This is a genomic window from Maribacter sp. PR66, assembly GCF_028464205.1.
In the GTDB taxonomy this organism is placed as follows: domain Bacteria; phylum Bacteroidota; class Bacteroidia; order Flavobacteriales; family Flavobacteriaceae; genus Maribacter; species Maribacter flavus.
Genome location: NZ_JAQPCH010000001.1, coordinates 173,015 through 230,685, shown reverse-complemented (window position 1 = coordinate 230,685; position 57,671 = coordinate 173,015). Strand labels below are relative to the sequence as shown.

General features: G+C 42.8%; 49 protein-coding genes and 1 tRNA gene (2 of these 50 running past the window's edge). 20 read left to right on the top strand and 30 right to left on the bottom strand.

Annotated elements, in window-relative coordinates; translation table 11 throughout:
- From mfd to PP181_RS00900, 9 genes are all read right to left on the bottom strand, one after another.
- Window positions 1–2,505 carry the 5' portion of a transcription-repair coupling factor gene (gene mfd, locus PP181_RS00940; RefSeq protein ID WP_272635624.1) on the bottom strand. Its footprint begins 903 nt before the window's first position, so only the first 2,505 of its 3,408 coding nucleotides appear in the window; its start codon is at window positions 2,503–2,505; its stop codon lies off the left edge, out of view.
- A gap of 200 nt (window positions 2,506–2,705) precedes the next feature.
- Entirely contained in the window at window positions 2,706–2,903 is a 198-nt protein-coding gene (locus PP181_RS00935) for a hypothetical protein (protein WP_272635623.1), read from the bottom strand.
- A 153-nt stretch (window positions 2,904–3,056) separates the two neighbouring features.
- Window positions 3,057–7,061: a hybrid sensor histidine kinase/response regulator transcription factor gene (locus PP181_RS00930; protein ID WP_272635622.1), complete on the bottom strand. Its 4,005-nt coding sequence runs from the start codon at window positions 7,059–7,061 to the stop codon at window positions 3,057–3,059.
- Between the two features lie 209 nt (window positions 7,062–7,270).
- A complete protein-coding gene (locus tag PP181_RS00925) occupies window positions 7,271–8,062 on the bottom strand; it encodes a tryptophan-rich sensory protein (protein ID WP_272635621.1) in 792 nt (263 codons plus the stop codon).
- A gap of 85 nt (window positions 8,063–8,147) precedes the next feature.
- On the bottom strand, window positions 8,148–8,801 hold the full coding sequence (gene pdeM, locus PP181_RS00920) for a ligase-associated DNA damage response endonuclease PdeM (protein ID WP_154917403.1): 654 nt from the start codon (window positions 8,799–8,801) through the stop codon (window positions 8,148–8,150).
- A gap of 99 nt (window positions 8,802–8,900) precedes the next feature.
- Window positions 8,901–11,366, bottom strand: a complete 2,466-nt coding sequence (locus tag PP181_RS00915) for a ligase-associated DNA damage response DEXH box helicase (protein WP_154917402.1) — start codon at window positions 11,364–11,366, stop codon at window positions 8,901–8,903.
- A gap of 82 nt (window positions 11,367–11,448) precedes the next feature.
- Window positions 11,449–11,757, bottom strand: coding sequence for a GIY-YIG nuclease family protein (locus PP181_RS00910; RefSeq protein WP_154917401.1), 309 nt, complete (start codon window positions 11,755–11,757; stop codon window positions 11,449–11,451).
- Between the two features lie 104 nt (window positions 11,758–11,861).
- Window positions 11,862–13,550, bottom strand: coding sequence for an ATP-dependent DNA ligase (locus tag PP181_RS00905; RefSeq protein ID WP_272635620.1), 1,689 nt, complete (start codon window positions 13,548–13,550; stop codon window positions 11,862–11,864).
- On the bottom strand, window positions 13,547–14,569 hold the full coding sequence (locus PP181_RS00900; RefSeq protein WP_272635619.1) for a ligase-associated DNA damage response exonuclease: 1,023 nt from the start codon (window positions 14,567–14,569) through the stop codon (window positions 13,547–13,549). Before PP181_RS00900 ends, PP181_RS00905 begins: the two co-directional genes overlap by 4 nt.
- A 243-nt stretch (window positions 14,570–14,812) precedes the next feature.
- On the opposite strand from PP181_RS00900, the gene PP181_RS00895 reads away from it, so the two are divergent.
- A complete protein-coding gene (locus PP181_RS00895) occupies window positions 14,813–15,235 on the top strand; it encodes a tellurite resistance TerB family protein (protein WP_272635618.1) in 423 nt (140 codons plus the stop codon).
- Window positions 15,236–15,402: 167 nt separating this feature from the next.
- Here PP181_RS00895 and fbp read toward each other — a convergent pair whose 3' ends face one another.
- A complete protein-coding gene (gene fbp, locus PP181_RS00890; RefSeq protein WP_272635617.1) occupies window positions 15,403–16,413 on the bottom strand; it encodes a class 1 fructose-bisphosphatase in 1,011 nt (336 codons plus the stop codon).
- Between the two features lie 108 nt (window positions 16,414–16,521).
- Here fbp and PP181_RS00885 point away from each other — a divergent pair, with 108 nt between their 5' ends.
- From PP181_RS00885 to PP181_RS00875, 3 genes are all read left to right on the top strand, one after another.
- Window positions 16,522–17,001 (top strand): GNAT family N-acetyltransferase, encoded by a 480-nt coding sequence (locus PP181_RS00885; RefSeq protein WP_272635616.1) that lies wholly within the window; start codon window positions 16,522–16,524, stop codon window positions 16,999–17,001.
- A gap of 23 nt (window positions 17,002–17,024) precedes the next feature.
- Entirely contained in the window at window positions 17,025–18,272 is a 1,248-nt protein-coding gene (locus tag PP181_RS00880) for an aspartate kinase (protein WP_272635615.1), read from the top strand.
- 84 nt (window positions 18,273–18,356) lie between these two features.
- On the top strand, window positions 18,357–20,171 hold the full coding sequence (locus PP181_RS00875) for a lysophospholipid acyltransferase family protein (protein WP_272635614.1): 1,815 nt from the start codon (window positions 18,357–18,359) through the stop codon (window positions 20,169–20,171).
- 4 nt (window positions 20,172–20,175) lie between these two features.
- Here the strand turns inward: PP181_RS00875 and PP181_RS00870 are convergent, their stop codons facing one another.
- The 13 genes from PP181_RS00870 to PP181_RS00805 form a co-directional block, all read right to left on the bottom strand.
- Complete coding sequence (locus PP181_RS00870) at window positions 20,176–20,670, bottom strand: GNAT family N-acetyltransferase (RefSeq protein ID WP_272635613.1); 495 nt, start codon at window positions 20,668–20,670, stop codon at window positions 20,176–20,178.
- 14 nt (window positions 20,671–20,684) lie between these two features.
- Entirely contained in the window at window positions 20,685–21,170 is a 486-nt protein-coding gene (locus tag PP181_RS00865; protein WP_154917393.1) for a DUF6428 family protein, read from the bottom strand.
- A 16-nt stretch (window positions 21,171–21,186) separates the two neighbouring features.
- Window positions 21,187–21,510, bottom strand: coding sequence for an ArsR/SmtB family transcription factor (locus tag PP181_RS00860; protein WP_154918490.1), 324 nt, complete (start codon window positions 21,508–21,510; stop codon window positions 21,187–21,189).
- Window positions 21,511–21,586: 76 nt separating this feature from the next.
- Entirely contained in the window at window positions 21,587–21,973 is a 387-nt protein-coding gene (locus PP181_RS00855; RefSeq protein WP_138257900.1) for a TM2 domain-containing protein, read from the bottom strand.
- Window positions 21,974–22,026: 53 nt separating this feature from the next.
- Window positions 22,027–22,413, bottom strand: coding sequence for a VOC family protein (locus tag PP181_RS00850; protein ID WP_154917392.1), 387 nt, complete (start codon window positions 22,411–22,413; stop codon window positions 22,027–22,029).
- A 7-nt stretch (window positions 22,414–22,420) separates the two neighbouring features.
- Complete coding sequence (locus PP181_RS00845) at window positions 22,421–22,876, bottom strand: DUF1801 domain-containing protein (protein WP_272635612.1); 456 nt, start codon at window positions 22,874–22,876, stop codon at window positions 22,421–22,423.
- 1 nt (window position 22,877) lies between these two features.
- Window positions 22,878–23,249 (bottom strand): VOC family protein, encoded by a 372-nt coding sequence (locus PP181_RS00840; RefSeq protein WP_272635611.1) that lies wholly within the window; start codon window positions 23,247–23,249, stop codon window positions 22,878–22,880.
- Window positions 23,250–23,281: 32 nt separating this feature from the next.
- Window positions 23,282–24,226: a 2-hydroxyacid dehydrogenase gene (locus tag PP181_RS00835; RefSeq protein ID WP_272635610.1), complete on the bottom strand. Its 945-nt coding sequence runs from the start codon at window positions 24,224–24,226 to the stop codon at window positions 23,282–23,284.
- A gap of 7 nt (window positions 24,227–24,233) precedes the next feature.
- A complete protein-coding gene (locus tag PP181_RS00830) occupies window positions 24,234–24,599 on the bottom strand; it encodes a cupin domain-containing protein (protein WP_154917388.1) in 366 nt (121 codons plus the stop codon).
- Window positions 24,600–24,618: 19 nt separating this feature from the next.
- The gene (gene mgtE, locus PP181_RS00825; RefSeq protein WP_272635609.1) at window positions 24,619–25,974 is read right to left on the bottom strand and encodes a magnesium transporter; all 1,356 of its coding nucleotides are present in this window, start codon (window positions 25,972–25,974) and stop codon (window positions 24,619–24,621) included.
- Window positions 25,961–26,836 carry a 16S rRNA (adenine(1518)-N(6)/adenine(1519)-N(6))-dimethyltransferase RsmA gene (gene rsmA, locus PP181_RS00820; protein ID WP_272635608.1) on the bottom strand — a complete coding sequence of 292 codons (876 nt, stop codon included), beginning with the start codon at window positions 26,834–26,836 and terminating at the stop codon, window positions 25,961–25,963. The genes mgtE and rsmA overlap by 14 nt, the downstream gene beginning before the upstream one ends.
- Before the next feature lie 53 nt (window positions 26,837–26,889).
- Window positions 26,890–27,519, bottom strand: a complete 630-nt coding sequence (locus PP181_RS17680) for a DUF4286 family protein (RefSeq protein WP_330072448.1) — start codon at window positions 27,517–27,519, stop codon at window positions 26,890–26,892.
- A 217-nt stretch (window positions 27,520–27,736) separates the two neighbouring features.
- Window positions 27,737–29,521, bottom strand: coding sequence for a tetratricopeptide repeat protein (locus PP181_RS00805; protein WP_272635607.1), 1,785 nt, complete (start codon window positions 29,519–29,521; stop codon window positions 27,737–27,739).
- 207 nt (window positions 29,522–29,728) lie between these two features.
- On the opposite strand from PP181_RS00805, the gene PP181_RS00800 reads away from it, so the two are divergent.
- On the top strand, window positions 29,729–31,036 hold the full coding sequence (locus PP181_RS00800) for a ComEC/Rec2 family competence protein (RefSeq protein WP_272635606.1): 1,308 nt from the start codon (window positions 29,729–29,731) through the stop codon (window positions 31,034–31,036).
- 3 nt (window positions 31,037–31,039) lie between these two features.
- Here PP181_RS00800 and serS read toward each other — a convergent pair whose 3' ends face one another.
- On the bottom strand, window positions 31,040–32,311 hold the full coding sequence (gene serS / locus PP181_RS00795; RefSeq protein ID WP_272635605.1) for a serine--tRNA ligase: 1,272 nt from the start codon (window positions 32,309–32,311) through the stop codon (window positions 31,040–31,042).
- An 80-nt stretch (window positions 32,312–32,391) separates the two neighbouring features.
- Here serS and PP181_RS00790 point away from each other — a divergent pair, with 80 nt between their 5' ends.
- Entirely contained in the window at window positions 32,392–32,772 is a 381-nt protein-coding gene (locus PP181_RS00790) for a VOC family protein (protein ID WP_272635604.1), read from the top strand.
- On the opposite strand, the gene PP181_RS00785 is transcribed toward PP181_RS00790, so the two are convergent.
- Complete coding sequence (locus PP181_RS00785) at window positions 32,769–34,091, bottom strand: HTTM domain-containing protein (protein WP_330072447.1); 1,323 nt, start codon at window positions 34,089–34,091, stop codon at window positions 32,769–32,771. The genes PP181_RS00790 and PP181_RS00785 overlap by 4 nt on opposite strands.
- Entirely contained in the window at window positions 34,091–35,020 is a 930-nt protein-coding gene (locus tag PP181_RS00780) for a bifunctional riboflavin kinase/FAD synthetase (protein ID WP_138257888.1), read from the bottom strand. Before PP181_RS00780 ends, PP181_RS00785 begins: the two co-directional genes overlap by 1 nt.
- 53 nt (window positions 35,021–35,073) lie before the next feature.
- On the opposite strand from PP181_RS00780, the gene PP181_RS00775 reads away from it, so the two are divergent.
- Together PP181_RS00775 and PP181_RS00770 are read left to right on the top strand one after the other, a co-directional pair.
- Window positions 35,074–38,859, top strand: coding sequence for a reprolysin-like metallopeptidase (locus PP181_RS00775; RefSeq protein WP_272635603.1), 3,786 nt, complete (start codon window positions 35,074–35,076; stop codon window positions 38,857–38,859).
- Window positions 38,856–39,539 (top strand): hypothetical protein, encoded by a 684-nt coding sequence (locus PP181_RS00770; RefSeq protein WP_246160804.1) that lies wholly within the window; start codon window positions 38,856–38,858, stop codon window positions 39,537–39,539. Before PP181_RS00775 ends, PP181_RS00770 begins: the two co-directional genes overlap by 4 nt.
- On the opposite strand, the gene pth is transcribed toward PP181_RS00770, so the two are convergent.
- From pth to PP181_RS00755, 3 genes are all read right to left on the bottom strand, one after another.
- Window positions 39,536–40,165, bottom strand: coding sequence for an aminoacyl-tRNA hydrolase (gene pth, locus PP181_RS00765; protein WP_154917379.1), 630 nt, complete (start codon window positions 40,163–40,165; stop codon window positions 39,536–39,538). The genes PP181_RS00770 and pth overlap by 4 nt on opposite strands.
- Before the next feature lie 83 nt (window positions 40,166–40,248).
- Window positions 40,249–40,899, bottom strand: a complete 651-nt coding sequence (locus PP181_RS00760; RefSeq protein WP_138257885.1) for a 50S ribosomal protein L25/general stress protein Ctc — start codon at window positions 40,897–40,899, stop codon at window positions 40,249–40,251.
- 57 nt (window positions 40,900–40,956) lie between these two features.
- The gene (locus PP181_RS00755; RefSeq protein ID WP_138257884.1) at window positions 40,957–41,898 is read right to left on the bottom strand and encodes a ribose-phosphate pyrophosphokinase; all 942 of its coding nucleotides are present in this window, start codon (window positions 41,896–41,898) and stop codon (window positions 40,957–40,959) included.
- A gap of 187 nt (window positions 41,899–42,085) precedes the next feature.
- On the opposite strand from PP181_RS00755, the gene PP181_RS00750 reads away from it, so the two are divergent.
- Window positions 42,086–42,167 (top strand) — tRNA-Leu (locus PP181_RS00750).
- Window positions 42,168–42,290: 123 nt separating this feature from the next.
- Here PP181_RS00750 and PP181_RS00745 read toward each other — a convergent pair.
- Window positions 42,291–43,244, bottom strand: coding sequence for an alpha/beta hydrolase (locus tag PP181_RS00745; RefSeq protein ID WP_272635602.1), 954 nt, complete (start codon window positions 43,242–43,244; stop codon window positions 42,291–42,293).
- Window positions 43,245–43,494: 250 nt separating this feature from the next.
- Between PP181_RS00745 and PP181_RS00740 the strand changes: the two genes are divergently transcribed.
- From PP181_RS00740 to PP181_RS00690, 11 genes are all read left to right on the top strand, one after another.
- A complete protein-coding gene (locus PP181_RS00740; RefSeq protein ID WP_272635601.1) occupies window positions 43,495–43,992 on the top strand; it encodes an RNA polymerase sigma factor in 498 nt (165 codons plus the stop codon).
- A 112-nt stretch (window positions 43,993–44,104) separates the two neighbouring features.
- Entirely contained in the window at window positions 44,105–45,265 is a 1,161-nt protein-coding gene (locus PP181_RS00735) for a FecR family protein (protein WP_272635600.1), read from the top strand.
- A 155-nt stretch (window positions 45,266–45,420) separates the two neighbouring features.
- Window positions 45,421–48,942, top strand: coding sequence for a SusC/RagA family TonB-linked outer membrane protein (locus PP181_RS00730; RefSeq protein ID WP_272635599.1), 3,522 nt, complete (start codon window positions 45,421–45,423; stop codon window positions 48,940–48,942).
- A 4-nt stretch (window positions 48,943–48,946) separates the two neighbouring features.
- Window positions 48,947–50,512, top strand: a complete 1,566-nt coding sequence (locus PP181_RS00725; RefSeq protein WP_154917375.1) for a SusD/RagB family nutrient-binding outer membrane lipoprotein — start codon at window positions 48,947–48,949, stop codon at window positions 50,510–50,512.
- Between the two features lie 61 nt (window positions 50,513–50,573).
- Window positions 50,574–52,076 (top strand): mandelate racemase/muconate lactonizing enzyme family protein, encoded by a 1,503-nt coding sequence (locus PP181_RS00720; RefSeq protein WP_272635598.1) that lies wholly within the window; start codon window positions 50,574–50,576, stop codon window positions 52,074–52,076.
- A gap of 181 nt (window positions 52,077–52,257) precedes the next feature.
- Entirely contained in the window at window positions 52,258–53,196 is a 939-nt protein-coding gene (locus tag PP181_RS00715; protein WP_272635597.1) for an RraA family protein, read from the top strand.
- A gap of 36 nt (window positions 53,197–53,232) precedes the next feature.
- Window positions 53,233–53,685: a nuclear transport factor 2 family protein gene (locus PP181_RS00710; RefSeq protein WP_161598199.1), complete on the top strand. Its 453-nt coding sequence runs from the start codon at window positions 53,233–53,235 to the stop codon at window positions 53,683–53,685.
- An 11-nt stretch (window positions 53,686–53,696) separates the two neighbouring features.
- A complete protein-coding gene (locus tag PP181_RS00705; RefSeq protein ID WP_272635596.1) occupies window positions 53,697–54,803 on the top strand; it encodes a bile acid:sodium symporter family protein in 1,107 nt (368 codons plus the stop codon).
- A 40-nt stretch (window positions 54,804–54,843) separates the two neighbouring features.
- Window positions 54,844–56,124 (top strand): mandelate racemase/muconate lactonizing enzyme family protein, encoded by a 1,281-nt coding sequence (locus PP181_RS00700; protein WP_154917372.1) that lies wholly within the window; start codon window positions 54,844–54,846, stop codon window positions 56,122–56,124.
- Between the two features lie 27 nt (window positions 56,125–56,151).
- The gene (locus tag PP181_RS00695; RefSeq protein WP_154917371.1) at window positions 56,152–57,087 is read left to right on the top strand and encodes an RraA family protein; all 936 of its coding nucleotides are present in this window, start codon (window positions 56,152–56,154) and stop codon (window positions 57,085–57,087) included.
- 59 nt (window positions 57,088–57,146) lie between these two features.
- Window positions 57,147–57,671: the beginning of an outer membrane protein assembly factor BamB family protein gene (locus PP181_RS00690; protein WP_272635595.1), read on the top strand. The gene runs 1,725 nt beyond the window's last position; 525 of the gene's 2,250 nt are visible here — the first part of the coding sequence; the start codon lies at window positions 57,147–57,149; its stop codon lies off the right edge, out of view.

Sequence of the window (57,671 nt, the reverse complement as noted above, 5' to 3'; positions counted from 1 at the left end):
GTCCAGGCCGCTCTCCACAATGGTCGTGGAAACCAGTACGTCAAACTCCCCGTTCATAAAGCCTAACATGAGGGTTTCCAATTTTTTACCGTCTATTTGGCCATGGCCTATCCCTACCTTGGCATCCGGAACCAATCGTTGGATCATGCCCGCTACCTCCTTGATGTTTTCGATTCTGTTATGGATAAAGAATACCTGACCGCCACGCTCAATTTCATAGCTAATGGCATCCCTAACGGTCTCTTCGTTAAAGCGGATTACTTGGCTTTCAATGGGATATCGGTTAGGTGGGGCCGTATTGATGACCGATAGATCCCTGGCGGCCATCAAACTGAATTGCAAGGTCCTAGGAATAGGGGTGGCCGTTAAGGTGAGCACATCCACATTTTCCTTGATGGATTTTAACTTGTCCTTTACCGATACGCCAAATTTCTGTTCCTCGTCCACGATCAACAGTCCCAGGTCCTTGAATTTTACGTTCTTGTTCACCAATTGATGGGTACCAATGATAATGTCCACCTTGCCGGAAGCCAAATTTACCAGGGTCTCTTTCTTTTCCTTGGCCGTTCTAAATCGGTTTAGATAATCGACCGAAACCGGCATATCCTTTAACCGTTCTGAAAACGTACGGTGGTGTTGGAAGGCCAAAATAGTGGTAGGTACCAAGACGGCCACCTGTTTGCCATTGTCAACGGCCTTGAAAGCGGCCCGTATGGCCACTTCTGTTTTTCCAAAACCTACATCGCCACAGATCAATCGGTCCATGGGGCGTTCGCTCTCCATGTCCTTTTTTACATCCTCGGTGGCCGTGCTTTGATCCGGAGTGTCCTCATAAATAAAGGAAGCCTCCAATTCGTTCTGCAAATAACTGTCCGGTGCGTATTGGAATCCTTTTTCCAAGCGTCTTTTGGCGTATACCTTGATGAGGTCGAACGCGATTTTCTTGACCCTGTTTTTGGTCTTGTCCTTTATTTTTTTCCAGGCACCGGAACCCAATTTGTATATTTTGGGAACGGCCCCGTCCTTGCCGTTGAATTTGGATATCTTATGAAGGGAATGGATGCTCACGTAAAGGATATCACGCTCGCCATACATGAGTTTGATGGCCTCCTGTTTTTTGCCCTCCACATCTATTTTTTGCAGTCCCCCAAATTTCCCGATACCATGGTCTATATGGGTCACATAATCCCCAATCTCCAATTTATTGAGTTCCTTTAAGGTGATGGACTGTTTTTTGGAATATCCGTTCTTGATATGGAATTTGTGGTAGCGCTCAAAGATTTGATGGTCCGTATAACAGACCAGTTTTAGATCATCGTCCACAAATCCTTGATATAAGGGAAAAACCAGGGTCTGGTAATGTACCTTTTCGTTTATTTCCTCAAAGATGTCATGAAACCTTTTGGATTGCTGTTCGCTCGCACAAAAAATATAGTTGGTATAGCCTTTGTCCCTATAATCGTTGAGGTTTTCGATCAATAGATCGAACTTCTTGTTGAAAGAGGGTTGGGGTTTTGTATGGAACTCAAATTGGTTTTGATTCTTTTGGGCGCCGTCTGCAGTTAATACGGTGAAGTTCTGCAATTGCTCCTTAAACGCCGCGCCGCTCAAAAAGAGTTCCGCCGGGTTGGCGTGTTTTATCTCCTCCGAGAGTTTTGAAAAGGCTTCCTTGGCTTTCTCGAAAAGGTCGTTGAGGCAACCAAAAAGTAAATCAGTATTCTTGCTGTATACCAGTGTATTCGCCGCAATATAGGTCAAGAAGGATTGTCGCTGTTCCGTAAGGAACTTGTTGGCCATATTGGGGACGATGGTTATGGTCTTTATCTTATCAATGGATAGCTGTGTGGCTACATCGAAGGTCCTAATGCTATCGACCTCATCGCCGAAGAATTCAATGCGGTACGGTTCGTCATTGGAGAAGGAATACACGTCCACGATACCCCCACGTACGGAAAACTCCCCAGGTTCGGTCACAAAGTCCACGCGTTTGAACTGATATTCGAACAGCACCTCGTTCAAAAAATCGAGGGACAGCGAATCGCCCACTTTCATCTTTAGGGTGTTCTTGTCCAGTTCCTTCCGGGTGAGTACTTTTTCAAAAAGTGCATCGGGGTAGCTAACGATAAAGGCCGGTTTTTTTTTGGAGTTGATGCGGTTCAAGACCTCGGCCCTAAGGAGTACATTGGCATTGTCCGTTTCCTCAATTTGATAGGGCCTTCTATAACTTCCTGGATAAAAAAGCACATGTTCTTCACCAAGGATCCTTTCCAGATCGTTGAGATAATAGGCGGCCTCCTCCTTGTCGTTGAAAATGGCCAAAAGCGGTCTTTCCTTTTTGTTAAACGTATCAGCAAGGACAAAGGACAGTGCAGAACCTGCCAAACCTTTTAGCCCAATACTTGGGTTTTCAAGGGCATCTGAATCTTGAACTTGGGAAATAGCGTCCTGCAGTTTCCCTAGTTTGGGAGACTGTTGATAAAGCGTTGCTATGGATGATTTGGTCAATCCAAGAAATTTGCGGCAAAAGTAACCCCAGATGGCTTACCAAGCAATTTTTTCCAGTGAGATTTTTAACCCTTTCAAGGAAACCAAGGGACGCAGATCATTTTTATTGAATATTGCAATAATCGGATTTTAGGCTTCAAAAAATCCTTACAAACCGGTCAAAAAAGCTCCTTTATGGTGATTTCAATGCTTTGCGACAACTAGAATTTGAAATCCACGTCAAAGCAGTTACGTACATCCCTAACGACCGTGTGTGCGTAATAGGCTACTCCCAAAAGAAGTTCCGCTCCCCCCACTATATAGGGATTGAGAAAGCCCAAAAGTTGCGTTCCCAACATCCCTGCCAAGAAACCCGAATTCATAAGAAGTAGCACGATCAAAACACTTGAAGTTTTCATTTTTTCTTTTATTTATTTGGTTCAGGTCAAATGTCGGGAACAGCCGTGCATTCCTTCTTGGCTATTTTGGCAAATGGAACGATTATTTATGCGATCCCCTAAATATCATGGGTAGTATTTTTGCAAAAATTACCTTAAATAACTTATATACAGTTAGTTGCGAAATTGTGTGGGACTTTGCCCAAATTCTTCCCGGAATGCTTTACTGAACCAGTTGGGGTCATTGAATCCTGTTTCAAAAGCAACTTCGGCAACCGTTTTATCAGAATTTTGGAGCAGTTCTTTCGCATTTTCCAAACGTACATGGCGTATGAAAATAGCTGTGCTCCTGTCCGTGATGGCCTTTAGTTTTCTGTAGAGTTGTGAGTCGCTCATGGCCATATCCTTGGCCAACTGCTCGCTGTCATAATCGGCATTGTCTAGATTTTTATGGATCAGTTCAACGGCCTTGTTTAAAAATCGTAGGTTCTTATCGGATTTGGCATCGGATTTTTTCGGTGAATGAAGGATGGAATTTTGGTATTTGGATTGTAACCGATTTCTTTTTTCGATGAGGTTTGAAATTCGAAGCTTTAGTTCCGCTTCGTTGAAAGGTTTGGCCAGATAGGCATCGGCACCGCTTTTTAAGCCATCAAGTACGTCCTCGTCCATGGACTTCGCGGTGAGCATGATGATGGGAATATGATCGGTTACTACATCTTCCTGAAGCAATTTGGTCATTTCATATCCGTCCATGAGCGGCATCATCACATCGGTAAGTATGATATCCGGTATTTCCCTTTTTGCCATTTCCAGTCCCTCTTGCCCGTTATAGGCAAACAATAGGTGGTATTGGGAATCCAACCTGGAGGCTATGTAGGCCGATATATCGGCATTGTCCTCCACAACCAAAACCGTATGGGCATTTTTTACTTTGCCGATTTCCTTTTCCCTTTGTGCATCTTGTGCCATTTGTCCGGGTTCCGTGTTGCGGATTTCTTCCGAGCTATAATCCTCCGTTGTTGGGGATAGGTTTGAAAGGGGTAGCTTTACTTTAAAAGTGGTGCCAATGTTTTCTATGGAATCCACTTCAATAGTACCATCCATAAGGTGTATCAACTCTTTGGTCAGGGAAAGTCCTATCCCAGTTCCAGAGGTAGTTGCGGAAGTTTTTGCAGCACGATAGAACCTATTGAAAATATGTGGTAGTTCCTCTTTTGGAATGCCCATGCCCTGATCTTGTATCGTTATGGTCGCCCTATCTTCCTCTTTGGCCACCAACACTTTGACCGTGCTACCCTGTTCCGAAAACTTGAGTGCGTTGCTTATCAAATTGAATAAAATTTGACGCATTTTTTCCGTATCTACCTTGCTGATAATGGCATCTTCGGCCTTAAAATATTTTAATTGGATATGGTTTGTTTGTGCAAGGCTTGAAAAACTATGGACAATATAATGGGTAAACGCCGCCAAGTTTATGGGGGTCATGTCCAGCGTTAGGTTACCAGTCTCCAATTTGGCCAGATCCAGCATTTCGTTCACCAACTTTAAGAGGTTTTTACTGTTCTGTTCAATGGCGCTCAGGGGAATTTTCATTTTTGCCCGTTCCCCAAATTCACTTTTTAAAGTGTTCAGGTAGCCAAGGATTACGGTTAGCGGCGTTCTAAATTCGTGGGTGATGTTGGTGATGAGTCGGGATTTGACATCGTCCAGTTCCTTAAGGCGTTTTGCCTCCTGGAACGCCATTTTTTGGCGCAACCGAAAACGATACATCAAATAACCGGTCCCAAGCAGTAGCAGCGCATAAACGAAATAGGCAAGCGTACTGTTATACCAAGGCGGGATTACGACAATTTTCAGTTCCAAAGGGTCCTTTTGCCAAAAGCCGTCCCTGGAACTACCTTGTATCTTCAAGGTGTGTTTTCCCTTTGGCAATTGGAGCAGTTGAAGTTCGTTGCTATAGCCAAGGGCGTTCCAATCCTCGTCATCAAAGGAATAATGGTATTGGGTATTTTTATTGGGGCGATAGTCAAAATCCGTGAACTGGATATAGCAGGGAAAGGAGTCGTGGTCCAACGTAATCCTTTTTGCCATGCTAAAGCCAAGGTCCAAAACGCTAGGATGCGTAATTGGGTTCACCTCTTTATCCTTTATTTTAAGGGAGGTAAGGGAAAGGTCGCCCTGCCAATCCAGCAGGTGAACATCGCGCGGGGAAAAGGAATTAAAGCCATTGATGCCCCCAAAATAGAGTACATTTTCTTTCGTATCGTTGAAATGGGCACCTAGGTTGAATTCAGAACTTTGCAGCCCGTCCTTGACTGTAAAGTGGGTAAACTTAGGTTGTTTTTTATCAAAACGAAACAATCCGTTGTTGGTACTCATCCATAACATGCCATCCTCATCCTCCAAGATGTTGTAAACATAGTCATTGCCCAAGCCCTCGGCTTTCCCAAAATGGATAAAGGAATCTGTTAGTTCATCGTATGTATCGATACCGCTTTGTGTGGCTACCCAAAGTGTCCCTTCGGCATCCAAAAAGGTGTTCAGTACGCTGTTGTTTTTCAATTCCCCTTCCTTGCCATTGGCAACATATGTTTTAAAAACGGGGTTTTGATAGTCACCTTCTTTGAAAGTCAATAGGTTAAGACCATTTTCAGAGCTTATCCAATACCGATTTTTTTGGTCCTGAACGATGTTGTACACAAAATCGGAACTGATGGAAGTTGCGCCATCCAACATCCCGTACCTCTCAAAAGTGATTTCATTACGGCTTAGGTCGCCCGTAAACCGGTTTAGGCCGCCCCCGTAAGTACAGACCCACATGGTCCCAAGACGGTCTTTGTAAATGCTCCGGGTGTTATCGTTGCTCAGGGAGCTTTGATCGTTTTCGTCAAAATAAAAGGATGTGATGTTGGGTTTTTGAGGATTGAAATTGTTCAGGGAAATTACCGAAACACCTTTGGTGGTGGCCACCCAAAGATTATTGTGGTCATCTTTTGCCATGCCCCTAATGACGTCGTACGCCAATTGCTGTTGAGTGCTCTCCTTTGAAATTACGTATACCACGCCATTTTGGTCAATACAATTGATTCCTTTTCGTGTGCCGATAAATAAAAAATCTGTATCCTTGAAAATGGTAAAGACGTAGTTGTTTGTAAGTGCTGGCCTGGTATCGGGGTTGACTGTCCTAAAGACATTTAGACCTTGGGAAGCGATGTCCAGATTATTGGTACCGATATAAATAAGTTCATCATGCACCAATACATCGTACACCCTGTTGCTGGTAATCGTGTTTGTGTCCTCCAGATCGCCCTTATACACATTGCCCGAAGCAAACCTACCCGTGGTTTTATCCAAACCTTCAAGCATGAAAAAACCGTTGTCCGTTCCCAAATAAAGTTGATTTTGGGTGTTAAAAATGGATTCAATAAAAAAGACCTCGTTGGAGGTAGCATCGTGCTCGGCAATGTTCAGAAAGGTGGTGGTATCCAATGCCTCGTTGTACAGATAAAGTCCGCGCGAAGTACCTAAGAGCCATTCATTTTGATATGGGATAATTTCCTCGATACTGCCAGGAAAGGTAGAATTGCCAATGGTCCATTCATTGTGATTGTCCGTAGTGCCTTTTAGTATGTTACCGGATTTGGTGCCCAGTAAAATGGTTTTCCCTTTTATCGCTATGGAGGTGATAATTTTATCAAGGGCCGAAAAATGTTCCGGGGCGAAATCACGGTCCTTTTTAAGCACCGTAAGACCAGTCTGGGGGGAATTAGTGTAAACGTTTCCATCTGTATCCAAGGCCAATGTGTTGTAGTTCCCATCTTCCATTGGGGCCTTTTTAAACGTGTCCGTTTCCGGATGGTAATAACAGACCCCTTTGCCCCCAGTGGCGACCCACAAGGTTCCGTCCTCACTTTCTAGCAGCCTATTGATAAAATTTCCCGATAGGGATTGCGGGTCGTTTTCATTGTGCTGGTACACTTTAAAGTTTTTACCATCGAACCTGTTTAGGCCGTCCTGTGTACCCAGCCATAAAAAACCATCACGGGTTTTGGTAATGCACCGAATGGTCTGTTGGGACAGGCCTTCATCGAGACCATAATGCTGAAAAAACAGGTCCTGAGAAGTACCTATTTGAATGCCGATTAGAAAAATAAAACAAACAACAAATCTGTTCACTGGTTTCCTGTTTTGCCCACCTTAAAATTAAACCGATTTAATATTGTAAAAAATAGCCTCTTTTAAAAACGAAATTGTATTTCTAGAAAGGATTTATGGATAATCGGTTGGTTTAGGGAATACAAATGGAAGACGTCCCTTTGGGATTAAGAGTGGAATATAAATTTAGGTAAATGGGAGTAATTGATTTTAAAAAGGAAATACTTTAATTACAGTTGTCGAGGACTTTTATAAAAAGGATTACTTTTTCTATACATAAAACCCTGCCACAGAATATAGCTAAGAATAAGTAGGGCACCTATCAAGGCGCTAAGTGCAATGACTTGATAATTGTTCCAATGCCTCACTGCAATAGCGACCAAGGCCCAGACACCTACGGCAGCGAACTCACGCATGAAACGTCTTTTTATGATCAATAAATTGAGGGCGGTGGCTACGGCTACAAGTATAATGGTCCAAGTGCTTTCCGATAAAGGAGCGCCCGTCCATCCAAGTTTGGTAAGAAAGGCCGATACATTTGCAATGGTCGCCACGGCGATCCAGCCGCTATACAGACAAATAGGCCACCAAACAAAGGCAATGAGCTCCTTGGGTGCATCCCACCGTTCCATATTCGTGTTCAGAACAATTCTGATCAATGAAAAAAGAATACCTAGCATGATCAAAACGGAAAGTCCCGTATAATCGTAAACAAAGGCAATTACCCAAGCACTGTTCAAGATATTGGCCAAGCAGAACCAATACCCAATTTGACTTATAAATTCCGTAGAGTTTCTAGTGAAAAAGGCCCGATGGATTTGAAAAATGGCAAATGCCAGGAGTCCCAAAAAAATCAGTCCCCAAATAGAAAAGGCATAGCCGGCGGGAGTGAATAGATTGCCATAAGTGTTGCTTACCTCTCCAATGGTGGTATCGTTAAGTCGCACGGCCTGCGAGATATAGTTCACCCCAATAACCAGTAGGACCGATAGGAGGTTTAGCACTGCATAGATCTTGTTCATAACTTTTTCTTTGTATAAACATACGGGAAACAAAGGATGTCCACGTGTGGTAACGAAGGAATTTTGGGTCGAGTTGCAATAAATTTTATGCCTTACGGCCATGTACCTGGACAGGCAGTACCGTATCCCCCAAAATGGCGAAGACTTCGCACTCCTTTGTAACCGCCATGGTATGGGATCCCGTAAACTCGCCCATTGCAGGTAATATCATCTGTACAGATGATTTGTAAAAACAGCGCAAACGCACGGATTGCCTACCAAGTCCGGTAAGACGGACGGCAGGGTGTAGATGCCCTGAAAAATTGAACTGGCCTTCCCGCTCCTCCGGATGGTGGGTCATGAAAAAGTTGCCCAATGAAAACTCAGGTGTGATGGTGATACCCAAGGCTTCATATTTCACGGGCGATATAATATCATGATTTCCCTCTACCAAAGTCAGTTGCATTTTTTTTTGCCCAACCCAATCTTCAAATAATTCCCATTCCTTGTTCAGTGAAGAATGAAAGAGATCTCCCATAAATACCACGTGTTTTGGGTCAAATTGGGCAATGGCTACGTCCATGGTCTCAAAGTTTTTTAAAAGGGCGTGTTGCGGTACGGCGGCACCATACTTCCTAAAATGGGAGATCTTTCCTAGATGTACATCGCTCATCATCAGCAGCGACTGGTTTTCCCAGAACAAGGCACCGGAATAATGTAACTGGAAGGATTCCTCTTTAATTTGAATGGGATGGGTCATGCGGGTAAAAATACAAATCTGGGTTTGATTTATTGAAATGTAAATGTATCTGTAAAGGACTAGTTTAAATAAGGATTCCACCTCTGGGGGCTAATGGTCTTACTTCATCAATAGGGCCGCCATTCTGCGGATACGGTCCTCCAACTTTTCACTGGAAAGTCGCTCACGGCTTAATCGGTCGGTGATTAAGGGGAAGGCAAAGGGCGTTGGCTTTTCACACTGTTTCCATATGATTTTTTGTGTCGCTATACGTTCCATGGAAAGTCGCAATCGACCTTCTTCCAGCTGATGTTCAAAGGTTTCCGTAAAGGCCTGTTGAAAGAGCAGATTGTCCGGTTCGTAATCCCTAAAAACTTCGAACAAGAGTTGCGAATTACTTTGTAAGTGCTTCATTTTGATGCCTTTGTTTGGGTAGCCGGTAAAGACCATCCCGCTAATGATCGCGATGTCCCTGAACTTTCGTCGTGCCATTTCGGTGGCGTTCAAACTTTTCTGTAGGTCGTCCAAAAGAAAATCGGTCGTAAAAAGGTTGTTGTCCAAAACCTGTTGCATATCAATCGGTTTGTCCGAAAGCAATTCAAAACCATAATCGTTAAAGGCGAGGGAAAAGGTAATGGGGGATAGCAGACTGATGCGATATCCCAGAAGACTTCCCATGGCTTCATGGACGAAACGTCCTTCAAAAGGGTAGAAAACCGCATGGTGACCATCCCTACTTTTAAAGGTTTCAATGAGGAATTCATCGGGTTGGGGCACGATGCTTTCCCTGCGCTGTCGTTCAAAAATGTGGGCCAGGGATCGGATTTCCACCGATTGGTTTTCCATCGCTTCACCGGAACTGTACAATTCGTTCCGAAGTAATTCCGACATCTGGGCGGAGAGCGTCAACCTACTGCCCATCCAACTAGAGACCTTGCTTGTTTTTTTCTTGGAATTTTTTACATGCACCTGCATATCCTTTATTCTAATGAATTCCAGATTCCTGCCAGCAAACGTGAAGACATCGCCCTTATTGAGTTTTGATACGAAGTATTCCTCAATAGTACCTATATAGCCACCCTTTTGATATTTCACGGTAAGGTTCACATCGCCAACGATGGTCCCGATTTGAAATCGGTGTCGCATGGCTACGCCCCTGTTGTTCACCTTGAATTTGCCGTCCTCCTCAATTTCCACTTTTTTATACTCATCATAGGATTGCAAGCTTTGGCTTCCCATGACCAAAAAGTTCAACAGCCATTGCCAATAATCCTCGCTCATTGCCTGATAGCAAAAGGTTTCCGATACTTCCTTGAAAATCTTATTTGGATAAAACCCATCGGAAATGGCCAAGGTGGTCAAATATTGCAATAGGACATCGTAACTATTCAGGTAGGGAATACGGTCCTCAACGGTATTGTGTTTCACGGCCTTTTGCAATGCCGAAGCCTCTATGAGTTCAATCGCATGGGTGGGCAAAAAATAGATAACGCTTTCCTTCCCCGGTCTGTGGCCACTTCTTCCCGCGCGTTGTAGAAAGCGGGCAACCCCTTTGGGCCCGCCAATCTGGACCACGGTTTCCACGGGGGCGAAATCAACCCCAAGGTCCAAGCTGGAGGTACATACCACCGCTTTAAGGCTTTCGTTTCGGATGGCGTTCTCTACCCAAATACGTGTTTCCTTGTTGATACTCCCATGGTGCATGGCTATTTCACCGGCAAACTCCGGGTGTTTTTCCAGAATCTTTTGAAACCAAATTTCGCATTGGCTTCGGGTATTGGTAAAGAGTAGGGTAGTCCTGCTGTTCTTGATGATGGGGACTACATACTCCAACAAATGGAGTCCAAGGTGTCCCCGCCATGGGAAGGTCTCCATTTTATTGGGAATGATACTTTTGACCGTTATTTTTTTGTTGAGGTTTGCCTTGATCAAGACCGAATTTTCCAAGGCTTTGGAGGCAGGGCCCAACAAAACTTCGCGGGCCTGTTCCATATTCCCTATAGTAGCCGAAATGCCCCAAATACGAAGTTTTTTGCAAATCGATTTGAGTCGGGACAGGGCCAGTTCCATTTGTACGCCCCGTTTGGTTCCCAAAATTTCATGCCACTCATCCACCACTATGGCCTGGCAGTCCTTGAATATTTTGTCATAGCCTTTTGTGGCCAAAAGGAGCTGCAGGCTTTCCGGGGTGGTAATCAGTAAATCGGGCATTTGTTTTTTTTGCGCTGCCCTAGTTTTGGTAGTGGTGTCCCCAGAGCGAATTCCCACGGTCATTTGGGTTTCCAAATCGGTAACAACACGCTCGGCCGATTGCTTAATTTCTTGGGATAATGCTCTTAATGGGGTAATCCAAATGGCCTTGAGCCCTTTTTTATGCTTAGTCTTATAATTTGGATTTTGTTTGATGTAATTAAGAACTATGGGAAACCATAGGGCATACGTCTTGCCACTTCCGGTAGGGGCGTTCAAGAGTCCGTTTTTGCCCTGAAGAAATGCTTTCCAGGTGTCCTTTTGAAAGGGGAAGGGTTTCCAGTCCTGATTGGTGAACCAAGAATTTGCGATTTCAAAAAGTTGTTGTCGGTTCATATTACGAGCGCAGCGAAGTAATCTGTTGAAGTATTCTAAATTTAATTTGGAACGAAGCAATCCGTTCAATATAAGGTAAAAGTTATTCAGAATCCACTTCCCTATCAAACCAGTCTTCTGACAAATCTTTCCATTCTGGGTTCTTGGAATTAATGGATTCTTCCTTCCGCTTCCGATTGCCTGCTTTTAATTGCTGCTCCCTTTCAAAGGCATCTTTTACATCTTCAAATTCCTCAAAATAAACGAGTTTATCGCAATTGTATCTTTTTGTAAACGCATTGGGATACTTTCCTTCTTTATGATCTCTGATTCGCCTTTTCAAGTTGTTGGTAGCTCCTACGTAAAGTACCGTTTTGTTCTTGTTTGTTAAAATGTAGCAATATCCTTTCATATAACAATTACAAGCTCAGCGAAGCAATCTGTTTCAAGTCGGTTCTTATTTGCTTTAGCTTTGTTCTTCATTTTAGTTAAGTGGTTTTTTATTGAGAGATTCCTTCATTCCGCTTTGGCGGAATTCGGAATGAGTGCTTTCAAATCACCCAAACTATTCGCTTCATGAATGTTTTTATCCTGTCGCCATCGTAGCATACGGGGAAAACGGGTAGCAACGCCACTTTTGTGCCTATTGGACAGGGCGATTCCTTCAAAGGCAATTTCAAACACATGATGTGGGGTCACACTTCGTACCGGGCCAAAACGTTCCAATGTGTTTTTCTTGATCCATGCATCCAATGTTCTAAATTCGGCATCGGTGAGTCCGAAGTACGCTTTCGCAAAGGTCACCAGTTCCCGTTCCCCGTTCTCATTTTCGTCCCATAGGGCGAAAGTGTAATCGGTAAACAAATTGCTTCTGCGCCCGTGCCCTCGCATGGCATAGGTAAGCACGGCATCAATGGTCAATGGATCCACCTTCCATTTCCACCAATCCCCTTTTTTTCGGCCTACGAGGTACGGTGAGTCGAGTTTTTTGAGCATGAGGCCTTCACTGTGTTTTTCTCTGGAAAGCTCCCTTTCTTTGGCAACCTCCTGCCAGGAATCAAACTGCATGGTTTCCGAGAGTTGTAGGGGCAAATCACTTCGATTTCGTTGAGTGCCCCCACTTTCACTTTGCTCTGTAGTTTTTGATTTCTGGTGGCTGAGCGTAGTCGTAGCCACGGTTTCAAACAGAGCTTCCAACAATTGTCTGCGTTCGGAAAAAGGTTTCTGCCGGATATCCGTTCCCTGCCATTCCAATAAATCATATGCTTTAAGAATGACGGGAACTTTTGTGAGGAGGGATTTTGAAACCGATTTCCTCCCGATTCGTTTTTGCAAGTCGTTAAAGGTCCCTATTTGTCCTTTTGGGTAGGGTAATATTTCGCCATCGATGACCGTTCCATTGGGAATAAAACTGATAAACTGTTCAAATTCCGGGTACTTGTCTGTAACCAGTTCCTCGCCCCGGCTCCAGACAAAGATTTCATCATTTCTTAGGATGACCTGTGAACGTATACCGTCCCATTTGTGTTCCATGGACCATTCGTTAACATCGCCCAAACTTTCCGGGACTTCTTCCAGCGCATAGGCCAAATAAAAGGGATAGGGTTTGGATAGGTAGTCGGATTTGTGCTCTTCCAAAACCAGTTGCTGAAAGGAAATTGTATTGGGGTCCCAATTCCCCATTAACTTATAGGCGAGAATGTCCTCGTCAATTTCAGTGGCCTTGGAGAGTGCCCTTGTCATCAATTTCTGACTCACTCCAATGCGAAAGCCGCCTGTTATCAATTTGGTGAAAACGAACCGTTCGTAATAATCCAGTTCCTTCCAATTTTCAAAAAGATATTGCTTTTTGTCATGGTCCGATTTCTTTTTGAGCGCTATCATCTCCTCCAAGAATTGGGTCAGGGTCTTCCCTGTGGACGCTTTTGATGAAGGGACCACCAAGGAGATGGTTTCGGCCAGGTCGCCAACAATGTGGTAGCTCTCCTCAAAAAGCCATAAAGGGATGTTCGCAAGTTCCGATGCCCATTCCCTTAAAAGTGTCGTGTTCACGGGTCTGGGAGGCCTGCGGTGCGATAGGATGGCGATGGTCCAAACTTTATCGGTATCATTAGCCTTCAAAAAGTATTGGGTGAGGGCATCAACCTTAACGGTAGTCTTGTTAGTGCTGTCCAGCGTCTTAATAAGTTGCGCAAATCGTTTCATGATTCAGATACCGATTTAGAGGTTTCCATCTCGCCCTGTTCGCCTTCATATTGAGTGGCTTCGGTGCGTGCATCGTATCCTTGTTCCCTAAGGTATCGGGAAAAAATATCGCTATAGCCATGCGTACAAATGACTTTTTCTGCGCCTGTAGCTTCAATACTGGAAAGTAAGCCTTGCCAATCGCAATGATCGCTAAGGACAAAACCTTTGTCGATGGCTCGTCTGCGTCTAGCTCCCCGAAAGGTCATCCAACCACTTGCCGATGCCGTTACATAGGGCACCATCTTCCTGATCCAAGGGCTGCCATGGGCACTGGGAGGGGCTAAAACGATGTTTCCCAAAAGTTCCTTTTTGGTGGTTTCTTTGATAACCAATTTGGTGGGTGGGAAGGAGACCATCGGCCTTAGGACTTCCGTCATATTTTCAATGGCGCCATGGGTATAGATAGTACCAATATCGGTATCCAAATACTTTAACAGTCGTTGTGCCTTTCCAAGACTATAGCCAAATAGGATGGAGGTCTTACCTTCCTTTTTGTTTTGCCGCCACCAATCGTTGATGTCCGCTAACACTTCTTTTTGGGGCAACCATTTAAAGGCTGGAAGTCCAAAGGTACATTCGGTGATAAACGTATGGCTTTTTACCGGCTCATAAGGGGTGGATATTCCATCATCCTCCGTTTTGTAATCCCCGGTAAATACCCAAACCTCTCCTTTATGTTCTACCCTTACTTGCGAGGCCCCAATGATATGTCCCGCGGGATGTAGACTAAATTTTACGTTGTTTATGGTGAAGGTTTCGCCCCATTCAAATCCAGTGGTATTAATGTCGCCCAACCGATGTGAAATAATGGGAATGTTCCTTGGATGCGTGATATACTGTTCGTTTCCCCAGCGACTGTGGTCCGCATGGCCGTGGGTGATAATAGCCTTTTTAACAGGTTTCCACGGATCTAGGTAAACGTCCGCTTTTTCACAATAGATACCTTTATCGGTAAATTTTAAAAGGGGTGATTTCATCTGTTTATATTTAATGGTATTAAATGGTCAGATGCAATTATTCACATCGCTGTTTATTGTATTTTAAAAAGGTATTCATGAATCTTTGATTTCGCCAATAACCATCAAGGTGGGAATCAGGACTTGTTATGGCTCATTTCATAGAATCGTGAAGTTACAAATTTGCTTAGAAACAAAGTTGGGCAGGATATAAACTATGACCTGTAAAAAAATTATATTTGCCCAATAAAACAAAATACGATTATGGCCATTGCAGATTTATATACCAGTGGAGAACATAGAAGAAATTTGGCACATTTTGCGGCCCTCGCTACTCTTGCCTCTGTTGATGGAGAGGTAAGTACGGAGGAAAAGCTTTTATTGGACCGATTTGCCACCAAACTGGATATCACACAGTCCGAATATAAGGAAGTCCTTAAAAAAGAGAACAAGTATCCTATTGAGGCGCCGCTTGATTCCGAGAAACGTTTGGAGCGACTTTATGATTTGTTCAGGATTATTTATTCTGATCATGAAATGGATCCGGAAGAAAAGATTCTGGTTAAAAAATATGCTATTGGACTAGGTTTTAATGGGGAAAAGGCAGATAAAGTTATAGAACGTTCCGTTCAAATTTTTGGAGGTAAACTTGATTTTGAGGATTACCTCTATTTGGTCAAGAAATAATTTACAAAGCACTTGAAACAGAAAGGGGAGCGATTCGCTCCCTTTTTTATTGGCACCGCCAAAAGGTATAATACACCAAGGCTTGCCCGCCTGAACGCCAGTCGGGCAGGCATCAAAATTAAAAGTTCGTTTTCGAAGAATATCTCCTGAGCTTGCCCCGAGGTTGTTTACTGGTACTTATCCAGGAATTCCTGCAGTTTTTCCACCATTTTCCGGCTACCGCAGAAAAAGGGAACACGTTGGTGCAGTTCGGTAGGTTGTATGTCCAGAATCCGCGTTTTACCACCAATGGCGATTCCGTTCGCCTGCTCTGCAATAAAGGCCATGGGATTGCATTCATACAGTAATCTCAATTTTCCGTTTCCAGTGAGGCTACTTTTGGGGTACATATAAATGCCGCCCTTTATCATGTTCCGATGAAAATCCGATACCAAAGACCCAATGTACCTTGATGTGTAGGGCCTGTCTTCTTCCTCCATTTGGCAATATTTGATAAAGTCCTTCACCCCTTGATGAAAATGAACGTAGTTCCCTTCGTTCACGGAATAAATCTTGCCGTTTTCTGGAAATTTCATATTGGGGTGCGATAGGTAAAAGGTTCCCAAAGCTGGGTTGAGGGTAAAACCGTTAACACCATCGCCAGTTGTGTAGACAATCATGGTGGAGGTTCCGTAAACAACGTAACCCGCGGCAACCTGTTGGTTACCAGGTTGTAGAAAGTCCTCAATGGTGACTGGGGTACCAACCGGGGTCACCCTTCTGTAAATGGAAAAGATAGTACCTACAGATACGTTTACATCTATATTGGAGGAACCGTCCAAAGGGTCTATGAGCACTACATATTTATTCTGATGGTTTTCATCACTGCTGTTTATAGAAATGAAACTATCCTCTTCTTCGGATGCTATTCCACAGACAATTTCCCTATTGGTTAAGGTCTGTATGAACTTTTCATTGGCAAAAACATCCAATTTCTGTTGGTTTTCCCCTTGGATATTGGTCTCGCCCGAGGTACCAATTATATCCACTAGCCCCGCCTTGTTGACTTCGTGGTTTACCACCTTGGCAGCCAAACGAATGGCGTTGATTAATTTGGATAGTTCCCCAGAGGAATATTGGAAAGATTTCTGGTTTTCAATGATAAATTCCCCTAAGGTTTGTTTTCTGAAGGCCGACATAGGATATAAAGGTTGATCTCACTACAAATAACGCCTATTTTGTGAAACTCTTGTGTTTGGTTTTCACTTCTTTGTTTAAAATTATAACTTTGTGTTTTATTTGTAACAATGAATTATAATATCAGAGCTTCCCGAAGGGAGGATATGGTACAGGTGTTGGAATTGATCCGGGAGCTTGCCGTATTCGAAAAAGAGGAAAATGCGGTTGAGGTTACCGTGGCCGATCTGGAAAGGAGTGGCTTTGGAGATGATAAGTTATTCCACTGTTTCGTGGCCGAACAGGAAGGGGTTATCGTTGGAATGGCCTTGGTCTACCCCAGATATTCTACATGGAAGGGACCCATCATCCACTTGGAGGATCTCATCGTCACGGAGAAAATGCGTGGAAGTGGTTTGGGGACCGCTTTGTTGAATAAGGTAGTGAAGTATGGCCACAAATTGGGTGTAAAAAGGATAAGTTGGGAGGTGCTCGATTGGAACGAACCTGCTATTGAATTTTATAAAAGCAAAGGTGCAGATGTAAAACGCGATTGGGACGTGGTGCACTTGGATGAAAAAGGGATAGCCAACTATTTGGCGAAGATTTAAAATTTTAGAATCGTAATTCGTGTATGAGAGTATTTAAGTTTGGAGGTGCCTCCGTGAAAGATGCGGAAGCGGTAAAAAATGTAGTAAACGTATTGCAGACAGTAGGCTATGAAAACACGCTGTTAGTAGTTTCCGCCATGGGAAAGACCACCAATGCCATGGAAGAGGTGGTAAATGCCTATTTTAAGAACAAGAAGGACATTCCCTCGAAAATATCTAACATTGTGGAGTACCACAACGGCATCATAAACGATCTGTTTGAGAACAAACAACATAAAATTTATAAGGACTTTAAGGTGTTGATCGATGAGATCAACGGATTTTTGGTCTGGAACAAATCCCCCAATTACAATTTTGTCTATGACCAAATTGTAGGATATGGAGAATTGATTTCTACCACCATTATCAGTGCCTATTTGGAGAAAGTCGGTATCGCCAATAACTGGTTGGACGTGCGCAATTATATCAAGACCGATAACAGTTACAGGGACACTACCGTAAACTGGGAAAGGACCCAGGCCAATGTAGCGGATATCGATAAGAAGGTACTGAACATCACCCAAGGTTTTTTGGGTAGTGACGACAACAACTTTACGACCACTTTGGGAAGGGAGGGGTCGGATTATACCGCTGCCATTCTCGCCTATTGCCTTAATGCAGACTCCGTGACCATCTGGAAGGATGTGCCCGGTGTTTTGAACGCAGATCCTAGATATTTTAAGGAAACGCAGTTGTTGAACAATATATCCTATCGAGAGGCGATCGAACTTGCCTTCTATGGTGCATCGGTCATACATCCAAAGACCCTGCAGCCGTTACAGCGTAAGGAAATACCCTTACATGTAAAATCATTTTTGAACCCCAAGGACCCCGGGACTACGGTGGGCAAGGGCATGGGCATCGAACCCAAAGTTCCCTGCTTCATCGTTAAGAAAAACCAAGTGCTTATGAAATTGTCCTCACTGGATTTTTCCTTCATGGTGGAGAACAACATCAGTGAGATTTTCAAGCTATTTCATGACTTTAAGATCAAGGTGGACCTGATCCAAAATTCCGCAATAAGTTTTTCAGTTTGTGTAGATAACAAATTTGGTGGTTTGCAAGATCTTTTACAGCAATTAAAAAGTAAGTTCAAGGTGGTACACCATGAGGATGTTTCGCTCTACACCATCCGGCATTTTAACGCCCAAGCACTCGAATCCTTGGTCAATGGGCATGAAGTTCTGTTGGAACAGCGGGGTAAGGAAACGGTGCAATTAGTGGTGAAATAGCCTTCTGCGCTATTTTTTCCCTTCTTTAAAATAGTGACCTCCACTACCATTTTCCTATATTTATGCCCTGAAATTGTTTAGGGTATGGGTTTAGTGACCGCAAAAGAAGTGGCAAAGGCCGTTAACTTGTCCAAGTACGGCTTTCTGGGAACTTTTATAGGTTGGGTGTTGATGAAGGTCACCCGCATATCCGGTGTCAATAGGTTTTACGATAGTATTTCGCACTTGGAAGGCAAGGAATTTACCCAGGCCGTTTTGGACCATTTTGAAATCGATTTTGAAATTCCCGAAGAGGATTTTAGGCGATTGCCCAAAGACGGCCCGTTCATCACCATTAGCAACCATCCCTTGGGAGCTATTGACGGTGTTCTGCTGATGAACCTATTGCTTCCCAAAAGACCGGATTTCAAGATCATGGCCAACTTCCTGTTACAGCGTATGGTGCCATTGGACCCTTACATTCTTCCGGTAAATCCGTTCGAAGGGCATAAGGATGCCAAAAGTAGTGTGAGCGGATTTAAAAGGACACTCACACATCTAAGGGATGGGCATCCCTTGGGGATATTTCCGGCAGGGGAAGTTTCCACGTATCGCGATGGAAAATTGATCGTGGACAAACCTTGGGAAGATGCTGTCTTAAAGCTAATAAGAAAGGCGGAGGTACCGGTAGTCCCTATTTATTTTCATGCCAGAAATAGCAAGCTTTTTTATAGGCTTTCCAAACTGAACGATATTTTTAGAACGGCTATGATTCCTTCACAGGTATTTTCACAACATAACAGACCCATAAAAATCAGGATCGGCCAGCCTATAACGGTACAGACCCAAAAGGAACAGGAAGACATGGTGGAATTTTCAGATCTGTTGCGAAGAAAGACCTATATTCTCTCCAACGCCTACGAAAAGGAACGGCTGATAGACCAAATACCCACTTCCCTAAAAATCCCCAAACCGCCCAAAAAGATTGCTTCCGCCATGCGAAAAGAGGTGATGCAGGGCGAAATCGAAAAGCTTCGGGAAAAGGATTGCAGGTTGTTGCAAAGTAAGAACTACGAGGTTTTCCTAGCCAAGGAGAAGGATATGCCTTTTATCCTCAAGGAAATTGGACGGCAGCGAGAGGTTACCTTTCGGGAGATAGGGGAGGGCACCAATAATTCCATTGACCTGGACAAGTTCGATTCCTATTATTACCATCTTTTTTTATGGGACGATGCGGAAAAATGCATTGTGGGTGCCTACCGCATGGGTCTGGGTTCGGAAATTTTCCCGGAATACGGTATCGACGGGTTCTATTTGCAGGACCTGTTCAGGGTAGAACCGGAATTGTATGGGATGATGAAAAATTCCATTGAAATGGGAAGGGCCTACATTACCAAGGAATACCAGCAAAAACCCATGCCCCTGTTCTTATTATGGAAAGGGATCGTCCATACGACCTTGCGCCATCCGGAGCATAAATACCTAATAGGGGGCGTAAGTATCAGCAACCAATTTTCCAATTTTTCAAAGAGCTTGATGATCGAGTTTATGAAGTCGCATTATTGGGATCCCTATGTGGCCCAATACATTCGGCCCAAAAAGGAATTCAAGGTAAAGCTTAAGGATGCCGATAAAGAGTTTGTCTTTGATGAGACACAGGCCGATTTAAATAAGTTCGATAAGATGATCGATGAGGTGGAACCCGGTAGCCTGCGTTTGCCCGTCCTTATCAAAAAATACATCAAGCAGAACGCCAAAGTGGTCGCATTTAACGTGGACCCCTTGTTCAATAATTCTGTGGATGGTCTCATGTACATTAAAATAGCCGATTTGCCCGAAAGTACCGTAAAACCGGTCATGGAGGAATTTCAGGCGGAATTGGAACGCAAGTTGGCTGAATCCCAACAAAATCAAGAATAAGGTTTTAATCTATACCGATAACCGTACTGCGTCTTTCAAAAAGTACGTTATCAATCCAAACACCGTTCAAATTTCCAACCTGCTCGCGGACACCGATTTTTCTGAAACCTACCGATTCGTGTAGTTTTATACTTGTTTGGTTCAATGGAAAAATCCCCGATTGTAAGGTCCAAAATCCTTGTGCTTCACTTTCCAAAATCAAATGTTCTAAAAGGGCTTTTCCAAGGCCCAGCCCCCTGTACTTTTCACCTATGTATATGCTGACCTCCGCTACGCCCCTGTATACATGTCGGCTAGAGACAGGTGCTATCGCTGCCCATCCAGCAAGATTGTCCTCATAAAGTCCCACAAACCGACAAATTTTCAAGTGTGACCTGTCCCATTTGTCGTAAGTGGGAATCTGGGTCTCAAAAGTGGCCATGCCTGTATCAATTCCTTCTTTGTAGATCGTGGCCACTTGAACCCAATCGGATGGGTCCATGGTTCTAATGGTAATCATTGGTATTTTGATGGTTAACAACAACCATTGCCAGGGGCACAAGCTGAAGCTGGGGCCACAACTGTTTCAGGAACGCCACATAGTTCCTTTGCCTTGCAATCCGTTTTTTCTACCCCTAACTTTAAAATTAGGTCCTCATTGGAAACTTCATAGTCGTTAACGAACAGTTGTGCGGTGTGAAAATTATTGTTGCTATATTCAAATTTTACCTCAACGTCCCTTTCCATGGGCTTTACTTTGTCGACTTTTTTAAGAATGGAAAGTGCTTTATAGGCTGACATATAGTCCCTTTTTCCGATTTCCAAAGGACTTTCCCATAATTGAATGATAGTTTCTTTCCAGAAGTCTGGACGGGCACCACAGTCTACGGAATCAATGGTTACATTTTTAACTTCCGTTATGTGGTAATTGGCGCCTACCAATTGGCCAGGGGCATACTCAAAAAGTAAGTTTTTACCAGAATTTACTTCGAGGATATTTAAAAGCTCTTTTGTCTTCATATTATGATTTTTTGTTTTAACAACAGTTTGTTTTGGTCTTATTGAAAAAGGTGTTCAACATTTCTTGAATAGCCGACCATCTTTCCAGATTGATGCAATAGCATACCCGTTTCCCTTCTATTTCCCCAGAAATTAAACCGATACTCTTCAATTCTTTTAAATGCTGGGAAATGGTAGGTTGGGCCAAGCCTATTTCGTCTACAATATCGTTGCAGATACAGGCTTCCTGCTTGCTTATATATTCGAGGATGGCGATCCGTGCAGGATTAGCCAACACCTTAAAGATAACGGCCAGTTCGTTCTGCTTGTCAGTAAAAATTTGTGTTTTGGTAACCCCCATCATAATATTTATATATTGCAATATTACGATAATAAATTAAAATAAAAAAAGCCTTTTTCATAAAGGCTTTTAAATTTTAGAACCAAGGTTTCTTGCCCACCTGATAGGTGTTATAAAACTCTTCGTCTGATTTGGTAAGATAGATAATCCCTTCAATCAAACCGACTAATCCCGGAATCCAAACAAACAACAGCCCAACGGCTAAGCATGACAAAACATAAGCAGCTAATGAAACCCCTAAAAGGATGAATCCTTCCTTTTGATAGCCTAGTATGAACTTATGTACCCCAAGCGAACCCAATAAAATTGCTAGAATACCCGCCAATACTTTTTTGTTCTCACTTCCACCAGTAGCACTTTTTAAGCCTTCAGTGAATTCATTTGCGGTCTTTTTTGCTTCATTGGCGAAATCGTTGGCAGCATCTTCTGCCTTATCGCCAAAATCTTTGTTTTCTTCTGACATGGTATTATTTTTAGGTGGTTAATTATAATTTAAAAGTAAAGAATAAAACGTTATCACAAAAAAACTTTATCATTAGGTTCCCAAAGCTCCAATTTATTGCCATCTGGGTCTAGAATCCAACCAAACTTACCATAATCGTATTCCTCAACTTCCCCGACAATTGTAACTCCCTCCTTTTTCAATACTTCTAAAAGTTCAATTAGGTTTTCAACTCTAAAGTTCATCATGAAGGAGGAAGTACTGGGCTTAAAGTATTGGGTATCTTCGTTCATAGGGCTCCATTGGGTGGAGCAGTCATTTCCTTGCTCATCCTTCCACCAAAATGTACATCCGTACTTATCTGTATTTAAGCCAAGGTGTGTTTTATACCACTCTTTTACTTTTTCTGGATTAGACGTCTTAAAAAAGAATCCGCCCAATCCAGTTACCCTGTTTTTCATACGTTTCTTATTTTCCAGTTTTATTCTCGTAAAGGGCTATCCAGTCCTGAACGCTCATTTTGCGCGCTAGATTCCCAATTAGTACATAGGGAATGTCGTCCAAGTTCTTGAACCTAATACAGCTTTTCCCCATATCCAATTTACGTTTACTGTGTTTAGGATATTCCGTTTTAAACCAATCCAACAACCTGGGGTCCGCGTACAGACCGTAATGATAGAGGGCTACAAAGTTCTTTTGGGACGCCAAATTTATAAAGGGGAGAGGAAGTTTCGGATCTACATGGTAACCGACGGGATACAGGCTATGCGGCACTACATAGCCCAACATGCCATAGCTGATCTGTTCCTCAAAACCTTCCGGTAGATTTTCCAGGATGTTTTTCCTAATTTCCAAAATTACCGCCTTTCTTTCTTCGGGCAATTGGGAAATATAGTCTTCTGGTGAATCCGCCTTGTACTGCATCTCAAACGTGTTGGTCTATTAAAATGGGGTTGCCATCTGGATCTAATAACGTAATGCTGGCAGGTCCCGAGGTGCCTTCTTCCACTTTTCTAACAAGGTTTAGGCCTTTGCCCTCTAGCTGCTTTTGGATGTCACGAATATCGGTATAATTGTTCAAGGTATTGGCATTGGAATCCCAACCGGGATTATAGGTGAGGATATTCTTTTCAAACATACCTTGAAAGAGTCCAATGGTAGAGGTTTCATTTTTTAGAATCAGCCAATTTTGTTCAATATCGCCATGGAAAACCGAGAAACCCAAAGCTTCATAAAACGCTTTGGAGGCCTTAATGTCCTTGACACTAAGGCTTACGGAAAAAGAGCCTAAGTTCATTTTAAAGGTGTTTAAGTTTGACTATCAATCCCTTAAGCTACAAATTTATTTTTGATTTTGTCCACCACGGTCTGTGCCAACTTAATTTTGCTCTCTACCGTCCAACCGGCCACATGGGGGGAGAGGATGACATTTTCCGCATGGGTCAAATATTCAAAGGCCTCGGGAAGTCCTTTTCCGGCAAACATATTTTCAAAGGAGGATTTTTCATATTCAAGGACGTCTAAACCAGCGCCCAACACTTTCCCCGATTTCAAGGCACCGACCAAATCGGCCGTATTTATGCATTTGCCACGGGCCGTGTTGATGATCCAGATATCATTGTGGAATTTGCTCAAAAATTCCGTATTGACCATGCCTATGGTAGCATCGGTTTGGGGAACGTGCAGGCTTAGGACATCGGTTCTCTGGTGTAACTCCATGATGCCTACTTGCCGGGCATTTTCATCCTCTACGCCACCTATGATGTCATAACAGATAACCTCCTCTACATCAAAACCCTTTAGTTTTTTGGCAAAGGATTTTCCCATGTTTCCGTATCCTACGATACCTACTACCTTACCCTCCAATTCTACCCCTCGGTTGCCTTCGCGGTCCCATTTGCCGTTCCTGACTTCGGCATCAGCCTTGTTCAATTTATTGAAGAGAGACAGGAGCATGCCCAAGGCATGTTCCCCAACGGCGTTTCTATTTCCTTCCGGCGCAGCGGCCAAAAATATGCCCAAGGACTTGGCATACCGGGTATCGATATTCTCCAAACCTGCGCCCAAGCGTCCAATGAATTTTAAGTGCTTCGCCTTGTCCAGAAAAGAGGCGTCAATGGTAAATCGGCTTCGGATAATGAGTCCGTCGTAGTCCCCAATTTTCTCTTCTATCGCTTTCTTTGTGGAAACATAGTCCTCATCATTTACAAACCCCATTGCGTTGAATTGTTCAATAATCAAGGGATGGTTTCTATCTACATGAAGTACTTTCATAGGATATTTAAATTTTTGGATAGGTGGTCTGGGTGAGGTCATGGGTTACATTGCCTGTATGGGCCGTGGAAATTTTTTCAAATAAAAGGATATGGACTTCCTTGCCCTCATCGGTCTTGGGACAATGTTCCACCCCTTTTGGTACGACAATAATTTCACCTTCCCTTACTACTTCGGTACGGTCCCTAAATTGCATGTAGAGTGTCCCCTTTATGACCTGAAACAATTCATCTTCATGTTCATGGGAATGCCAAACAAACTCACCTTTAACCTTTGCCAATAACACCTGCATGTCGTCCACGACCGCTATTTGATGTGGGTGCCAATACGTGTTGAACCGACTATGTTTTTCCTGAAGATTGATGGTTTTCATTTTTGAACGGATATTAAGTTCAAATCCCCAAAATAAGCTTGGCGATCATAAAATATATGAGGATGCCAAAAATATCATTGCTGGTGGTGATAAAGGGACCCGTGGCAATGGCAGGGTCTATGCCCCTTTTATGCAGGAACAAGGGCACAAAAGTACCGATCAGTCCAGCTACTATAATGACCGCTATCAAGGAGATGGAAATAGCAAAGGAGATATTGACCTTGCCTTCATAGGACCAAACAAATATAAATAGTAAAATAGCGAGTATAATACCGTTCAAGGTGGCCAACAACATTTCCTTTATCAATCGGTTGCTGATACTTCCCTTTAAATCGTCATTGGCAAGGCCTTGTACGATGATGGCACTGGATTGTACCCCTACGTTCCCGGCCATGGCGGCGATTAACGGGGTAAAAAAGAAAATAATGAACTGCTCCTGTTTGAAATCCTCCTCAAAGCCACCCATAATCATAAAGGCACCAATACCGCCAATAAGGCCCAAAATCAGCCATGGTAACCGTGCTCTGGTCAAATCAAGGATACTGTCGTCTGCCTCTACATCCTGCGAGATACCCGCAGCCATTTGATAGTCCCTATCCGCTTCTTCCCTGATTACGTCCACGATGTCATCAATGGTGATACGCCCCACCAACCTGCCAATCTCATCCACAACCGGGATGGCTTCCAAGTCGTATTTGGACATGATCTTGGCAACCTCTTCCGGTTTTTCATTGACGTTGACGGAGTCTACCTTGGGAATGTAGACATCTTTAATATGTGTTTTAGTGGAAGTGGTCAACAGGTCCTTGAGCGACAACCTGCCAATGAGCTTGTCTTCTTCGTCCACGACATAAATTGAATGTACGCGGGTCACATTTTCGGCCTGGGCGCGCATTTCCTTTACACAGGTGAGTACGTTCCAGTTTTCCCTTACTTTTACCAATTCCTTGGCCATAAGGCCCCCGGCGGAATATTCATCGTACCGAAGCAGGTCAACGATATCCTTCGCATGCTCCCGGTCCGCTATTTCAGAAATTACCTTTTGAACCATTTCCTGCGGAAGTTCCCCAATGATATCCGCGGCATCGTCCGTATCCAGTTCCGATAGTTCCTCGGCGATTTCCTTGGAGGAAAGATTGCTCAAAATAGCCTCCCGAACGTCTTCGTCCAATTCCGTAAGCACATCGGAGGTTTTGTAGCTATCCAGGAGTTTTATGAGGTAGGTGGCCTCGTCCTCGTTGAGTTCATTGATAATTTCCGCCACATCCGCATAATGCACGTCCTCCAAAAGGGAATTCAGTTCCGTATCCCTTTGGTGTTCGATGAGCTCCTCTATGTGGGCAATGAGTTCCTCTGTGAGTTTAAATGGCGTCATGTGCTATCTTCTTTGTCAACGCAATGAATTCCGAAACGGAAAGCTGTTCCGGACGTTGGTCAAATATAGCATCTTCTTTAAGATTTTCGGAGAGTCCGAGTGTTTTTAAACTGTTACGGATGGTTTTCCTGCGCTGGTTAAAGGCGGTTTTAACGATGGTAAACAATAATTTTTCATCGCAGTCCAATACGTAGTCCTTTTTTCTCGTAAGGTTCAATACTCCGGATTGCACTTTTGGTGGCGGGTCAAAAACCTGTGGATGCACCGTAAAAAGGTACTCCGCATCATAAAACGCCTGCGTAAGGACGGATAATATCCCATAGGTCTTACTACCTTCCCTTGCGCAGATACGCTGTGCCACTTCTTTTTGGAACATTCCAGAAAACTCTGGTACTTGGTGCCGCATCTCCAACATTTTAAAAACGATCTGTGTGGAAATGTTGTACGGGAAGTTCCCGGTGATGGCAAAGGGTTCAGCACCAAAAAGGGTGGACAGGTCGTAGTTAAGAAAATCGGCCTCCACTACCTTAAAGGAGCCGTTGCCTTGAAATACCTTGGGGTGTTCCAAGGGAAAACTGTGGTTGAGGTAAATGATGGATTCGGCATCCAGATCCATAGCGACCAAATCAATTTCCTTTCGCAATAAATATTTTGTGAGTACCCCGGTGCCGGGACCGATTTCCAGCACATGGGTATAGTCTTGAAACGAAAGTGTTTCCGAAATTTTTTGGGCGATGTTCTCGTCCTTTAAAAAGTGCTGCCCAAGGTGCTTTTTGGCTTTGACCGGACTTTTTTGGTCGGCATAGTTTCCCTGATCATCGCGAGGCTTTTTATTTTTTCCCTTTCCCTTTCTTTTTCCCATTTCAGATTTTTTTAAAGCTTCCCCAAATGTCAGGTTCACCTAGAGCTAGGTGCTTACCTTGCCAAATATACCCAAGCTTTTTTACCTGAAAGCAAACCGACCTCGATTCTTTCGTAGGCGTCCCCTTCATATAAATCGGCCTTTTTTAATTCATCGTCCGTCAGCACATAGACTTTACCATGAATTTTATCTTGCGGATTATGGGTCGGTTCCAAGGTGGGATATAAACCGGCGACCTTTATATCGGAAATCCGATGTCCGTGTAAGGTATCGTCATACCCGCCCAAAAGCCTTGAAAAAACACCCAATTGAACCTCTTTTTCCTGTAAGGTGCCATAGGTAAAAAGATGTTGCGTTGCGGTATTCCGATGCACAAAAAACTCATCTACCACCTCTAGTTCCGTCCGGAATGAAATCAATTGGTCCGCAAATAATTTTTGCCCTTTCTGCCTTAATCTTGGGGCATCCTCCCTGTAATAGTCATTGAGCATTTCCTTGCTGGCCACGGTATATTGGACAGAATAGGTGTGCCCCGTACCTTCTTCGGCCAATACCTTGGTCATTTTTGCACTCAGGAACTTTCCTGTGGCAAGCACCTCTGGAATATGTACGGATTTCATCCAGTGAAGCCATTTTTCATGGGCCTTATCCTCTATGTTGCTGGTTACGTTATAAATGTACATGGGGTGATGGTTGTTCGTTTTTGGTTGTTGATTGTTCGCTATGCGCTTTGCGCTAAACGCTTACCGCTGTTCGACTCTAAGCTATTAACTGTTCAATGCTAATTGTTTATTATGTATTGCCTCCAGCATATTTCTAACTCTTAACTCTACACTCTGAACTCCGCACTCTGCATTCTGAACTCTGCATTCTGAACTCTGCACTCTCAACTATTAAACGTTAATTGACCGCATCCCCCCGCAGCATTCTAAAATTTTTGCGGGCCTGTGGAAAATAATAGCTGTCCTGATAGTCATAAATGATACGTTCATAATGTGCCTTGGCCTTCTCCGGCTCGTCTAGAACATTCCTGTAAAGTTCCCCTAAGGCAAAATAGGCGTCGTCTGCCAGGATACCGTTCCCATAGAACTCGATTATTTTTTGATAGTTGAATTCTGCCGCTTCGTATTTTTTTTGGGATTCCAATAATTGGGCCTGTTTTAAGAGTGCCTCATCCTCTATTTTTTCTCCCTTGTGGTTTTCCAAAATATCGTTTAGGTCTTGGATCGCCTCATCCGTTTTGTTCTGATAGGCCAAAAAATCGGCACGGGCATATTTTTTCAATGCTGTCTGGGTGGAGTCTTCCAAGGAATTGTCCGATATCAACAAACTCAATTGCATGGCATCGTTCGCGATGAGCTGCGAAGTAGAACCCCGTAGCACCTTTAGCTGTGTCAATGCCCAGTCAAAATCTCCCTTATAGAAGCTTGTTTCCGCTACTTTGTATCGGGCATCCTGTCCCATGACATCGTTTTTCAACTTGTCCTGAACTTGCGAAAAGTATATGAGCGCTTCGTTAAACCGACGGTCGTATACCAAAATATCGCCAAGGGCAAGCTTAATGTAGGCCTTGCTCCGTTCGTTCATGGGTAGTTCCAAACTGTTCTTTAGCAGTTCGATGGCCGGGCCGGGCTCGTCTTTTTGAAAGGTCAGGAAATTGGAATAGGCCACCTGGAGTTGCAGGGTCTGGGTCTGGTATCCGTATTGTTCGATGAGGGCTTCGTAGCGTTTCTGTATGGCGTCCAATTGATTTTTTTCCACTTCTTCCAAGATGATTTCTATCAAATGCAGCTCCGCGTTCAATTGCACAATGGGGTCCGCACTTTCATCCTTGATGTATTCAAAAACCTCCTTGGCAACCTCATATTCCTTCTCCTCAAGTACCGTGGTGCCCAAATTCTCCAGGCGACCGGTATTGCTGCCCTCCATACGTTTGTAAATGGCCTTTTCCTGTCTGAATGCGCTTCCAAATTGGCGTTGTTTTACGAACAGCCAGCTCAGCAGCTCGTTCCAGATGATATCCGGATTTTTCTGTGCCTTTTGAAGTAGGATGGTCCTAAGGGTTTGGTTGTTGACATCCTCCGGATCTGATGTTATGAAGTCGTCGATGCTTCTAAGGATATTGGATTTTGACGTTTTATTGTTCACCAAAAGTTCCAGATAAGCGGTGTACATTCTTTCAATATCGCCCTGTTCCCCATAAATCCTGGCCAACTGGTAATTGTAGTCCAAGGTAGGGTTCAGTTTCATGGCCTTCTTATAGGCTGCGACGGCCCTATCCAATAAAGTATATTTTTGAAATTGGTAGCCCAAAGCGTACCCGTAGTTAGGGTTTTCCTCTATAAAAGCTAGGGCACGGTCATAATACTCCTCGGACTTTTCCGGCATGTCCTGGAGGGAATAATTGTAACCCATTTCTATCAATAGGGTAGGATGTGGGTTTCTCTGGCTCAACTGTTCCAAAAGGTAGGCCTCTGCATCGGTATAGCGTTCCAGCTGTTGGTAGCAGGCAATAAGACCTTGTAGGTAGTCCGTTCTTCTCGGATTCTGTTTCGCCAATTTTTCGTAGAAAACGACCGCTTTTTCAAAATCGCCATCGGCAAAATACTGCTTGGCCAAAAAGTCCTCTTGGGCACAAACGCTGATGGAGAAGAATAGAAAAGCAAAAAATCCTAAAAACTTCATAGCAGAAATTTATCAAATTTAAGCAAGAGCCGTAAAAGAATCTGTTAACTGAACTATAATAAGGTCAATATCGAATGGCGGCAATGGGATTTCATGTCAATTCGTACAGATTCTGCGACTGGTTATCAAATAATATATTGTAGGAATACTATTAATAATGTAGTTTTAGTAGAAGGGCCATTTACAGGCCAAACACAAAAAATTTAAATGGAAACACGGTTTTTAGGGTCAAAAACAAAACGGTTTTACTTCAACAACGGCGTTGAGGACGTGAGCTATGTGGTAATCTATGGTGATGAATTAATGGTGGAACCTTTGGAGGACAATATTGCGGAGAGTTACAGAACTGCCATTTACCGGGGGCGAGAAGGAAAGATTGCGTCCAACGCCAAACTATTGCCCAAAAGGAGTTTGGAATTTTATTTTTTGGACATTGGGCAAGGGGATGCTTCCTTTACCGTAACCCCCGATAATATTAAAATATTGGTGGACGGCGGATTAAAGGACAGGGCCTTGGGTTTTCTTATCTGGAAATACCGATTGGATCGGCCCGATACCAGCGTAACGATTGACCATTTGTTTTTAAGCCATGCCGATAAGGACCATATTGACGGCTTGGCGCCACTACTTGAACACCCCAAAATTACGGTCAAGAATATATACCACAATGGTATTGGTTTATATGACGATGGACACAACACGGAAATAGGTACCATGGAAAATGATAGGTTGAGAACCATACATGACTCGGTACAGGATTTGGAGAATGAACATCTTAAAAGTGACTTTAGCGAATGGATCGATGCCGTTAAAGGATCTGGAGCTACCTACCAAAGTGTGGACGCTTCCAACGGGTATCTGCCCATAGGGGACGCAAGCGTACAGTTGGAAATATTGGGACCCACCCTGGAACCCGACAATTCGTTTAAGTGGTTTGGCGGTAAGTCCCATACCATTAATGGACATTCCTTGATCTTTAGGATTGACTATGACCATGTAAGGGCCTTTTTTTCTGGGGATTTGAACGTGGAGGGAAGTGAACATCTCTTGTCGATACCGGGGAACACCCTTAAAGTAAACGCCCATATTTTTAAGGCGCCCCATCACGGCAGCCACGAATTTTCCCAAAATTTGCTAAATCATGTGAACCCCATGGTCACTGTGGTTTCCTCTGGGGAAACACCGGATCATGGTCACCCAAGGGCGGTTTTTTTAGGAGGTTTGGGACTGGCCGGAAGGGGGAAAATGCCCCTTATTTTTTCAACGGAACTTTCAGCTCTATTTGTGGATGCGGGAGACGTTGCGGCGCAAATCCATTCAGACTCCACGGTTACCACCTTGGGAGACCTCGATTTTTCCGATTCCTTGGCAAACACGGAAGCCAGACAGCGTTTCAAGAAAGTATTACCGGGAATCATCAATGTGCGTACGGACGGCGAAAAAATATTCGCCTTTCGCAGGGTCCAAATGGGTTATCAATGGGAATCCTATGAATTGAAATACAATGACATATAGGGGTTAGTCAATTTTATCGAAACCACAATACGGCACCAACACCTCTGGGATTTGGATACCGTCTTCGGTTTGATAATTTTCAAGAATTCCGGCCAAGACTCGGGGTAAGGCCAAAGAGCTTCCGTTCAGGGTATGTGCTAGTTGACTTTTTCCGTTTTCGTCCTTGTATCTTAACTTGAGACGATTCGCCTGATATGTTTCAAAATTGGAAACCGAACTGATTTCTAGCCATCTGTCCTGCGCCGTAGAAAACACCTCAAAATCGTAGGTTAGGGCAGATGTAAAGCCTAAATCGCCGCCACACAAACGCAAGATACGGTACGGTAATTTCAACTCACGCAAAGTAGTTTTTACATGTTCTACCATACCATCCAAAGCTTCGTACGATTTATTGGGATGCTCTACATGGACAATTTCCACTTTGTCAAACTGGTGCAACCTGTTCAGTCCGCGCACATGGGCACCATAGCTTCCCGCCTCCCTTCGAAAACAAGGCGTATAACCGGTGTATTTAATGGGAAAGTCGCTTTCCTGTAAAATGGTATCCCTAAAAATATTGGTCACGGGAACTTCCGCCGTAGGTATCAGATACAGGTCGTCCGCGGTTATATGATACATCTGTCCTTCCTTGTCCGGCAATTGCCCGGTTCCATACCCCGATGCCTCGTTTACCACGTGGGGCACCTGCATTTCCGTGTAGCCGGCATCGGTATTCTTGTCCAAGAAATAGGAAATCAGGGCACGCTGTAAACGTGCTCCTTTACCTTTATAGACGGGAAAACCGGCCCCTGCAATTTTTACGCCAAGTTCAAAATCGATAATATCGTATTTCTTGGCCAATTCCCAATGGGGCATGGCACCATCCACCAGCTTGGGAATGTCCCCTTCCCTAAAAACTTCCTCATTGTCCTCTTCGGAACTTCCTGCCGGAACCAATTTATTGGGGATATTGGGAATTTGATATAAAAGCGATTGAAGTTCCTCTGCCGTAGTTGTCAGTTCCTCCCCTAATTGTTTGGACTCCTCCTTAAGGTCCGCCGTCTTTTCTTTTAAGGCATTCGCTTCTTGGGCCTTGCCAGATTTATAGAGCATGCCAATTTCTTTCGATAACTTGTTTGATTCCGCAAGGATGGAATCCAATCGGGTTTGGGTAGCACGTCTTTTTTCATCTAAAAGAAGTACACCGTTCAGCATGGATTCGGCATCAATATTTCTTTTCTTAAGGGCTTTGATGATGTTATCCTTTTCCTCTCGTATGACCTGTAACTGTAGCATTGCTCCGTATAATTTGGCAGCAAATTTAAGTTAAACTTATCATTTAAAAGGTATACTTTTAGATCCTAAAAGAAAGGTTTATGGTTTTTGAGCATTTTGCGTTGAACGTTACCAATATTGGGCAGGTGGTTGATTGGTATTGCCAGAATTTGGGGCTAACCATCGTAAGCGAGCAAAAAGTAGCACCCTTTATGACCTTTTTGGCTGATAGCACAGGCAGGGTCGTCTTGGAACTTTACGGTAGGGACGATGCCCCAAAAAGGAATTTTGAAACGGAACATCCGTTGACATTTCATGTTGCCTTTGTTTCGGAAGACGCCCAGGCGGACAAGCAACGATTGGTGGAACAGGGCGCATCTTTCTTTGAGGAGGTCCATAAGCCGGATGGCAGTCATCTAGTTATGCTCCATGATCCTTGGGGGATGCCCCTACAGCTTTGCCAAAGAGCGATAAAATTTTAGTCCTTCAATTGGGACGGTAGTATCCAATCGCTGTGTTTCAATGGTGTCCAAGGAATATTTGCGAGGTCCACGGTTGGGTCTATAAAAGGACCTGGAGGTCGGCCATTGATGCTTACCTTGGAATTAATTAGGTATACGGATACTTCCTCGTTTTCCTCTTTTAAATCCCTTTTTAGATACTGTGCAAATTGCCAGGCAAAATCTGGATAGGCGAGGACTTTTCGTTGTTGACCTGTAGTAAGATATTGCTGTATATCTATGAATAGTTCCTTGCCGTTGCCGCGCAATACCTTAAATTGTCCCGTACCGCTTCGTTCCCTTAACATCATTCTCCAGCTCATTCTATGGCCTTCTTCCGTCCATAATACATCGTCCTTTATAAAATAGTGCCTGATAGGTAGGATTAACTGGAGCAAAAAATAGATACCGAACACTACCAGGAATGGTTTTTTATAGTTTGGGACCACCGTTTTCTGGAGGTTAAAAGGAACTTTACGTTTGAAAAATAACTTTCTGATGGTTTCCGGTTCAAAGAAGAAAACCGTGAAAGCCAAGGACAGATAAGGAAATATTCCTATCTGGAAAATGACCGAATTGAAGAGGTGAAAGAAAATGGAGGCGATAAAGGCCGCTTTTCGGGTAGGTTTCCAAAGCAACGCCGGAACCACCAACAAATCAAAAATAATCCCAAAACTCCCGATGATTTTGTGCATCCAAGGCTGTTGCAATACATCACCAACGAGCGGGTAGCCGGACTTTGACTTCATCAGTATGTCTATCATGCCAAAATCCAGCCAATCTCCGTACAGTTTTGCAATGGAGGCGTAGGTATATACAATGAACAATTGCAAGACTATGATCCACTTCACATAGCCGTACATGGAATTTTCCTTTTGAGAGTTTCCCATGCGAACATCCAAGGAATATGCTTTATGGGCCGGAAATAGGCACATCAAAAAGGAAATAAGGACCAATAAATAATAATGATTGTTATATGCGGTTTTTTGCATCAGGTAACTGCCGGTCCAGAGCAAGGTAAAAGCCAGTACGGAGAATCTGTATTTTAGCCCCAACGCTATACATATTCCCAAGATACCCATCAGGGAAAAATAAAAATACATACCCTGTCCGGCAAGGGCTTCCAGCCATGCAAAATCAATAAAGGGAAAGGTGTATTGGGGTGCTACGATATTCCTTTTGAGCCAGCCCGTGGCTATGGCACCAAAACATTCCAGTGAAACTAGAACGCCAAAAAATATTCGGAAAATGATAAGCGGGCTGTTGTCAATTCTATGAAATAACAACCTCTTGAGCATCATTATCTATTGGATATAAATTGCAGCGATTTCTCTTTGTCCTTGGCCAATTGTAATTTCAGTTCGTCCAGGGAATCGAACTTTTGCTCATCACGGAGCCGGGAAAGGAGATTTATCTGGAGATTCTTGTCGTAAAGGTCCGCATCAAAATCAAAAAAATGAACCTCTATTGTTTTTGAAGTACCGTTCACTGTTGGATTATAGCCAATATTCATCATGCCAAAAACATCCGCACCCTCAATATGGCTTTTTATGATATAGGACCCATTTTTGGGAACAAGTTTATAGGTTTCCTCAATATGGACGTTCGCCGTTGGGAAGTGGATTTTTCTGCCAAGGCCCTTCCCTTTTTTTATGGTCCCCGTTAGCATGTACTCATAGCCTAGGTAGGCATTGGCCGTTTCTATATCGCCATTTTCCAAGGCCCTACGTATTTTCGTGGAGCTCACGGAAACCTCGTCTATTTCCTGCGCAGGGATTTCCTCCACGGAAAAATCCAGCGCGTTTCCAAAAGCGATCAAGTCGGTTATATTGGCGTTCCTATTTCTGCCAAACCGATGGTCGTAACCAATAATAACGTTCTTGGATTTTAATTTGTTCACCAAGAGATCGCGAACAAATTCCGTGGCCGAAAGCCGCGAAAATTCCTTGGTAAACGGATGGATGACCAAAATATCCAATCCCATTTTCTCCAGAATGGATTTTTTTTCGTCTATGGTGTTAAGAAGCTTTATATTGGCATCTTTTTGCAGTACCATACGGGGGTGTGGGAAAAAGGTAAGTACGGCCGATTTTAAATTGGAGTTCTTGGCACGGTTTATGACTTTTTCCAATATTTTCCGGTGACCAATATGTACTCCGTCAAAGGTGCCAATGGTTATGGCAACAGGGTGTTTTTCATCGTAATTGGAAATGCTTTGAACTGTAATCAACGCTGTTGGAAAATAAAAAGAACTATATTTGATTTGGAGATAAAAGCCCCACAATGACCGCTAAATTACGTCTTGTTTTCTCAATTACCATAGTATTTCTTTCCTTTTCTGGGTTTGCACAGACCAATTATTGGCAAAGAGCGGAGCTTAAAAATCAGGATAGGCAAAGTACCCTCAAGCGATTGGATGTACAAAAGGCCAGGGCATTTGTGCTGGATGAAAAAGGGTTGAAAGGGGAACTTTCCAAGGTTTCCAAATCCAAAAAATCAGTAAGAACCATCCATTTTCCGGATGCTGAAGGCAATTTGATACCGTTTCAAGTCGAAGAATCCCAATTATTTGCACCGGAATTGGCCCAAAAATATCCCAACATAAAATCCTATAGGGGCGTAGGGTCCGGACCAGATACGCAAAAGATATTTTTTAGCGTTTCCCCCAAAGGGATACAGACTATGATCATGGACCCTGGGAAAGAGGGCACCGTATTTATGGAAAAAGCGGACAGCGGTGATTATGTGGTTTACAATGCAAAAGATCATTTGACCCAAAAATTGGATTTTGTCTGTAAGACCGACCCAAATTCGTTTGCCTTACAATCCACCGCGTCAACAGCCAAACTGGTGGACGATCAAAGCCTGAGGAGGTTTAGGGTCGCGATTGCGGCCTCCGGGGAATACACGCAATTCCATGGGGGTACCATCCCCGATGCCCTTGCGGCCATCAATGCCACATTGACACGGGTGAACGGCGTTTTTGAACGTGATCTGGGAGTGACCTTGGAGCTGATTGCCAATACGGATGCCGTTATTTATACCAACCCGGATACGGATCCCTTTTCAGGGGGGTTGAGTTCCCAAACCCAGAATACCTTGACCAGTGTTATTGGCGAGGCCAATTATGATATAGGCCATTTGTTCAATCAGCAGGACAATACTTTGGATGGCAATGCAGGTTTTATTGGTTCCGTCTGTCAGGATAACAGAAAGGGCAGCGCCTACACCACTTTGTTCGCTCCACAAGGCGATCAGTTTGACATCGACTTGGTTGCCCATGAAATGGGACATCAGTTTGGAGCCAACCATACTTTTTCACATTTGTCCGAAGGCACCTTAGTGCAGGTGGAACCTGGAAGCGGCACCACCATTATGGGGTATGCCGGGATTACGAACGCAAATGACGTCGCCACAAATTCAGATGACTATTTTCACTATGTGAGCATCGTACAGATCCGCGAATATTTGGAGACGATAAGCTGTGGGGAAACCCTGCCTTTGACCAACAATGCCCCCATTTTAAATCCGGTCAGTAACTACACCATTCCTGTTGGAACCGCCTTTGTATTGACGGGCAGTGCCAGTGATCCTGATTCAACGGATGTGGTGACCTACACTTGGGAGCAAATAGACAATGGAATTGTCACCCAGGCCACTTTTGGGCCCAATAATCCCACAGGTGCCATGTTCCGTTCGCTCCCCCCTTCAGTATCTCCAGAACGTTATTTTCCAAGGTTGAGTAGGGTAGTATCGGGTGACCTTACCCAGTCCAACCCTGTTGAAGGAGGGGCATGGGAAACGGTATCTAATGTGCAGCGTGAAATGAACTTTTCGCTTACTGTGCGCGATAATGTATTGAACGGCGGACAATCCGCCTCAGATGAGGTTACGGTTGTCGTTTCCAGACAGGCAGGCCCTTTTTTGGTTACCTCACAAGAGGTGCCGGCAACTTTTGTGGCAGGCGAAACGGAGACCATCACTTGGAATGTGGCCAATTCCAATGAATTGCCCATAGCAGCCCAGAATGTGGATATTTTTCTCTCCACGGATGGCGGACTCACCTTCCCCAACAGGATAGCCCAGAACATTACCAATGATGGTAGTCATACCCTAGTGATTCCGGGAGGTTATAGCACAACTGCCGGGAGGTTTATGGTCAAGGCTTCGAACAATATTTTCTTTGCCGTGAACCAAGCGGATTTTTCCATTTCGGAGTCTGAAGTGGTTCTCAATTTTGCGGACCTTACCTATGAAGTCTGTAAACCGGATGACCTTGTGGTCAGTTTTGACTATGAAGCGTATTTGGGATTCATGGAGGAAAGTACCCTGAGCGTTGGGGCGTTGCCTCCTGGTGTGACCGCCACTTTTTCACAGGATACCGTTTCCGTTTCCAATACCACGATTGATCTTACTATTTCGGGAACTGAAAATTTGGCCATTGGAAATTATCCTATTGATGTTATTGCCACTTCGGTCAACGTTACAAAAAGTATTTCCTTGCAATTGAGCGTTTTCGATACCAATTTCTCCGAAGTTGTACTTACCGCTCCTTCGGACGGAAGTTTGGACGTGTCAAAAGATGTAGTCTTGGAATGGGAACCGGATTTGGTGAGTACCTCCTACGCGGTTGAAATTGCAACGGACATCGGTTTTACGGAAATTATTGAATCCAAAGTGTTGGCGGCAAATTCCTACCAGCCCACGTCCTTGTTGAACGAAACCCAGTATTTTTGGCGTGTCAAGCCTATGAATGCCTGCGGGGAAGGAGTTTTTGGGGCACCTTTCAGTTTTACAACGATACAGTTCAATTGTATCACCAAGGCGAGTAACAACGTTCCAATAACCATAACCCCTGTAGGAACACCAACGATTACCTCAAGGGTTCTTTTTTATCAGGATTTGAATTTGGCCGATATCAATGTAAACCTGGATATAGAACATACGTATTTATCGGATTTGGTCATCAGCCTCACTTCCCCAGCGGGAACAACGGTGGTTTTGGTTTCCAGTGCCTGTGGGAACAATTCGGACATCAATGCGGTTTTTGACGATGAGGCTGCAGACGCATTTACATGCTCCGGTTCCCCTGCAATTAACGGAACCGTGCGTCCCATTGGCACCTTAAGTTCCTTTTATGGGGAATCCATACTAGGTGAGTGGTTCTTGGAGGTTAAGGACAATGCCGCGTCGGACGGAGGCCGACTCAACAATTTCTCTCTTGAGGTATGTGTTGAGGGTGATTTTAGACCTGATGACGACGAGGACGGGGTGTTCGATGATGGAGATGATCTGTGTTTGGGCACACCTTTGGGGCAGGAAGTGGATGCATCTGGTTGTGCAATTTACAGATTTACCCAAGAAAACTTTAACGTAAGCCTTGAAAGCGAATCCTGCAGGCCAAATAACGATGGTGCCATACGGATAGTTCCCAAAGTATTTTTGGATTATGAAATCACCGTAAACGGGAACGGTGTAAATACTACCGATAATTTTACCAATAGTTACAACCTTACCAATTTAAGCGCGGGAACCTATGATATCTGTATTTCGGGAACCGATGGTACCATCAGTTATGAACCCTTCTGTTTGGAGGTGGTCATTACAGAACCTGCACCGCTGAGTGTTACCTCCAAGGTTTCCTTAAAGGCTCCCCAGGTGGTTTTGGATTTGGAAGGAGCAAAAGGATACTATGTGGAACTTAATGGTTTCACTACCTATACGGCAGAAAAGCAGTTTTCATTGGACCTTTCCAAGGGCATCAATTTTTTAAAGGTGTACACCGATATTCCTTGTCAGGGTATGTATGAGGAGGAAATTCTAGTTTCTGATGGCCCACTGGTATTCCCGAACCCCTTCCGCGATTTTATAGAAATCTATATTGATGTACCCACACAACGGGCTACGATGCAGTTGTTCAGTTCGGATGGTAGGTTGTTACGAACCGATAAATTACAGGATGGCGTTTCCTCCCAAGAATATGATCTGAGTATGTTGCCCGTTGGCATGTATTATTTGCAATACGAAAGTAGGGGAATGAAAAAAACAACTAAGATTTTAAAAAGATGATGAGAAAGACAGTACTTCTTATGTGCCTTTTTGCGGTATTTGGTTGTAAAAAGAAAGACGACCCTAAACCTCCCGGTCAGGTGTTGCTTTTGTTCCCTGAAAAGAATTCTGAATGTACCACGGGTATAGATCAGGATGCCACTACGAGCAGGGTGACCTTTCAATGGCAAAGATCGGATAATACGGACAGCTATGAATTGCGCGTGACCAATATCAACTCCAATACGGTGCAGACAATTTCCACCCAAAGCACAACGGCCAGTCTTCCCTTGCTAAAGGGACAGCCTTATTCTTGGTTGGTGCGTTCCAGGAACAATCAAGTGGACAACACGATTTCTAGTGAAATGTGGAGTTTTTATAATGCAGGTTCAAGAACCACATTTGCCCCGTTCCCGGCTGAAATATTGGATCCCAGCATGTCCGAACGTGTTTTCAAGGACATTAACAATGAAGTGACCCTGTCTTGGTCGGCATCGGATCTGGATAATGATATTGAGAATATCGAGGTTTATTTTTCGGAACAGAATCCCCCTACAGATTTGGAAGCCACTCTGTCCAATATGGCCACTACCTTTAAAGTATCCGTAATCTCAGGGACTACGTACTATTGGAGTGTGGTTACGCGGGATGCTGAAGGAAATGCCACCAACTCTGGAATCTATAGTTTCAGCGTACTTTAAACCCCGTTGAATTGGTTCATTGTGCGGGAAACCCCGGACAAGACAAAGGATTCCATAAGCGCGATGGATTTTTCCAATCGCTCCGGCATTTTTGAGTTCTCCTCGTCGTTCCACTGGCCAAGAACATATTCCACTTGTCTGCCCTTGCCAAAATCGGCCCCAACACCAAATCGAAACCGATTGTAATTGGTAGTCTGTAATACTTGTTGAATATCCTTTAGACCATTGTGGCCGCCATCACTTCCCTTGGTCTTGAGACGCAAAGTACCAAATGGGAGGTTGATGTCATCCGTTATGACGAGCAAGTTTTCCAAGGGTATTTTTTCCTTGTCCAACCAGTATCGTACCGCTTTACCGCTAAGGTTCATGTAGGTGGAGGGTTTCAGGCAGAGGATGCTTCGGCCTTTTAATCTGTAGATTGCAATGTCACCTAGCTTCTCGGTTTCAAAAGCCAGCCCTTTCTGATTTGCGAGGGCATCCAAAATTTTAAAACCAATGTTATGTCGGGTTTCGGCATAATCGGCACCAATATTTCCTAATCCTACGATTAAATACTTTTTCATGGGGTCTACCTCTTCTAAAAATGGGTCTTCTAAGCCCAATAATTTATTAAGATATTTCAACATGGAATATCTTTTTACCGTTGCCTAAAAATACAAAAGCACCCCAATATTTAAACCGGGATGCTTTTTGGGTCTGTAAATCAAATCTATTCTTGGGCAGCTTCTTCAGCTGGGGCCTCTGCTCCCTCAGCACTTGCTTCTGCTCCTTCTTCTTCATCAGTTTCTTCATCCTCGTCATCGGTCATAACCGCAGTACGTGCAGTTTTAACCTGTACTACCGTAGTGGTATCTGGGTGAAGGATGGTGAAATCGTCACTTAACAAGGACGAAACCGCAATGTTCTGGCCAATTCTAAGTTTGGAAATATCCACATCAAAGAAATCCGGTAATTTATCCGGTAAGGCCTTAATGGTAAGTTTTCTTTTTCTGAACAATAAACGTCCACCGTTTCTAACCCCTGGCGAGTTTCCTTGCAACCTAACTGGAATATCCATGGTTACCGGTTTGTCCTCGAACAACTGATAGAAATCAATGTGCATGATACTGTCAGTAACAGGGTGGAACTGGATGTCCTGCATTACGGCGTTCACCTTGGTCCCGTTATCCAATTCAATTGCAACTGTGTGCGCATTGGCGGTGTAAACCAAATCCCTGAACGCTAGTTCATCTGCTGAAAAGTGCAATGGTTTATCCCCTCCGTATACTACGCAAGGAACCTTTCCAGCATTACGTAGGGCCTTTGTTGACTTCTTGCCCACGCTTTCTCTTTCTGATCCTTTAATTGTAATTGACTTCATTATATGTATTAAAAATTAAAAATTCTAATTGTCTCCTGGTCCGTTCTTAGTCTCTTTTTACATTAAAAACTTGGACGAAATGGAATTGTTGTTGTGTACTTTGTGCATAACATCCGCAAATAGATCCGCACAGCTAAGTACTTTTACCTTATCGCTTTTTACTTCCAAAGGGATGGAATCTGTAATGATCAATTCCGTTAGTTTGGACTTTTCGATTTTCTCGTAGGCATTGCCGGACAATAAGCCATGGGTAGCAATCGCCCGTACGCTTACCGCTCCCCGATCCATCATCAAATCTGCAGCTTTGGTCAATGTACCTGCGGTATCCACCATATCATCCACCAGAACAACATTCTTCCCTTGGACATCCCCAATAAGTTCCATGTGGGAAATGACATTCGCCTTGGCCCGCTGTTTGTAACAAACGACTACATCGCTATCCAAGGCCTTGGAATAGGCATAGGCCCTTTTTGATCCGCCCATATCAGGTGATGCAATGGTTAGGTTTTCCAATCCCAGGTTTTGCAAATAAGGGAGAAACAACGTTGAGGCGAACAAATGATCTACAGGTTTTTCAAAGAATCCTTGAATCTGGTCCGCGTGTAAATCCATAGTTATGATCCGGGTAGCTCCAGCCGTTTCCAGCATTTTTGCAACAAGTTTAGCGGCAATGGGTACCCTTGGTTTGTCCTTTCTGTCCTGTCTGGCCCATCCAAAGTAAGGCATTACGGCAGTTATATGTCGCGCAGAGGCACGTTTGGCACCATCGATCATCAATAACATCTCCATAAGGTTCTCCGGACCGGGATGGGTAGATCCAATGATAAATATTCTTGCACCACGAATGGATTCTTCAAAAGAGGGTTGAAACTCACCATCACTGTAACGGGAAAAAATAACATTGCCCAAATCCACACCATAGGCCTTGGCAATTTTTTCTCCTAAAACCGTACTTTGGGTACAGGCGAAAAATTTTGGTTCAGGAACGCTGTATGGCATGGCTTGTTTTTTGTATCTCTGCCCCTAGAACGAAGTAGGCTTAATGCCTTGTTTCTACTGCGCTTTGCGCAGGTGTTTTCTAAGGAGGTGCAAATTTAGAAATTAATTTGTCTTGCTAAAGGATAATTGTTGAATTTTTTGGTGTGGAAATAAAAATATTTTTTAGTTTTGCAGTCCTATTTTAAACGCTCGAGTGGCGGAATTGGTAGACGCGCTGGATTCAAAATCCAGTTCTTTCGGGAGTGTGGGTTCGATTCCCACCTCGAGTACAAAGAAAAAGCCGAGATTCATGTCTCGGCTTTTTTGTTTCTTTAGATAAGGTATAGTTTCAGAATGGAATTATCTCAGGTGCTACCTTTAAAATTTATTAAACGCCATTATCGCTCTAATATTTATTGCTTTGCCATCACTTCTTTCCCAAAGCCATTGACATCCAACCAATGAACAAAAGCATCGAACCAGCGATTGCTCGTACGGTTTGGATTTCCTAGGCCAAATCCATGTCCCCCGTTTTGATATAAGTGGAATTCTACTGGAATACCAGCTTTATACCAGGAATCAATAATCCCAAACTGTCCTCTAAAAAGAAAGTCATCACTTGCAATAACATTAAACATAGGAGGTGCGTTATTAGGAACTTCAACAGGTCCCATACCACCATAAATGGGGCCTATAAAAGCTAACTTCATAGATTTTGAATTTAGTGTTGAATGCATAGTTAGCCCGGCCCCTGCGGAAAACCCAATCATTCCTATTCTCTTTGTGTCCACGCCCCATTCCTTTGCACGTTCTATTATCATTGCATAGGCGGCCTCTGCATCCTCCAATTGGTTGGAAAGGTCCATTTGTCTAGGCGGCACGGGTGTTTCTTCCTTATTCCCATTCGAATTTTCAGTAGGTTCTGGAGTTCGAGGTCGGTTCATCCATGCGGTGAAATCATCAAGGGACTCTGGGGTAGGGTGTAAACGATATTTAAGTACGAAAGCAGCATATCCTTCCTTGGCGAGTACTTCTGCCACTTCCCAGCCTTCATTACCCAGGGATAGCCATCTAAATCCACCACCAGGGGCAACAATAACAGCTGCGCCATTTGCCTTATCAGTGTCTGGTAAAAAGGGAGTAAGTGTGGCTTGAGTTATATTTCTGGCCATAGGATCGCCCCATTGCTTAAACCAGGATTCCTTGGCAGGCTGATTTTCCACACCTCCTGTTTTTAACGGAATTGCCTTCGGTTCCTTCGGTGCTTCAAGTGGATAGATTGTCCCATCTTGGGCTATCATAGGGCATTTGCCAAAGAAAACCAGAAAAATGGCGAGTTTCAAAGGGATTTTAAAATTATTTAGCATTTAAAGGTGTTTTAATTACACTTAAATGTAAAAAATATATTTAATAAATAGCCCTTATAATTCAACGTATCCACGAACAATGAATTTTCTATTTATTAAAGACAAATTTTTACAATATGATATTTTTATTGCATATATAATAGCAATTTAATACATTGCCTCTATTAAGTGTAAAAAACACAGTTATAAATAAGTAATTTGTAGGCAGCAAATACTTCACCTTGGAATCGTAAAAACACATATGATGGAAATGCCAAGCCATAAACTTCTAGAGCAAATGTTTTTGGACCATTATAAAGAATGGTGTCTAAAATCCTTTAGTTATGTTGAAAATATGGATGATGCCCAAGATGTTGTTCAAAACGTTTTTGTCAAACTTTTGCAAAAAGAAAATCTTTCCCATGTTATTGATATTCATAAATATCTTAATGTGGCAATAAGGAACGAAAGCCTTAAAAAAATTAAAAAGAGCCGTGAGACTTTTCAACTTAACAACCAATCAACAGAAGTACCTTCCCATGAAAGCGAGTTGATAAAAGGGGAAGTTTCTGAAAATATGCTAAGAGAACTAGAGGCTTTACCTGAGCAGAACAAAAGAGTTTTTACCCTATGCGTACTGGAAGGTAACAAGTATGAAAGTGCCGCAGAAATCATGGGAATTACCGTAAATACGGTGAAATATCATCTTAAGAAATCTTTTAAGTCTTTACGGATAAATTTAAAGGATGTGTATTTATGGTTCTTGTAAATTAAGCATTCTTTAATTTTATACATCTTTTTTTGATAAATCCACTACCCGATTTTAATCTTCATGGGTCTTAATAGTAGACAACGTTGATTTGTTTACTAAATAAATAGGATTGATAGCAAATATTATAGTTAAGAGGATCAAGGGTACTTTGAGTCGTGAAGAAGAGCTTTATTTTCAGAAATGGCTTTCCCAAAGCAACGATAATCAACTTACGTATCAAAGACTGGTGAAGTTGCATGAGCTAAATGTGCCTTTGCCTGATGTAGACGAACTGGATGCCAAGAAAGCTTGGCGACTTGTTGTTCATGCCGGAAAGCAAAAAAGAAAGAACGATTCAAAATTTTCTGGAAGGGATATTCTAAAATACGCCGCCATTTTCGTGGGGTTATTGGGTTGTTTTTTTATGTACAAGTCTTTTCAGGAAGATATTTCTATAGTTGAGCCAATTGATCCTGATTCCATAACATTGGTTTTGGGTAATGGAAAAACGCAGGTACTTACCAATGAGGGTACGTTGAAAATAACCAATACTAAGGGAGCGGTTCTTGGCGAAAAGGTGGATGGTTTGGTTGATTATTCGCAATCAAAAAATGAAGACGAGGTGGAAACGGAGTCGGAATATAACACCTTGAGGATACCCCATGGAAAGACTTTCAAGGTAGTCCTTTCAGATGGAACTTTAGTTCACTTGAATGCTGGGTCATCTTTAAAATATCCTGTAAAATTCCAAAAAAATAAAAATAGGGAGGTCTCATTAATTGGTGAGGGCTTTTTCGAAGTAACAAAAAATGAAAACAGTCCTTTTATAGTCACATCTGGTGGTGTGGATGTTAGAGTGCTGGGTACCAAATTTAATATAACATCCTATCCTGAGGACCAGAACCAAAATACGGTTTTGGTCGAAGGTTCAGTTCGACTTTACAAAACCGGTTCTATTTATGACCTGGAAAACTCTACCCTGCTTTCACCTGGCTATAAAGCCGAATGGAATACAGAAACTAACAATATTGATTTAGAAAAAGTACATACAGAATTATATACAGGTTGGATAAACGGCAAACTGATGATGAAGGAAATGGTCTTTTCCAATATTGTTAAAAGGCTCCAACGGCATTACAATGTTACCATTACAAGTGAGAACCATGAATTGAATAATAGAGTGTTCACGGCCACATTTGAGAAAGAATCAATTTGGGAGGTATTGGAAACATTTAAACTGGAAACACCCTTTGATTATGAAATTGAAGGGGACCATATACGTATTAAATAGCAACCTTAAATCGACTTGCCTATGGTTACAAATTAAAAACTAAAATCAACCTACAGAACCCACTCAATTCTGTAAGAAAGAAAACTGAATCAATTAATAATCAACAATATGATATGAAAACTAACGATTTATTAGGGTTATTTAGACCCGGTTACATGAAAATTGGTTTAACGACCAAACTATGTTCGCTCTTATTTATCGCCGCGCTCATTTCTGCGCAGGCGAACACCCTATCCCAAAAAACCAAGATGACCATTAACTTGGAAGACGTGCCAACGTACAGGGTTATGGAAGAAATTGAGGCAACTACGGAATATAAATTTCTGTATGATGTCAATAAAGTGGATACTTCTAGAAAGGTTTCCATCAAGGTTAAAGACTTAGCACTTGAAAATGTACTGCAAGTACTTTTTAACAATACAAATACCGATTTTGTTTTTAGTGGAAATCAAATCGTATTGAAACCTAAACAGGTACAAACCAATACGCCAAAGTCTAGTGTAAAAAGTTCGGACAATGAAACCACTTCTGTTCAACAAAGCGTGTCTGGAACCGTAAATGATACCAACGGGCAGCCGATTCCCGGGGTTTCGGTAGTTGAAAAGGGAACTTCAAATGGAGTTGCAACCGACTTCGATGGAAATTACTCCATAACCTTATCCCAACCAAACACGGTGCTCATTTTCAGTTCACTGGGGTTTTCCAGGAAGGAAGTAATCGTGGGGCAATCCAGTGAACTCAATGTTGTATTGGAAGAAAACGTTGAAGGACTGGACGAGGTTGTAGTGACTGGATTGGGAATAAAAAGGGATGCGAAAAAAGTGGGATATGCGGTCACCGCTGTGGATACAGAGGAGCTTACCAAAACCAGAACGGTAAATGCTATGGAGTCTTTGCAAGGTAAGGTAGCCGGATTAAATATCAGCCCTCCATCAGCAGGGGCTGGTGCCAGTGTTCAAATTCGTTTGCGTGGTCAATCCGCATTTGCCGGTGCAAGCAATTCACCATTATTTGTAATCAACGGTCTTCCAATAGATCAAGGTGCTAGAGGGGCCAATGGACGTGATAATCAAAGAGATCTTGGGGATAACCTACAAAATCTTAATCCGGACGATATTGAAAGTATGACGGTTCTTAAGGGAGCTACTGCCGCCGCTATTTATGGTGCTAGGGCAGCTAATGGTGCGGTAATAATAACAACAAAAACAGGTACCTTAAACCAAGGTATTGGGGTTGATTTCACATCAAGCATTACTACTTCGCATGCGTTGAATTTCTTGGATGAAATAAGACAAACTGAGTATGGTCAAGGAACTGGAGGGGTTCGGCCACAGACACAGGGAGAGGCCCAAGGTACAGGACAGTTTAGTTTTGGCGAAAGATTTGATGGAGTACCCACGGTCAATTTTGATGGTGTGTCTAGACCTTACTCGCCTAATCCATATCAACTCTACGATTTCTTAAGAACAGGGACAAACCTAACCAATACCGTTGGGTTTTCCGGGGGCAATGAGAAAGGAAGTTTCCGTGCTTCATTTGCAAATACTTCCGCTAAGGGTATTCAACCTGCGAATGAATATGAGAAACGCATATTTAATGTAGGTATAAATTATAACGTTACAGAAAAGCTGAACATGCTTTTAAACGTTAACTATACGAACGAGGAGAATATCAATCCACCACAGATTGGTACACAAGGCCCAGGTGCCGTAGGTTTTTTCAATAGATTGGCTATTTCTACGCCTATTGAGGCTTATCGTCAAAGTGCCATTGATCCTGTTACTGGTGCAGAATTGCGTACCAATGGATTTTTAGGAACTATCAACAATCCCTATTACCAATTACAAAAGAATCAATTTTTTAATGATAATAGGAACCGTCTGTTAGGTACGGCTACTTTAAGATATCAATTTACAGACTGGCTATACCTTCAAGGAAGGTATAATTATGATTATGCTACCAATTTTACGGAGTGGAATGAGCTTAATGGAGCTGGTGCTACAACGACCCTAGAAGGTGATACAGGGTTTTATAGAGGTCGTTATGACATTCAGCAGACCCAAACGCGGGATGTAAACGCTGATTTCTTATTGGGTGCAAATAAGGAATTTGGAAAGTTTTCGGTTGATGCAAGTTTTGGAGGTAATACTTGGCGTTCGCAATTTCAAAGAAATGCCCAATATTCAAGATTGTTCGTAGTACCTGATTTATATTCAATAAAAAACGGAACAAGTTTCGAAACTGATGAAGCCGCTTTTCAACCTTACCAGTTTAGTACCTTCAGAATCAATTCTCTCTATGGATTGGCTGAATTTGGATATGACAATCTTTTATACCTGAACTTTACGGGTAGACAAGATTGGTTCTCGGTACTAAACCCAGAGGACAATAGTGTTTTCTATCCTTCTGTTTCCGGTAGTCTTATCTTTTCTGAATTGATGAAAGAACAAAGTTGGTTGACTTATGGTAAATTAAGAGGTTCTTGGGCAGAAGTAGGTAGTGCCAATGGTGTGGGGACCTATGAGGGTATACTGAATTACACTATTAACCCACCATTTAATGGCCAAACCACTGCAGGGGTTGCAGGTAATTTTGCCCCAAATCCACTTTTACGACCTTTTACGGTTACAGAGAAAGAAATTGGTTTGGAAATGCGGATGTTTAACAGTCGCCTCCGTTTTGATATAGCTGCTTTTGATAAGGTGACCACTGACCAAGTGCTGGATGTAACCTTATCCAACGCATCTGGTTATGATAATTCAAAACAAAACTTGGGATCCCTTAAAAACTCTGGTTTGGAAACTTTGGTAGAAGTGGTGCCCATACAGACCGATGATTTCATGTGGTCAAGTACATGGAACAACGCCTATCTTAAAACAGAAGTATTGGATGTTGGAAATGATAGTGGTACACTTTTATTAATTTTCTTTAATGGAACCGGAAACGAATTTCTCGGAGAGCTAAGATATACGGAAGGATTGCCAATGAACCAACTATATACCAGAACGTATAGAAGAAATGACAGTGGTCAGATTCTAGTGAACGATGATGGTAGATTATTGGCTACAAACGGTGATACGCCTGGAGCTGAAAACACAAATGGATTTTTGCCCGTTGGTTCTTCCATACCAAAGCACGTAGGGGGTTGGAATAACAACTTTTCATATAAGAATTTGAATTTCAGCTTTTTGATTGATTATAGGTTTGGTGGTACGATGTTGTCGTCCACACATTTGAACATGACTAGGCAAGGACATTCCCTGTTTTCCCTTGAAGGTCGTAGAGAGGGAGAAAATGGTGTAGTTGTTCCCAATAGTGTCTATGAAAGTAATGGACAGCCAAATACTACGGCGGTAAGCAATTTGCAATCTTTTTATGCAGACTACCGTAACCTTCAAATTGGAGATCCATTTACCTTTAAATCTGATTTTATAAAGTTGAGAAGTATTTCATTATCCTATGATCTTACGGATATTGTTAGCAATGTGGCGGACTTAAAGTTTGTAAAGGGATTGACTCTAGCTGCTTCTTGTAGAAATGTAGCTATTCTTTATAAGGATATTCCAGGACTTGATCCTGAAGCTATTCAATCCTCGGGTGATTTTAGGGCCGGTTATGAAAATTCTGCGCTGCCTACTACCCGTAATTTTAATTTTAGTCTTAATGTTAAATTCTAGAACCATGAAAACGATACAACATATATTATACCTAGTTTTAGTCTGCCTGATTTTTCAAGGGTGCGACGAAGATTTTGTGGAAGTGAACACGAATCCTTATCAAGTTAATGAGGTTGATGCGGCACTTTTGTTTGCCGGAGCGCAAAGGAGTCATTTAGGAACTTGGGCAGCTGAACATACCATTGTACAACATTTTGTAATTCCTTATAATCAGGGAGCTACCCTAGGTTTTAATTTTAATGAGGATATTGATGGGGTAAACAATCCCAAATGGAATGATTCATACCCATCTGTCATACGAAATTTGGTACAAGCTACCGATTTGCTCGGTGAAGATACTGACCGTGTCAACTTACTAAGTATGATCCGTATTTGGAAGGCCCAAGTTTTCATGGGGGTCGTAGATACTTATGGTGATGTGCCATATTCAGAGGCTGGAAAGGCTGTCAGTGATATCATTTACTTTCCTTCATATGATGATGACGAAGCTATCTATGATGATTTATACAATGAGATAACAAGTGCGGTTGCATCCCTTAATGCCAGTGGTGATTTTGTTTCGGATGATTTGTTTTACGGAAGTAATGGTAGTCAACCTACAAACTCTGCGTCGGCACAAGTTGAAAAATGGAGAAAACTTGGAAACTCTTTATTGTTGAGATTGGGTATGCGCTATTCAAAAGTTAATCCATCTAGGGCGGAATCTATTGTTTCGGAAGCGTTTTCCGGTGGAGTTATGACTTCGAATGCTGATAATGCGTACGTCAAATATGATGGCAACGTGTATGCCTGGGGAGACAATAATCAGCTACGTAATTTTTCCTTTTTCAATTATGCCGCTGAGCCACTGGTGGACCAGTTAAAGACAACCAATGACCCAAGGGCAAAGTATATGATTGCAATGTTTGAAGATCCCGGGGCAGTGGCCAACGAAACGAATCCAAATACGGATTTAGATAATCAATTTGGTGTTCCAGTCGGTGTTTCTGATTTGCAATTATCGGACACATCCCTTGGGTACAGAGGACCAAAAGGAACAGGTCTTGACTATAGCCAGATTAATGTTTTTGCAGCCGCTTCCCCTGCGGCACCGGCATTTTATGTAACCTATGGCCAAACATCTCTCTTATTGGCAGAAGCTGCCTTTAGAGGTTGGGTCTCTGGAGATGCCCAGTCTTATTATGAGGATGGTATCAGGGCCAATATGGATATTTATTCTTTGTATCCCAATACGGAGCCTATACCAGCATCTGAAGTGGATGCTTATTTGGCCGAACCTGAAGTTGCCTATAATGCTTCAAACGCTTTGGAGCTTATTAATACTCAATATTGGTTGGCCAATTACCGCAATGGAACAGAAGCATTTGCAAATGTTAGAAGAAGTGGATTCCCTGATTTAGCCCGTAATGATTTCAATGATAATTTACTGGCAAACGGTGGTGACGGATTTGTGCATAGAATGACATATCCAGACCGAGAGGGTTCTGCCAATTCCGATAGTTACACTGCTGCGGTCTCCGCCATAGGGGGTGACAATCTAGTTTCGAGGGTATTCTGGGATGTGGAATAAAAGGACTAATTTAAAGGGATAATTAATTAAGAGCTAAAAACTTAAAATCCCTAACTAAATTATGATGGAAAACACACTGCAAAAACTAGTATCGAAATTTAAAAAAGAGGAAGAAGGTATCTTGGCCCTTAGAAACAGGGAACTGGAAGATCCTAGAATCACGGACCAAAGAAGAAACTTCCTCAAAAAGACCGCTTTGGGTGGAATAGCGATGACCGGAATGATCGGTCTTGGTATCGAGGATACCATAGCGCAAACAACTTCCAAGGTCAGCAGGATGTCTGCCCCGTCGGAGTTGAAGATTACCGATATGCGCTATGCACTGACCAATGTTATGGGCGGTACGGCCATTATCAAAATCGAGACCAATCAAGGTATTTATGGTCTTGGTGAGGTAAGGGACGCTGCGGATGTTCGCTATGCCTTGTTTTTGAAGAGTCGCATTTTAGGGGAAAATCCATGCAACGTAGAAAAGATATTCAAGAGCATCAAGCAGTTTGGCGGACCTGCAAGGCAAGCGGGTGGTGTATGTGCCGTTGAAATGGCATTATGGGATATCTGTGGTAAAGCGTATGATGTTCCGGCTTGGCAATTATTGGGAGGAAGATATAGGGATAAGGTTAGGCTCTATGCAGATACACCCGAAGCATCTTCTCCAGAGGAACAAAAAAGATTGATCGACTTTAGGATAAATGAACAAGGATATACCTGGTTGAAAATGGATGTTTCCATAGGGGAACTTCGTGGCAAACCAGGTACTGTTGTAAATGGTAAGTTTTGGGAGAACGATAAAGGAGTATTGGCCCAATGGGGCGATCGAAGAAACATGATGTCCTACGGAAATACGATGCATCCTTTCACGCAAATCCAAATCACCGAAAAGGGTTTGGAAGAACTTCAAAAGGTCGTGGAGGATGTACGCAATATGGTAGGCTATGAGATTCCCATTTCTACGGACCATTATGGGCATTTTGATTTGAACAATGGTATTCGATTGGCAAAGGCCTTGGACAAGTATAGATTGGCCTGGTTCGAAGATATGGTGCCCTGGCAATATAATGAACAATGGCGCACTATTACCGATGCTATAGAGACACCAACAACGACAGGTGAGGATATTTATCTTCTAAAGGATTTTCTTCCTCTGATACATAATAGGGCAGTGGATATCATCCATCCAGATTTGGCATCTTCCGGTGGACTTTTGGAAACAAAAAGAATCGCCGATTATGCCGAAGAATATGGTATAGCAATGGCCATGCATCAGGCGGGTACACCGGTTTCATTTATGGCCAATGTGCATTGTGCTGCCGCTACCCAAAACTTTTTGGCATTGGAGCATCACTCTGTTGATGTTCCTTGGTGGGAAAGTCTGGTAAAAACCGTTGGCGGTTTTAAAATGATCGATAAAGGTTTTGCAACTGTACCATTAACGGCTCCAGGTCTGGGAATTGAGTTGGATGAGGAAGTAGTGAAGGCCCATTTGCACCCTTCTGATAAGACATTCTTCAAATCAACGGAGGAATGGAATGAACTCAGGTCTCATGATAGAACCTTTAGTTAAATTTTGAATTATAATTAAGTGTATTGAGTAAGGGTTTACCAATATTAAAACTTTGTATTTGAGTTAGTTTAAGTTGAGCAGGAGAACGCTTCCTTGATATGGAAGTGTTCTCAGCTTGCTTACTATTGTAGCTTAGGTATTTTGTTAATTTGAATATGGAAAAACTTTAAATCGGGTTAAAATGAAAAATTTCAAAATTGTACTGGTCTTGTTTTGTTTTACATATTATTTCCAAGGCGATGCTCAAGGGGTGACAGGTTCTGTGGAATATATCAAGGAGCTGACTTCCCAATGGAAAGGGGAGCGCTTTGATGATGGAAGACCCAAGGTAACGGATGCCCTTTTAAGCAGGATGAAAAATATACAGATAGAGGAGGCCTGGGGCTTTTTAAGAAGTAGAGGCTACAACAACCAATATGAAGGGGAATGGGAAATTATCCATCCGGAAGGTGTTATGACTGGAAGAGTGGTCACTGCCCAATATATGCCGTTAAGACCGGACTATCAAAGATTGATAAAACTAAAGGGAGCCGAGGAAAAAAGGGATACCATAGGGGGCAGCAATTCCTGGCCCATTCAACAGTTGGTACCGGGAGACGTTTACGTGGCGGATGGATATGGTAGAATCATTGATGGTACCCTTATAGGTTCCAATTTGGGGAATGCCATTTATGCCAATTCACAGAACGGGGTCATTTTTAATGGCGGTGTACGTGACTTGGCGGGTCTTTTGGATATTGAAGGCTTCAATGGATGGCATAAAGGAGCGGACCCGTCCTATCTACAAGAAGAAATGTTGTCTGCCATTAATGTGCCAATTAGGATAGGAAGGGCAACTGTTTTGCCAGGCGACGTGGTATTGGCAAATAGGCATGGAACCATCTTCATTCCTTCCTATTTGGCTTCCGAACTGGTGCTTTCCTCTGAAATTGTAGGCTTACGGGACATTTTTGGATTTCAGAGATTGCGGGAGAAGAAATATACTGCTGGCCAAATCGATACCAAATGGACCGATGAAATCAATAAGGATTTTGAAAACTGGTTAAAATCCTATCCGGACAGCAAATTACCCATGACAAGAAAGGAGCTTAACGATTATATGGATTCCAAAAAAAATTAAATATCAAACCATTAAATAAAAAGGAATATGATAGCAATGAAGTTGCGTTTTCTTTCTAAGGTTGCGCGGGGACTAACACTTATTACACTTTTGGGCCTTACTTCTTTTATTTCGGCGCAGAATCGAAATAAGAATGTTACGGAAATAGAGAAAGCAGTTACCGAATTATACGGTGCCATGGTGGACAAGGAAAAAGAAGTTTTGGAGCAATTGACATCGGAAAATTTATCCTATGGTCATTCCAGTGGTGCTTTGGAAAATAAATCGGAATATGTAAACGGGGTACTGAACGGTGCATTTCAGTTTTCTTCCATTACGCAAAAGGAACAGACCGTTGCGGTAACCGGTAATGTAGGTGTGGTTCGGCATATTTTTGAGGCCAAAGGAAACAACAATGGTAAACCGGCCGAGGTAAGGATTGGCTGTCTATTGGTATTTAAAAAGGAGGGCCGATGGAAACTACTGGCGAGACAAGCTTATAAACTTTAAAATATTTACTCTTGGGAAAAATCAATATTTATTCAATTTCTTTAGGCTTTGCGGCGGTTTTCTTATTGGTCGTCGTTGGTATGATCATATCGGGAAATATAGATATGGCAGGAGCTTTCATACTAATTCTTTTTGCCCTCATTGCATTCGGCTTCAACGGGTATGAAAAATTAAAAGGTCTTATTTTTACAATTATGATTTTTATGGGGGTGACGGCTGCCCTCTACTACCCATCCTATTTCACCAATATTGGTGATTTCAAGCTCACTGTACTTATAATTCCACTTATACAGATTATTATGTTCGGTATGGGTACCACTATGAGCATCAAGGATTTTGCAGCTGTTTTTCAATCACCTAAGGGTGTTGCTATAGGGGTGTCGGCACAGTTACTAGTAATGCCCATCATTGGTTACATTTTGGCACAGATAAGTGATTTTCCTCCGGAAATTGCAGCCGGTATCGTTTTAATTGGCTGTTCCCCAAGTGGTGTGGCCTCAAATGTTATGGCTTTTTTAGCCAATGCCAATGTTGCTCTGTCCATAACCATTACATCCATAGCAACATTATTGGCTCCTTTTCTTACGCCACTAATGATGAAGGTATTTGCAGGTGAATTCATTGAAATCGATGTGCTTTCTATGATGTGGAGCATTATCAAAATGATTATTCTTCCCATAGGTGCGGGTCTTTTGGTCAATAAACTTTTGGGAAAAGGTGCCAATTGGATTGGTCGAGCCATGCCGCTAATCTCAATGTTGGCCATTGGATTGATAATTACAATCATCACTGCTGCGGGCAGGGATAGTTTGTTGGACATAGGAGGCATATTAATGTTTCTTGTATTGATCCATAATTTCTTTGGATACCTTCTAGGTTATTGGTACGCGAAACTCTTCAAAATGTCCGAAGAGGATGCGCGAACCATTGCTCTTGAAGTGGGCATGCAAAATGCTGGATTGGCATCTGGTATTGCCAACAGTCTTGGAAAAATAGCAACCATGGGATTGGCGCCCGCAGTGTTTGGACCATTGATGAACATCACTGGATCTGTATTGGCCTCTTACTGGCATGGAAAACCAACGGTGAAGGAAGCTAAAGTTTTGGAAACCAATTAATAAATAAAATTAATCACATTAACAAAAATCAAAAGAACCAATGAAAAATTCAAGAAGATCTTTTATATCAAAATCTTTAATGGCTGGAGCAGGTTTAGGTATGGTTTCAAGTACCTATGGTAACGAATATGTAGCAGCTATTGATAAAAACCCCAAACTTTCTGCGCCTTCAGATTTAAAGATAACCGATGTAAAATGTGGTTTTATACGAAGGGGTAGTGGTCTTTTCGTGAAAATACATACCAATCAGGGAATTTACGGATGTGGAGAAGGTGTTGATGCCGTGCCAGGTACCTACCACCTGGTCAAAAGAATGGGTTTTTTTTTAAGGGACCAAAGTCCTTTCAACGTTCATAAAATATTTGAGGATATTAGACGGGCGGGTCATTTTGGCGGCGCGCAGTCAGGTACTTACGTAGCAGTTCTCTCAGCTATTGAAACTGCCTTGTGGGACTTGGCTGGCAAAGCCTTGGATTTGCCTGTTTATAAGTTGCTTGGAGGCAAATTCAGGGACAAGGTAAGAGTATATTGTGATACGGCGCTTTATAGGGTTCGTTTTCCCTCTCCGGACGATTTCGCTACCGCAGCAAAGGATGCCATCAAAAATTGGGGTTTCAATGCCTTAAAGTTCGATTTGGATTATGCTAGTGATCCGGATAAGTATGATCGATATAATTGGACCGCCAGTCCGGGTGAAATTATACGTATGTATGATCAACTTGCCGCGGTGAGGGAAGCGGTAGGTCCAAAAATTGATTTGTGTGTGGATATGCATGGACGTTATGATCATGTTACCGCCCAGACCATAGCAAAAAAAGTAGAGGATTTAAATCTTACTTGGTTGGAAGAGCCCATACCAGCAGAAAATTTTGATGCTTTTAAAACACTTGCCGAAGAAACAAGTACTCCAATTTCTGCTGGTGAAAATGTGTATCTAGGTCACGGGTTCAAGCAATTGTTAGACAATGGAGTGGATATTATTATGCCAGATCTTCAAAAATGTGGCGGATTAGGTGAAGGTCAACGTATTGCCAATTTGGCCAATTTATATTATGTTCCTTTCTCTCCACACATGGTGGCTTCATTCCTAGGTGCCATGGCCTGCGCCCATGTGTGTGCCTCGGTTCCAAATTTCCATTTAATGGAATGGCAATCGTACTTTCATACAGACCCCATGTTTAAGGAAATAGTAACCTATGATGAAGGAGATTGGGTAAAGGATAGTTTTGTAAAAGTTTCGGATAAACCGGGTATTGGGGTAGACATCAATGAGGATGCCATGCGAAAATATGCACCTGAAGGAATTCCGTTTTTTGAATAATTAATAACACATTAAATAGAGAAGATTATGTTTAAAAAAAAATATATGCTCCTAGTGGTGCTCGTGGGTCTTGCAACACAAATGATGGGGCAGCAGATCAGTAAGGAAGAACTTATTTTTTTGACTCCACAATGGACCGGAGAACGTTTTGATGATGGAAGACCCAAGGTGTCCGATGCCCTGTTGGAAAGGATAAAATCCGTAAGTGTGGAAGAGGCTTGGGCCGTCATGAAGAACGAAGGATATCGATATCAAATAGCGGAGGATTGGAAAATGATCAATCCAGATAGTGTTTTGGTAGGTCGCGCCGTAACAGCCACCTTTATGCCAGGCCGCCCTGATGTATGGAAAGCCATTGATGACCGTGGAAAAGCTGAGGGAAAACGGGGACAAAATACATGGCCCGTGGATATTTTGGTTAAGGGTGATGTTTATGTTGCCGATCAATTTGGTGCGGATAAGGACGGTCCTACCATTGGGGACAATGTAGGGAATGCCATTTATGCCAAAACTGGAAATGGCATCGTTTACGACGGCGCTCTTAGGGATGTGGAGGGACTCATGGAAATAGGTGGTTTTACCTCCTATTACACCAGCTATGATGCATCCCACCACAATCCACCGGGAGATTTGAATACGATGCTCATCGGTATAAACCAACCTACCCGAATCAGAACGGTAACCGTTATGCCAGGCGACGTGGTCTTGGGAAAAATGGGAGTAGTGACTTTTATACCTCCCCACTTAGCCGAAAAGGTCGCAACAACTTCGGAAGTTGTTAGGCTCCGTGATATGTTTGGCCACTTGCGCATAAAAGAAGGTGTATATACCGCAGGACAAATAGATACCCGTTGGGCAGAGGATATAGAAAAAGACTTTAGCAAGTGGCTCAACGAACATATAGATGATCTTCCTGTTTCAAGGGAACAGATTCAAGAAATATTGAAGAAAAGAACTTGGTAACCGTTAGGAGTACGGTTGAAATTAAAACCCTTATCGCCGGGATTTTACACCTTAAAATAATGCAAAAAAAAGACTTATCCAGATTTCTGATTTCTCTTTCAGTAACGATGATCTTACTCGTTCTTGTTGGATGTCAATCTCCTGAAGTTCAAAGAAGGGACCATAAGACATGGTCCCACTATGGGGGCAGTCCGGATCAATCCAAGTTTTTTGAGTCGCCTAGTATTACCAAGGAAAATGTAGGTCAATTGGAAATGCTTTGGAGCTATCCTTCCGGCGATGATAGGTTTTATTTTTTTAGTCCTATTATTGTGGACAGTACCATGTTTGTGTTAGGAAAGAATAGTTCTTTAATTGCAATTAATGCCCTAACAGGGGAAGAGCTTTGGATTCATGCCAATTTACCGGGAATTACCAGAAGAGGTATCAATTACTGGGAAAGTGAGGACAAGAGTGATCAAAGATTGTTGTTTACCTTGAACAATTCCATACAGGCCATAGATGCAAGAACAGGAAAATCCATAGAGAATTTTGGAAACAATGGATATGTAGATCTTAGGGAAGGGTTGGACCGTAATCCAACC

What these genes read in the sequence shown, in the direction of transcription:
- mgtE (WP_272635609.1), bottom strand. Translation starts at nt 25,974, where the DNA reads ATGACGCCATTTAAACTCACAGAGGAACTCATTGCCCACATAGAGGAG.
- PP181_RS00835 (WP_272635610.1), bottom strand. Translation starts at nt 24,226, where the DNA reads ATGAAAGTACTTCATGTAGATAGAAACCATCCCTTGATTATTGAACAA.
- PP181_RS00730 (WP_272635599.1), top strand. Translation starts at nt 45,421, where the DNA reads ATGAAAATTGGTTTAACGACCAAACTATGTTCGCTCTTATTTATCGCC.
- pdeM (WP_154917403.1), bottom strand. Translation starts at nt 8,801, where the DNA reads ATGACCCATCCCATTCAAATTAAAGAGGAATCCTTCCAGTTACATTAT.
- PP181_RS00785 (WP_330072447.1), bottom strand. Translation starts at nt 34,091, where the DNA reads ATGATGCTCAAGAGGTTGTTATTTCATAGAATTGACAACAGCCCGCTT.
- PP181_RS00715 (WP_272635597.1), top strand. Translation starts at nt 52,258, where the DNA reads ATGAAAAATTTCAAAATTGTACTGGTCTTGTTTTGTTTTACATATTAT.
- PP181_RS00695 (WP_154917371.1), top strand. Translation starts at nt 56,152, where the DNA reads ATGTTTAAAAAAAAATATATGCTCCTAGTGGTGCTCGTGGGTCTTGCA.
- PP181_RS00830 (WP_154917388.1), bottom strand. Translation starts at nt 24,599, where the DNA reads ATGAAAACCATCAATCTTCAGGAAAAACATAGTCGGTTCAACACGTAT.
- PP181_RS00840 (WP_272635611.1), bottom strand. Translation starts at nt 23,249, where the DNA reads ATGAACTTAGGCTCTTTTTCCGTAAGCCTTAGTGTCAAGGACATTAAG.
- PP181_RS00910 (WP_154917401.1), bottom strand. Translation starts at nt 11,757, where the DNA reads ATGAAAGGATATTGCTACATTTTAACAAACAAGAACAAAACGGTACTT.
- PP181_RS00745 (WP_272635602.1), bottom strand. Translation starts at nt 43,244, where the DNA reads ATGCTAAATAATTTTAAAATCCCTTTGAAACTCGCCATTTTTCTGGTT.
- PP181_RS00790 (WP_272635604.1), top strand. Translation starts at nt 32,392, where the DNA reads ATGGTTTTTGAGCATTTTGCGTTGAACGTTACCAATATTGGGCAGGTG.
- PP181_RS00850 (WP_154917392.1), bottom strand. Translation starts at nt 22,413, where the DNA reads ATGAAAAACAGGGTAACTGGATTGGGCGGATTCTTTTTTAAGACGTCT.
- rsmA (WP_272635608.1), bottom strand. Translation starts at nt 26,836, where the DNA reads ATGGGAAAAAGAAAGGGAAAGGGAAAAAATAAAAAGCCTCGCGATGAT.
- pth (WP_154917379.1), bottom strand. Translation starts at nt 40,165, where the DNA reads ATGTTGAAATATCTTAATAAATTATTGGGCTTAGAAGACCCATTTTTA.
- PP181_RS00870 (WP_272635613.1), bottom strand. Translation starts at nt 20,670, where the DNA reads ATGATTACCATTAGAACCATGGACCCATCCGATTGGGTTCAAGTGGCC.
- PP181_RS00900 (WP_272635619.1), bottom strand. Translation starts at nt 14,569, where the DNA reads ATGAAATCACCCCTTTTAAAATTTACCGATAAAGGTATCTATTGTGAA.
- PP181_RS00905 (WP_272635620.1), bottom strand. Translation starts at nt 13,550, where the DNA reads ATGAAACGATTTGCGCAACTTATTAAGACGCTGGACAGCACTAACAAG.
- PP181_RS00700 (WP_154917372.1), top strand. Translation starts at nt 54,844, where the DNA reads ATGAAAAATTCAAGAAGATCTTTTATATCAAAATCTTTAATGGCTGGA.
- PP181_RS00770 (WP_246160804.1), top strand. Translation starts at nt 38,856, where the DNA reads ATGATGAGAAAGACAGTACTTCTTATGTGCCTTTTTGCGGTATTTGGT.
- PP181_RS00710 (WP_161598199.1), top strand. Translation starts at nt 53,233, where the DNA reads ATGAAGTTGCGTTTTCTTTCTAAGGTTGCGCGGGGACTAACACTTATT.
- PP181_RS00725 (WP_154917375.1), top strand. Translation starts at nt 48,947, where the DNA reads ATGAAAACGATACAACATATATTATACCTAGTTTTAGTCTGCCTGATT.
- PP181_RS00755 (WP_138257884.1), bottom strand. Translation starts at nt 41,898, where the DNA reads ATGCCATACAGCGTTCCTGAACCAAAATTTTTCGCCTGTACCCAAAGT.
- PP181_RS00775 (WP_272635603.1), top strand. Translation starts at nt 35,074, where the DNA reads ATGACCGCTAAATTACGTCTTGTTTTCTCAATTACCATAGTATTTCTT.
- PP181_RS00855 (WP_138257900.1), bottom strand. Translation starts at nt 21,973, where the DNA reads ATGTCAGAAGAAAACAAAGATTTTGGCGATAAGGCAGAAGATGCTGCC.
- PP181_RS00880 (WP_272635615.1), top strand. Translation starts at nt 17,025, where the DNA reads ATGAGAGTATTTAAGTTTGGAGGTGCCTCCGTGAAAGATGCGGAAGCG.
- PP181_RS17680 (WP_330072448.1), bottom strand. Translation starts at nt 27,519, where the DNA reads ATGTACATTTATAACGTAACCAGCAACATAGAGGATAAGGCCCATGAA.
- PP181_RS00740 (WP_272635601.1), top strand. Translation starts at nt 43,495, where the DNA reads ATGCCAAGCCATAAACTTCTAGAGCAAATGTTTTTGGACCATTATAAA.
- PP181_RS00805 (WP_272635607.1), bottom strand. Translation starts at nt 29,521, where the DNA reads ATGAAGTTTTTAGGATTTTTTGCTTTTCTATTCTTCTCCATCAGCGTT.
- PP181_RS00860 (WP_154918490.1), bottom strand. Translation starts at nt 21,510, where the DNA reads ATGGGGGTTACCAAAACACAAATTTTTACTGACAAGCAGAACGAACTG.
- fbp (WP_272635617.1), bottom strand. Translation starts at nt 16,413, where the DNA reads ATGTCGGCCTTCAGAAAACAAACCTTAGGGGAATTTATCATTGAAAAC.
- PP181_RS00845 (WP_272635612.1), bottom strand. Translation starts at nt 22,876, where the DNA reads ATGCAGTACAAGGCGGATTCACCAGAAGACTATATTTCCCAATTGCCC.
- PP181_RS00865 (WP_154917393.1), bottom strand. Translation starts at nt 21,170, where the DNA reads ATGAAGACAAAAGAGCTTTTAAATATCCTCGAAGTAAATTCTGGTAAA.
- PP181_RS00875 (WP_272635614.1), top strand. Translation starts at nt 18,357, where the DNA reads ATGGGTTTAGTGACCGCAAAAGAAGTGGCAAAGGCCGTTAACTTGTCC.
- PP181_RS00895 (WP_272635618.1), top strand. Translation starts at nt 14,813, where the DNA reads ATGGCCATTGCAGATTTATATACCAGTGGAGAACATAGAAGAAATTTG.
- PP181_RS00720 (WP_272635598.1), top strand. Translation starts at nt 50,574, where the DNA reads ATGATGGAAAACACACTGCAAAAACTAGTATCGAAATTTAAAAAAGAG.
- serS (WP_272635605.1), bottom strand. Translation starts at nt 32,311, where the DNA reads ATGCTACAGTTACAGGTCATACGAGAGGAAAAGGATAACATCATCAAA.
- PP181_RS00925 (WP_272635621.1), bottom strand. Translation starts at nt 8,062, where the DNA reads ATGAACAAGATCTATGCAGTGCTAAACCTCCTATCGGTCCTACTGGTT.
- PP181_RS00800 (WP_272635606.1), top strand. Translation starts at nt 29,729, where the DNA reads ATGGAAACACGGTTTTTAGGGTCAAAAACAAAACGGTTTTACTTCAAC.
- PP181_RS00760 (WP_138257885.1), bottom strand. Translation starts at nt 40,899, where the DNA reads ATGAAGTCAATTACAATTAAAGGATCAGAAAGAGAAAGCGTGGGCAAG.
- PP181_RS00915 (WP_154917402.1), bottom strand. Translation starts at nt 11,366, where the DNA reads ATGAACCGACAACAACTTTTTGAAATCGCAAATTCTTGGTTCACCAAT.
- PP181_RS00935 (WP_272635623.1), bottom strand. Translation starts at nt 2,903, where the DNA reads ATGAAAACTTCAAGTGTTTTGATCGTGCTACTTCTTATGAATTCGGGT.
- PP181_RS00885 (WP_272635616.1), top strand. Translation starts at nt 16,522, where the DNA reads ATGAATTATAATATCAGAGCTTCCCGAAGGGAGGATATGGTACAGGTG.